Annotated in this window: 49 protein-coding genes (1 of these 49 running past the window's edge); 24 read left to right on the forward strand and 25 right to left on the reverse strand. The window is 73.7% G+C overall.

What is annotated here, in order from left to right; translation table 11 throughout:
• Nucleotides 1-198: 198 nt before the first annotated feature.
• Nucleotides 199-1836: an FAD-dependent oxidoreductase gene (locus ABTY56_RS22370; protein ID WP_350630744.1), complete on the reverse strand. Its 1638-nt coding sequence runs from the start codon at nt 1834-1836 to the stop codon at nt 199-201.
• Nucleotides 1837-2063: 227 nt separating this feature from the next.
• Here ABTY56_RS22370 and ABTY56_RS22375 point away from each other — a divergent pair, with 227 nt between their 5' ends.
• The 3 genes from ABTY56_RS22375 to ABTY56_RS22385 all read left to right on the forward strand — a co-directional run bounded on the left by ABTY56_RS22375 (nt 2064) and on the right by ABTY56_RS22385 (nt 4964).
• The gene (locus ABTY56_RS22375; protein ID WP_350630745.1) at nt 2064-3332 is read left to right on the forward strand and encodes a beta-ketoacyl-[acyl-carrier-protein] synthase family protein; all 1269 of its coding nucleotides are present in this window, start codon (nt 2064-2066) and stop codon (nt 3330-3332) included.
• Nucleotides 3329-4639, forward strand: coding sequence for a ketosynthase chain-length factor (locus tag ABTY56_RS22380; protein ID WP_350630746.1), 1311 nt, complete (start codon nt 3329-3331; stop codon nt 4637-4639). Before ABTY56_RS22375 ends, ABTY56_RS22380 begins: the two co-directional genes overlap by 4 nt.
• Nucleotides 4640-4742: 103 nt before the next feature.
• Entirely contained in the window at nt 4743-4964 is a 222-nt protein-coding gene (locus ABTY56_RS22385; protein ID WP_396552715.1) for an acyl carrier protein, read from the forward strand.
• A gap of 385 nt (nt 4965-5349) precedes the next feature.
• Here the strand turns inward: ABTY56_RS22385 and ABTY56_RS22390 are convergent, their stop codons facing one another.
• The 3 genes from ABTY56_RS22390 to ABTY56_RS22400 are packed head-to-tail and all read right to left on the reverse strand — an operon-like array spanning nt 5350 to nt 8244.
• The gene (locus ABTY56_RS22390; RefSeq protein WP_350630747.1) at nt 5350-5754 is read right to left on the reverse strand and encodes a PPOX class F420-dependent oxidoreductase; all 405 of its coding nucleotides are present in this window, start codon (nt 5752-5754) and stop codon (nt 5350-5352) included.
• A gap of 37 nt (nt 5755-5791) precedes the next feature.
• Nucleotides 5792-7183, reverse strand: a complete 1392-nt coding sequence (locus ABTY56_RS22395; protein ID WP_350630748.1) for an NDP-hexose 2,3-dehydratase family protein — start codon at nt 7181-7183, stop codon at nt 5792-5794.
• Nucleotides 7180-8244 carry a glucose-1-phosphate thymidylyltransferase gene (locus ABTY56_RS22400; protein ID WP_350630749.1) on the reverse strand — a complete coding sequence of 355 codons (1065 nt, stop codon included), beginning with the start codon at nt 8242-8244 and terminating at the stop codon, nt 7180-7182. The genes ABTY56_RS22395 and ABTY56_RS22400 overlap by 4 nt, the downstream gene beginning before the upstream one ends.
• A 299-nt stretch (nt 8245-8543) precedes the next feature.
• On the opposite strand from ABTY56_RS22400, the gene ABTY56_RS22405 reads away from it, so the two are divergent.
• The 3 genes from ABTY56_RS22405 to ABTY56_RS22415 all read left to right on the forward strand — a co-directional run bounded on the left by ABTY56_RS22405 (nt 8544) and on the right by ABTY56_RS22415 (nt 12234).
• On the forward strand, nt 8544-9542 hold the full coding sequence (locus tag ABTY56_RS22405; RefSeq protein WP_350630750.1) for a Gfo/Idh/MocA family protein: 999 nt from the start codon (nt 8544-8546) through the stop codon (nt 9540-9542).
• A 98-nt stretch (nt 9543-9640) separates the two neighbouring features.
• Nucleotides 9641-10990, forward strand: a complete 1350-nt coding sequence (gene rfbH / locus ABTY56_RS22410) for a lipopolysaccharide biosynthesis protein RfbH (protein WP_350630751.1) — start codon at nt 9641-9643, stop codon at nt 10988-10990.
• 53 nt (nt 10991-11043) lie between these two features.
• Complete coding sequence (locus ABTY56_RS22415; RefSeq protein ID WP_350630752.1) at nt 11044-12234, forward strand: nucleotide disphospho-sugar-binding domain-containing protein; 1191 nt, start codon at nt 11044-11046, stop codon at nt 12232-12234.
• Between the two features lie 74 nt (nt 12235-12308).
• On the opposite strand, the gene ABTY56_RS22420 is transcribed toward ABTY56_RS22415, so the two are convergent.
• The 4 genes from ABTY56_RS22420 to ABTY56_RS22435 all read right to left on the reverse strand — a co-directional run bounded on the left by ABTY56_RS22420 (nt 12309) and on the right by ABTY56_RS22435 (nt 17235).
• Nucleotides 12309-13346 (reverse strand): ketoacyl-ACP synthase III family protein, encoded by a 1038-nt coding sequence (locus tag ABTY56_RS22420; protein ID WP_350630753.1) that lies wholly within the window; start codon nt 13344-13346, stop codon nt 12309-12311.
• A 257-nt stretch (nt 13347-13603) separates the two neighbouring features.
• On the reverse strand, nt 13604-15313 hold the full coding sequence (locus tag ABTY56_RS22425) for an urease subunit alpha (protein WP_350630754.1): 1710 nt from the start codon (nt 15311-15313) through the stop codon (nt 13604-13606).
• Nucleotides 15310-16017: an urease subunit gamma gene (gene ureA / locus ABTY56_RS22430; RefSeq protein ID WP_350630755.1), complete on the reverse strand. Its 708-nt coding sequence runs from the start codon at nt 16015-16017 to the stop codon at nt 15310-15312. The genes ABTY56_RS22425 and ureA overlap by 4 nt, the downstream gene beginning before the upstream one ends.
• Nucleotides 16018-16047: 30 nt before the next feature.
• On the reverse strand, nt 16048-17235 hold the full coding sequence (locus ABTY56_RS22435; RefSeq protein WP_350630756.1) for an agmatine deiminase family protein: 1188 nt from the start codon (nt 17233-17235) through the stop codon (nt 16048-16050).
• A gap of 262 nt (nt 17236-17497) precedes the next feature.
• On the opposite strand from ABTY56_RS22435, the gene tatA reads away from it, so the two are divergent.
• A complete protein-coding gene (tatA, locus tag ABTY56_RS22440; RefSeq protein ID WP_350630757.1) occupies nt 17498-17818 on the forward strand; it encodes a Sec-independent protein translocase subunit TatA in 321 nt (106 codons plus the stop codon).
• A 77-nt stretch (nt 17819-17895) separates the two neighbouring features.
• Here the strand turns inward: tatA and ABTY56_RS22445 are convergent, their stop codons facing one another.
• Together ABTY56_RS22445 and ABTY56_RS22450 are read right to left on the reverse strand one after the other, a co-directional pair.
• Nucleotides 17896-19680 carry a serine/threonine-protein kinase gene (locus tag ABTY56_RS22445; RefSeq protein ID WP_350630758.1) on the reverse strand — a complete coding sequence of 595 codons (1785 nt, stop codon included), beginning with the start codon at nt 19678-19680 and terminating at the stop codon, nt 17896-17898.
• Nucleotides 19681-19788: 108 nt separating this feature from the next.
• Nucleotides 19789-20403, reverse strand: coding sequence for a TetR/AcrR family transcriptional regulator (locus tag ABTY56_RS22450; protein ID WP_350630759.1), 615 nt, complete (start codon nt 20401-20403; stop codon nt 19789-19791).
• A 159-nt stretch (nt 20404-20562) separates the two neighbouring features.
• Here ABTY56_RS22450 and ABTY56_RS22455 point away from each other — a divergent pair, with 159 nt between their 5' ends.
• From ABTY56_RS22455 to ABTY56_RS22500, 10 genes are all read left to right on the forward strand, one after another.
• The gene (locus ABTY56_RS22455) at nt 20563-21759 is read left to right on the forward strand and encodes an agmatine deiminase family protein (RefSeq protein ID WP_350630760.1); all 1197 of its coding nucleotides are present in this window, start codon (nt 20563-20565) and stop codon (nt 21757-21759) included.
• A 134-nt stretch (nt 21760-21893) separates the two neighbouring features.
• Nucleotides 21894-22934 (forward strand): agmatine deiminase family protein, encoded by a 1041-nt coding sequence (locus ABTY56_RS22460; RefSeq protein WP_350630761.1) that lies wholly within the window; start codon nt 21894-21896, stop codon nt 22932-22934.
• Nucleotides 22935-22963: 29 nt separating this feature from the next.
• A complete protein-coding gene (locus ABTY56_RS22465; protein ID WP_350630762.1) occupies nt 22964-24613 on the forward strand; it encodes an ABC transporter substrate-binding protein in 1650 nt (549 codons plus the stop codon).
• The gene (locus ABTY56_RS22470) at nt 24610-25569 is read left to right on the forward strand and encodes an ABC transporter permease (RefSeq protein WP_350630763.1); all 960 of its coding nucleotides are present in this window, start codon (nt 24610-24612) and stop codon (nt 25567-25569) included. Before ABTY56_RS22465 ends, ABTY56_RS22470 begins: the two co-directional genes overlap by 4 nt.
• Nucleotides 25566-26420 carry an ABC transporter permease gene (locus ABTY56_RS22475; protein WP_350630764.1) on the forward strand — a complete coding sequence of 285 codons (855 nt, stop codon included), beginning with the start codon at nt 25566-25568 and terminating at the stop codon, nt 26418-26420. The genes ABTY56_RS22470 and ABTY56_RS22475 overlap by 4 nt, the downstream gene beginning before the upstream one ends.
• A gap of 13 nt (nt 26421-26433) precedes the next feature.
• Nucleotides 26434-27390, forward strand: a complete 957-nt coding sequence (locus tag ABTY56_RS22480; protein ID WP_350630765.1) for an ABC transporter ATP-binding protein — start codon at nt 26434-26436, stop codon at nt 27388-27390.
• Complete coding sequence (locus tag ABTY56_RS22485; protein ID WP_350630766.1) at nt 27383-28180, forward strand: ABC transporter ATP-binding protein; 798 nt, start codon at nt 27383-27385, stop codon at nt 28178-28180. The genes ABTY56_RS22480 and ABTY56_RS22485 overlap by 8 nt, the downstream gene beginning before the upstream one ends.
• Nucleotides 28181-28302: 122 nt before the next feature.
• Nucleotides 28303-29226 (forward strand): DUF4436 family protein, encoded by a 924-nt coding sequence (locus ABTY56_RS22490; RefSeq protein ID WP_350630767.1) that lies wholly within the window; start codon nt 28303-28305, stop codon nt 29224-29226.
• A 99-nt stretch (nt 29227-29325) separates the two neighbouring features.
• Nucleotides 29326-30504 carry an agmatine deiminase family protein gene (locus tag ABTY56_RS22495; protein ID WP_350630768.1) on the forward strand — a complete coding sequence of 393 codons (1179 nt, stop codon included), beginning with the start codon at nt 29326-29328 and terminating at the stop codon, nt 30502-30504.
• Entirely contained in the window at nt 30501-31385 is an 885-nt protein-coding gene (locus ABTY56_RS22500; RefSeq protein WP_350630769.1) for a DUF8686 domain-containing protein, read from the forward strand. The genes ABTY56_RS22495 and ABTY56_RS22500 overlap by 4 nt, the downstream gene beginning before the upstream one ends.
• A gap of 19 nt (nt 31386-31404) precedes the next feature.
• Here the strand turns inward: ABTY56_RS22500 and ABTY56_RS22505 are convergent, their stop codons facing one another.
• Nucleotides 31405-32043: a TetR/AcrR family transcriptional regulator gene (locus ABTY56_RS22505; RefSeq protein WP_350630770.1), complete on the reverse strand. Its 639-nt coding sequence runs from the start codon at nt 32041-32043 to the stop codon at nt 31405-31407.
• A gap of 142 nt (nt 32044-32185) precedes the next feature.
• Between ABTY56_RS22505 and ABTY56_RS22510 the strand changes: the two genes are divergently transcribed.
• Nucleotides 32186-33361: an agmatine deiminase family protein gene (locus ABTY56_RS22510; protein WP_350630771.1), complete on the forward strand. Its 1176-nt coding sequence runs from the start codon at nt 32186-32188 to the stop codon at nt 33359-33361.
• 109 nt (nt 33362-33470) lie between these two features.
• Here ABTY56_RS22510 and ABTY56_RS22515 read toward each other — a convergent pair whose 3' ends face one another.
• From ABTY56_RS22515 to ABTY56_RS22535, 5 genes are all read right to left on the reverse strand, one after another.
• Nucleotides 33471-34634 carry an agmatine deiminase family protein gene (locus ABTY56_RS22515; protein WP_350630772.1) on the reverse strand — a complete coding sequence of 388 codons (1164 nt, stop codon included), beginning with the start codon at nt 34632-34634 and terminating at the stop codon, nt 33471-33473.
• Between the two features lie 49 nt (nt 34635-34683).
• Nucleotides 34684-35724, reverse strand: a complete 1041-nt coding sequence (locus ABTY56_RS22520) for an agmatine deiminase family protein (RefSeq protein ID WP_350630773.1) — start codon at nt 35722-35724, stop codon at nt 34684-34686.
• Between the two features lie 265 nt (nt 35725-35989).
• Nucleotides 35990-36568 (reverse strand): TetR/AcrR family transcriptional regulator, encoded by a 579-nt coding sequence (locus ABTY56_RS22525; protein WP_350630774.1) that lies wholly within the window; start codon nt 36566-36568, stop codon nt 35990-35992.
• A gap of 116 nt (nt 36569-36684) precedes the next feature.
• Complete coding sequence (locus tag ABTY56_RS22530; protein WP_350630775.1) at nt 36685-38067, reverse strand: MFS transporter; 1383 nt, start codon at nt 38065-38067, stop codon at nt 36685-36687.
• A 149-nt stretch (nt 38068-38216) separates the two neighbouring features.
• A complete protein-coding gene (locus ABTY56_RS22535; protein WP_350630776.1) occupies nt 38217-38570 on the reverse strand; it encodes an ArsR/SmtB family transcription factor in 354 nt (117 codons plus the stop codon).
• Between the two features lie 138 nt (nt 38571-38708).
• On the opposite strand from ABTY56_RS22535, the gene ABTY56_RS22540 reads away from it, so the two are divergent.
• Nucleotides 38709-39692: an aldo/keto reductase gene (locus ABTY56_RS22540; protein ID WP_350630777.1), complete on the forward strand. Its 984-nt coding sequence runs from the start codon at nt 38709-38711 to the stop codon at nt 39690-39692.
• A gap of 139 nt (nt 39693-39831) precedes the next feature.
• Here ABTY56_RS22540 and ABTY56_RS22545 read toward each other — a convergent pair whose 3' ends face one another.
• The gene (locus ABTY56_RS22545; protein ID WP_350630778.1) at nt 39832-40227 is read right to left on the reverse strand and encodes an SHOCT domain-containing protein; all 396 of its coding nucleotides are present in this window, start codon (nt 40225-40227) and stop codon (nt 39832-39834) included.
• Nucleotides 40228-40529: 302 nt separating this feature from the next.
• Between ABTY56_RS22545 and ABTY56_RS22550 the strand changes: the two genes are divergently transcribed.
• On the forward strand, nt 40530-41432 hold the full coding sequence (locus tag ABTY56_RS22550) for a hypothetical protein (protein WP_350630779.1): 903 nt from the start codon (nt 40530-40532) through the stop codon (nt 41430-41432).
• Between the two features lie 65 nt (nt 41433-41497).
• Here the strand turns inward: ABTY56_RS22550 and ABTY56_RS22555 are convergent, their stop codons facing one another.
• The 3 genes from ABTY56_RS22555 to ABTY56_RS22565 all read right to left on the reverse strand — a co-directional run bounded on the left by ABTY56_RS22555 (nt 41498) and on the right by ABTY56_RS22565 (nt 45761).
• Nucleotides 41498-44242, reverse strand: coding sequence for a winged helix-turn-helix domain-containing protein (locus ABTY56_RS22555; RefSeq protein WP_350630780.1), 2745 nt, complete (start codon nt 44240-44242; stop codon nt 41498-41500).
• 219 nt (nt 44243-44461) lie between these two features.
• The gene (locus ABTY56_RS22560; protein ID WP_350630781.1) at nt 44462-45352 is read right to left on the reverse strand and encodes a YhjD/YihY/BrkB family envelope integrity protein; all 891 of its coding nucleotides are present in this window, start codon (nt 45350-45352) and stop codon (nt 44462-44464) included.
• A 166-nt stretch (nt 45353-45518) separates the two neighbouring features.
• Nucleotides 45519-45761, reverse strand: coding sequence for a DUF8691 family protein (locus ABTY56_RS22565; protein ID WP_350630782.1), 243 nt, complete (start codon nt 45759-45761; stop codon nt 45519-45521).
• 235 nt (nt 45762-45996) lie between these two features.
• Between ABTY56_RS22565 and ABTY56_RS22570 the strand changes: the two genes are divergently transcribed.
• Nucleotides 45997-47619, forward strand: coding sequence for an MFS transporter (locus ABTY56_RS22570; RefSeq protein WP_350630783.1), 1623 nt, complete (start codon nt 45997-45999; stop codon nt 47617-47619).
• A 570-nt stretch (nt 47620-48189) separates the two neighbouring features.
• On the opposite strand, the gene ABTY56_RS22575 is transcribed toward ABTY56_RS22570, so the two are convergent.
• The 3 genes from ABTY56_RS22575 to ABTY56_RS22585 all read right to left on the reverse strand — a co-directional run bounded on the left by ABTY56_RS22575 (nt 48190) and on the right by ABTY56_RS22585 (nt 51922).
• Nucleotides 48190-48543, reverse strand: a complete 354-nt coding sequence (locus ABTY56_RS22575) for a hypothetical protein (protein WP_350630784.1) — start codon at nt 48541-48543, stop codon at nt 48190-48192.
• Nucleotides 48544-48619: 76 nt separating this feature from the next.
• The gene (locus ABTY56_RS22580) at nt 48620-50041 is read right to left on the reverse strand and encodes an MFS transporter (RefSeq protein ID WP_350630785.1); all 1422 of its coding nucleotides are present in this window, start codon (nt 50039-50041) and stop codon (nt 48620-48622) included.
• 51 nt (nt 50042-50092) lie between these two features.
• Nucleotides 50093-51922, reverse strand: a complete 1830-nt coding sequence (locus ABTY56_RS22585) for a glycoside hydrolase family 15 protein (RefSeq protein ID WP_350630786.1) — start codon at nt 51920-51922, stop codon at nt 50093-50095.
• A 317-nt stretch (nt 51923-52239) separates the two neighbouring features.
• On the opposite strand from ABTY56_RS22585, the gene ABTY56_RS22590 reads away from it, so the two are divergent.
• Nucleotides 52240-52761, forward strand: coding sequence for a hypothetical protein (locus ABTY56_RS22590; RefSeq protein WP_350630787.1), 522 nt, complete (start codon nt 52240-52242; stop codon nt 52759-52761).
• An 85-nt stretch (nt 52762-52846) separates the two neighbouring features.
• Here the strand turns inward: ABTY56_RS22590 and ABTY56_RS22595 are convergent, their stop codons facing one another.
• Together ABTY56_RS22595 and ABTY56_RS22600 are read right to left on the reverse strand one after the other, a co-directional pair.
• A complete protein-coding gene (locus ABTY56_RS22595) occupies nt 52847-53137 on the reverse strand; it encodes an SHOCT domain-containing protein (RefSeq protein ID WP_350630788.1) in 291 nt (96 codons plus the stop codon).
• Between the two features lie 24 nt (nt 53138-53161).
• A complete protein-coding gene (locus ABTY56_RS22600) occupies nt 53162-53650 on the reverse strand; it encodes a DUF6325 family protein (protein ID WP_350630789.1) in 489 nt (162 codons plus the stop codon).
• Between the two features lie 557 nt (nt 53651-54207).
• On the opposite strand from ABTY56_RS22600, the gene ABTY56_RS22605 reads away from it, so the two are divergent.
• Both ABTY56_RS22605 and ABTY56_RS22610 read left to right on the forward strand, forming a co-directional pair.
• The gene (locus ABTY56_RS22605; RefSeq protein ID WP_350630790.1) at nt 54208-55446 is read left to right on the forward strand and encodes a hypothetical protein; all 1239 of its coding nucleotides are present in this window, start codon (nt 54208-54210) and stop codon (nt 55444-55446) included.
• A gap of 57 nt (nt 55447-55503) precedes the next feature.
• Nucleotides 55504-56870, forward strand: the 5' portion of a protein-coding gene (locus ABTY56_RS22610) for a sulfatase family protein (protein WP_350630791.1). 256 nt of this gene lie beyond the right edge of the window; 1367 of the gene's 1623 nt are visible here — the first part of the coding sequence; its start codon is at nt 55504-55506; its stop codon lies beyond the right edge, outside the window.

The following is a 56870-nucleotide window of genomic DNA, read 5'->3' on the forward strand; positions in this document are numbered from 1 at the left end:
GTGCCGGACAGCCCGGTGCCGACGATGATCACGTCGTACGGTTCGGAGGTTCCGGCGGTTCCGGTGGTCCCGGTGGTTCCGGCGGTTCCGGCGGGGTCGGCGGGTTTCACGGGCGACTCCAGTCTCGTGGTCGGGGTCCTGACATCGGGTGCGGGGGCGGTCGGCTGCGGGTGTGGGGGAGGCCGGGGCGGGCGGGGTTCAGCCGGCCGGGGTGAGGCCGGCCCGGCGGGCGGCCTCGGCGAGCACGTCCTCGTCGAGCCGCTCGCCGCGGGCGGCCACGTACGCGTCCGGCCGGACGAGGATCCAGCCGCCGGGCCGGCCGCCGAGCGCGGCCGCCAGCCGGGGGTCGTGGGGCAGCGGGGCGGGGTGGCCCGGGCCGTCCTCCGCCGCGGTGCGGACCGTGCGGACGGACAGCCAGTCCTTGTGCCGGTCGGCCAGGGCGGCGGCCGGTTCGCCGGTGTGCGTCGCGCCCGGGCCGGAGAAGACCAGCAGGGTCCAGTTGGGGTCGCGCAGTTCGGCGAGCAGGGCCTGCCAGCCGGGCGTCGCGGAGTGCCGCTCGTCGACCTGGGTGATCCGCTCGCCGGGCGCGGGCCCGGAGGGCGCGGCGGCGGACGGCACGGTCAGCGGGCTCCGGCCGTAGTGCAGGTTGAGGCCGGAGATGCCGCCCAGGAAGCCGCGCTGCACCCGGGCGCGCAGCGGGTGGACGGTGCGCAGGACCCCGAAGAGCAGCGGGAGCAGCCGGTCGGCGACCGGGTTCTTCAGCTGGATCATCCGGGTGGCCCGCTTGGTGGTGGCGAGCAGCGCGGCGCCCACCGGCACCCGCTCCGCGGTGTAGCTGTCCAGCAGGCCCTCCGCGGCCTGGCCGTGCACCACCATGGCGAGCTTCCAGGCCAGGTTGTAGGCCTCCTGGATGCCGGTGTTCATGCCCTGGCCGGAGGCCGGGCTGTGCACGTGGGCGGCGTCGCCGACCAGCAGGCAGCGCCCGACCCGCATCCGGTGGACCATGCGCTGCTGGAAGGTGAAGACCGAGACCCACCGGGGCGGGCCGACCCGGAACGGCACCCCGGTGCCGGCCGAGAGCATCCGGGTCAGCCGGTCGGCGACGGTCTGCGGGTCGGTGCTGCGGTCGCGCGGCGAGGTGTCCAGCATCCGCCAGCGGCCGGGCTCGGTGAGCGGCACCGCCATCAGGGTCACCCCGCCGGTGCGCACCCAGTAGATGCTGTCGGCGGGCAGCGCGGTCTCCACCCGGGCGTCGGCGAGCATCCAGGTCTCGGCGCTCTCGCCCTCCAGGGGGACGCCGAGCGTCTTGCGGACCAGGCTGTGGCCGCCGTCGCACCCCAGCAGCCACGGCGTGCCGATGTGCTCCCGGGCCCCGCCCGGCAGCTCCAGCCGGGCCCGGACGAAGCCGTCCTCCTGGACGAGTTCGGTCAGCCGGGTGCCCCACTCCACCTCCACCCCGAGCCGGGCCAGGGCGCCGCGCAGGACCCGCTCGGTGTCGGCCTGGTCGACGGCGAGGGTGAACGGGAAGCGGGTCGGGGTGGCCGAGTAGTCGGCGTCGAGCCGGGCCATCCGCCGGCCCCGCTGGTAGAGCGTGAAGGCGGTGATCCGGCGGCCGGCGGCCAGCATCTCGTCGACGATGCCCATGTGGTCGTAGACCTCGAGGGTGCGCGGGTGCGTGGCGATGGCGCGGCTGGTCGTGGGCGGTTCGTCGCGGGCGTCCACGATCCGCACGCGCAGCCCGCGGCGGGTCAGTTCATGGGCCGCCGCCAGGCCGACCGGTCCCGCGCCCACCACGAGCAGCGGGGCGTGCGGCCGGCTGGTCGGATCCGTCGTCATACGGCTCACCTCCTCGGCAACGTTCGCGTTCCGGCCGATGCTGGCGACGGCCGTTCGAGGGACGGACGAGGCCGGATGGGCGTCGGCCGGAGGGCGCGTGCCGACGGCCCTCCACCGCCGCTCGATCGCGGGTTGAACTCGGCCGTCCATCGTCCGGAAGCACAGATCCGACGGGGACTCGGGGCGGTTCGCACCGGACGCGGGTCACTGCCAAGAGGAGGTTGCCGGTGGACCGGCTCGTCGCGATTACCGGAATCGGCGTGGTGGCGCCGGGAGATCCAGGCACGAAGGCGTTCTGGGACCTCGTCGTCTCGGGGCGCACGGCGACCCGCACGATCACGGGGTTCGACCCGTCGCCGTACCGCTCCAGGATCGCCGCCCAGTGCGTCTTCGACCCGCTGCAGGCGGGCCTCGGGCTCCAGGAGGTCCGCCGACTGGACCGCGCCGCGCAGCTGGCCGTGGTCGGCACCCGCGAGGCGGTGGCCGACAGCGGGCTCGAACTGGGCCAGGAGCGGCCCGAGCGGATCGCGGTCTGCCTCGGCAGCGCCGTGGGCTGCACCATGAGCCTGGAGGCCGAGTACGCGGTGGTCAGCGACAGCGGCCGCCGCTGGGAGGTGGACCACGCGTACGCGCTGCCGCACCTGCCGGACTACTTCGTGCCCAGCTCGCTGGCGGCCGAGGTGGCCTGGACGGCCGGGGCGGAGGGGCCGGTCAACATGGTGTCGGCCGGCTGCACCTCGGGCCTGGACGCGGTCGGCTACGCCTGCGACCTGATCCGGGAGGGCAGCGCCGACGTGGTGATCACCGGCGGGACGGACGCCCCGATCTCGCCCATCACGGTGGCCTGCTTCGACGCGATCAAGGCGACCTCGACCTACAACGACGACCCCGAGCACGCGATGCGGCCGTTCGACCGCACCCGCAACGGCTTCGTGCTCGCCGAGGGCGCGGCCGTCCTGGTCCTGGAGGAGGCCGAGCGGGCCCGCCGGCGCGGTGCCCGGATCTACGCGCTGATCTCCGGCTTCGCCGCCCGCAGCAACGCCTACCACATGACCGGACTGCGGGCCGACGGGCGGGAGATGGCCTCGGCGATCGACGCGGCGCTGGCCGAGGCCCGGCTCGCCCCGGAGGCGATCGACTACGTCAACGCGCACGGCACCGGCACCCGGCAGAACGACCGGCACGAGACCAACGCGTTCAAGCGCGCCCTCGGCGACCACGCCTACCGGACGCCGGTCAGCTCGATCAAGTCGATGATCGGGCACTCGCTGGGCGCGATCGGCTCGATCGAGATCGCCGCCTGCGCGCTGGCGATCGAGCACCGGACCGTCCCGCCGACCGCCAACCTGACCGAGCCGGACCCGGAGTTGGACCTCGACTACGTCCCGCTGACCGCCCGCGAGCGCGAACTCGACGCCGTCCTCACCGTCGGCAGCGGCTTCGGCGGCTTCCAGAGCGCCATGGTGCTCACCCGGCCCGGGGCGGTGCGGGCATGAGCGAGCGAGGGAGGGACCCCGGGCCGGAGGCGGACGGCGAGCGGTCGGTCACGGGGCGCGCATCGGCGAGTGCACCCGCCGAGCACGGCGAGGCGGGCGCCCGCGCCGTCATCACCGGCCTCGGCATCGCCGCCCCCAACGGCCTGGGCACCGAGGAGTGTTGGCGCAGTACCCTGGCGGGCACCAGCGGGATCGGCCCGATCTCGCGGTTCGACGCCTCCGGCTACCCGGTCCGACTGGCCGGAGAGGTCACGGGCTTCGAGGTGGCCGCGCACGTGCCGAGCCGACTCGTCCCGCAGACCGACCGGATGACCCAACTCGCCCTGGCCGCCGCCGACTGGGCACTCGCGGACGCCGGGGTCGACCCACAGCGGTTCGACGACTTCGAGATGGGCGTGGTGACGGCCAACTCCTCGGGCGGATTCGAGTTCGGCCAGCGGGAGTTGGAACAGCTCTGGGCGAACGGCCCGCAGTACGTCAGCGCCTACCAGTCCTTCGCCTGGTTCTACGCCGTCAACACCGGCCAGCTGTCGATCCGGCACGGGATGTGCGGGCCGAGCGGGGTCACCGTCGCGGAGCAGGCCGGCGGCCTGGACGCGCTCGGCCAGGCCCGGCGGCAGCTCTCCAAGGGCATCCGCCTGGTGCTGACCGGCGGGATGGACGCCTCGCTCTGCCCGTGGGGCCTGGTCGCCCAGCTGCCCTCCGGCCTGCTCAGCGAACAGCCGGACCCGCAGCGGGCGTTCCTGCCCTTCGACACCGCGGCGAGCGGCCAGGTGCTGGGAGAGGGCGGCGCGATCCTGGTCATGGAGCCGGCGGCGGCCGCCCGCGAGCGCGGCGCCCCGCACCTCTACGGCGAGATCGCCGGCTACTGCGCCACCTTCGACCCGCGGCCGGGGTCGGGCCGGCCCTCCCGGCTCCTCGGGGCGATGCGCGGCGCGCTGGACGCGGCCGGGCTGACCGCCGACGAGGTCGACGTGGTGTTCGCCGACGCCTCCGGGGTGCCCGAGTCGGACCGGGCCGAGGCCGGGGCGATCACCGCGCTGTTCGGCCCGCGCGGGGTCCCGGTGACCGTACCGAAGACCATGTTCGGCCGGCTCAGCTCCGGCGGCGCGCCCGTCGACGTCGCGCTGGCGCTGCTGGCCCTGCGGGACGGGGTGATCCCGCCCTCCGTCAACATCACGGCGCCGGTCGAGGAGTACCGCCTGGACCTGGTCACCGAGGCCCGCCCGGCCCGGCTGCGCACCGCCCTGGTCGTGGCGCGCGGTGCCGGCGGCTTCAACACCGCCCTGGTGGTGCGGTCGATCTGACGAAACGTCAGCTGGACCGTCACCCGGAAGTCATGGCTCTGGAACTGCGACGAGAGGATTCACCACCGTGAGCGCGTTCACCATCGAGGACCTCAAGCGGATCATGCGCGACTGCGCCGGGGAGGAGGAGTCCGTCGACCTGGACGGCGAGATCCTGGACCTCCGCTTCGAGGAGCTCGGGTACGACTCCCTGGCCCTGATCGAGACCACCAGCCGGATCTCGCGCGAGTTCGGCGTACAGCTGCCCGAGGAGGAACTGGGGGAGATCGGTACCGTGCGCGAGCTGCTGGAGCTGATCAACCAGAGGCTGTCCGTGCGCTCCTGATCCGCACCCGGGCCGCACCGCGCCCGCATCCGCACCCGTACGGCGCCCCGGGGCCGGCGGCCGGCACCCGCCGAGCCGTCGGCCCCCCGTCGTGTCGCCGCCACGCCGCCGGCGCGCCGCCACGCCGTCGCGTGCGCACCCCTCCTATCCGGCAAGGGGGTCACCGTGCCGCCGGCCACTGGACCGGTCACCCCGCTCGCCGCCCGTGACCTGATGGTCCTCCTCCAAGCGGGCCTGCTGTTCGGGCTCGCCGTCCTGCTCGGGCGCCTCTCCACCGGCCGCCCCCGGGCCGGCGTGGACGAGCCGGCGCGGACGGGCCGGCACACACGCGCCGGGCCCGGCACCCCGTCGACAGGACGGGGGCCGGGCCCGGCGGTTTCGCTGCTCAGTCGACGTCGCGGCTGTTGGTGCCCTCCTGCCAGGAGGCGTCCACGCCCCAGGCGACGATCCGCTCCGGGGTGATCCGGATCAACTCCTCGGCGAGGTTCGGGTTGTGGGCCCGCCCGCCGGTGGCGAGCGCGGCGGCCCGGCCGCGGATCTCGATCCCGCGCGCCACCCACGGGTCCGTGCCGGCGATGTCGTCGACGACGAAGGACACCGCGGGCTGCTCGGCCACGTCCCGGTACTTGCGGCTGCGGCCGAGGTCGCGGCCGGTGATGTCGATGGTGCCGTCGTCGTTCAGCCGGAACCCGACCGGGACGTTGTGCGGGCGGCCGTCGGGGCCGACCGTGGCCAGCCGGCCGATGTGCCGGGACCGCAGGTAGACGGTCTCCTTCTCGGTGAACGGCATGGGTCTCCTCCTCCGTGGGCGGGTGGGTGCGGGCGGCTCAGAGCGTCGCGAGCAGGGCCGCGATGAGCGTGCGGGCCTGGACGTTGAGGTACCCGTCGTAGCGCAGCAGCGTCATCGCCTGGTGGACGCTGATCCAGACGAAGTCCGGGGGCACGTCCAGCGGGAAGTCCTCCGGCACCTCGACGATCCGGTAGCGCGAGCGGGCCTCGAAGAAGCGCCCGCCCTCCTCCGACAGCACGGTGTTGTAGCGCACCAGGCTCCCGGTGGTGGTCAACGCCTCGGCGAGGAAACGCGGTTGGCGCTCGGCGGGCAGGCCGGCGTAGTTGTCCGGGCAGCACTGCACGGTCGGCGCGATCTCCGCGACGTTGGCCAGGCCCGCCTCCACCCGGGCGTGCGCCAGCAGGTGCAGCACTCCCTCGATCGGTCGCACCAGGAAGGCGGTGACGCCCAGCCCGATCGGCTCGAACAGCGGCTGGGTCCAGCTGGCCACCTCGCGGTTGGCGGCGCTCACCGAGGCGGCGATCACCTGGAAGTAGCGCCCCTGCTCGTGCCGGATCCGGTCGGCGGTCCGCTGCCAGCTCTCGATCCGGTCCAACGGCCGGTAGCTCTGGGCCAGTTCGCTGGTCGCCCGGATCCGGGTGAGCCAGCTCAGCACGTCGGTCAGCGACTGGTACGCGCCCTGGTCCTCCACCCGGGGGCCGAGCGGGATGGACGACAGCACCGTGCGGGCGTCCATGTTGACCACGTCGTCGAAGCCCATCAGCCGGTGGATCTGACCGAGCGTCAGCCAGCGGAACTCCGGGGCCTCGGGCGGCTCCTCGTCGATCTCCACCACGATGTTCCGGTTGCGCTTGCGCAGGAACCACGCCCCCTGCTCGGACTGCAGCGAGTCCAGCAGCACCTTCCCGGCGGTGGGCGGCACGAAGTGCTCCAGGAACGTGATCGGCCGGCCCCGGTGCACCCCGGTGTAGTTGCTGCGGGTGGCCTGCACGGTGGGGGACAGCTGCACCGAGTTGATGTTCCCCGGTTCCATCTTGGCCTGCATCAGGAAGTGCAGGACGCCGTCGAACTCCTTGGCGACGAAGCCGAGGATGCCGATCTCCGGCTGGTTGATGATGGGCTGCATCCATCTGGCGGTGTCCGTGCGGATGTCGAGCCCCTGGATGGTGAAGAACCGCCCGCTCTCGTGTCCGAGGTCGCCGTTGGCGGCGTCGAAGCCCCAGCCGGCCAGGTCGGCGAACGGGATGCGGGTGACCTCGTGGCGGAAGATCCGCCGGTTCTCCTCCAGCCAGGCGAGGATCGCCCGGTTGGGCGTCACCGGGCTGTCGGTGACGGCCGCCGAGCGGGTGAAGCGGCGGATCAGCTCGGTGCGGTCGGCGACGTCGGAGCCGTGCCGCAGGCCGGTGGCGGTCAGCGAGGCGGGAGTCATCGCGCCACCCGCACCCGGGCCAGGTCGCCGACGATCAACTGCTGGCGGGCCGCGGCCGGTTCGGCGTGCAGTTCGGCCCGGCGGCCGATCAGCGAGCCGTCCAGCCCGCGTACCCCGCTGATCGTGGTGCCCTCCAGCACGATCGAGTTCTCGATGCCGGTGGCGTCCAGCGTGCAGCCCGGTCCGACCGAGGTGTACGGGCCGAGCCGGCTGTCCCGGACCACGGTGCCCGCGGCGACGGTGACCGGGCCGGTCAGCTGCGAGCGGACCACCTCGGCGCCCTCCGCCAGGACCACGTCGCCGGTGAGCACCGAATGCCGGTCGACGCTGCCGCGGACATCCCGCCGCAGGGTGTCCAGGACCGCGCGGTTGCAGTCCAGCAGCCCCTCGACGGTGCCGCTGTCGCGCCAGAACCCGGCGTACTCCAGGGCCCGGACGTCACCGCCCTCGGCGATCAACTCCCCGATGGCGTCGGTGATCTCCAGCTCGCCGCGGCGGCTGGGGCGCAGGTCGCGCACGGCCCGGTGGATCGCCGGGGTGAAGAAGTAGACCCCGATCAGCGCCAGGTCGCTCGGCGGCCGCTCGGGCTTCTCCACCACGGCGTCCACCCGGCCGTCCGCGCCGAGCGAGGCGACTCCGTAGTCGGACGGGTTCGCCACCTTGGTCACCAGCACCTGGGCGTCCGGTCTGGTCTCCCGGAACACCCCGGCGGCCTCGGCCACCCCCTCGGTCAGCAGGTTGTCGCCGAGGTACATCAGGAAGTCCTCGTCGCCGAGGAAGTCCGCCGCGATCGCGACGCAGTGCGCCAGGCCCAGCGGCCGCTCCTGGTGCAGGTAGGTGAGCCGCAGGCCCAGTGCGGAGCCGTCGCCGAACACGGCGGCGATCTGCTCGGCGTGCGGCCCGACGATGACGCCGACCTCCTCGATCCCGCAGTCGCGGATGTTCTCCAGGCAGTGTCCGAGCACGGGCTTGTTCCCCACCGGGACGAGCTGCTTCGGTATCGAGTACGTGAGCGGGCGCAGGCGGGTGCCTGTCCCTCCGGACAACAACAGAGCCCTCAAGGTGCCTTCTCCTCACCGCCGCGGCACCGGAGGCCGGGCAGGCTCCGGAGCGGTTCGCCCCGGCCGGATACGGAAAGCGTGGGTCCGTTGCGGTGCGCTCCCGGCGCGGGCCCGGCCCGCGCCGGGAGCACACACCAGTCCCAGGCGGGACGATGCTTGGGGCTCGCCTTCGAGGGGCGTTCAAGCCCGCCCCCGGGCAGCCCTCGCGCGGCGGTCGCCGGGTCCGGCTGGACGGGGCCTCCAGCGGGCGGCGGCAGGGTGGCCGTACGACACGGACCGGCCGTACCGCGGAGGCGACGATGGACCAGACCCGAACCGAGCCGCCCGTCCTGAGGATGGGCGTGCTCGGCTGCTCCGACATCGCATGGCGCCGGGCCCTGCCCGCGCTGGTCGCGGACCCCTCGGTGGAGCTGGTCGCGGTGGCCAGCCGGGACGAGGCCAAGGCCCGCCGCTTCGCCGGGCAGTTCGGCTGCGCGGCGGTCACCGGCTACCGCGCCCTGGTGGACCGCGCCGACGTCGACGCCCTCTACGTCCCGGTGCCCGCCGCGCTGCACGAGCCCTGGGCGGAGGCGGCGCTGAACGCCGGCAAGCACGTGCTCTGCGAGAAGCCGCTGACCGTCGACGCGGCGGCCACCCGCCGGCTGGTCGAACTCGCCGCCGCCCGCGGGCTGGTGCTGCTGGAGAACTTCATGTTCCAGTTCCACGCCCAGCACCGGGCCGTCCGGGACCTGATCGACCAGGGCGTGATCGGTGAACTGCGGGGCCTGCACGCGGTGTTCACCATCCCAGCGCTGCACCCCGACGACATCCGCCACCGGCCCGAACTCGGCGGCGGCTGCCTGCTCGACGTCGGCGGCTACCCGATCCGCACCGCCCAGCTCTTCCTGGGCCCGGAGCTGCGGGTGGCCGGCGCGGTGGCCGTCCGCGACCCCGGCTCCGGCGTGGACGTCGCCGGCGCCGCGCTGCTGGTCTCCGCCGACGGCGTCAGCGCCCAGCTGACGTACGGGATGGCACACGGCTACCGCTCGGCGTACGAGCTTTCCGGCAGCGAGGGGCGGATCGTCCTGGACCGGGCGTACACCCCGCCGGCGGACCACCGGCCGGTGCTCCGCGTGGAGACCAAGGGCGGCGCCGAGGAGGTCGTGCTGCCCGCCGACGACCAGTGGGCCAACCTGGTGCGGGCCTTCGCCGCGGCCGTGCGCGGAGAGCGGCACCTGGACCGGTACACCGAGTCGACGCTCCGGCACGCCGCTCTGACGGGGGAGATCCAGCGGGCCGCGGCCGCCGGCCCCCGGTGACTCCAACGGGCTTCGACCGACCGTCCGCACCATCGACCGCGAACGGGCCCCGCGAGGCGGGCGACCCGCGGCCGCGCCTACTGCCGGGAGGAACGAAGGTGAACGACCGCCGCGATCTACTGATCGAACAGGTCCGGGAGTACCACCGCGAGATCAGCGTGGAGCAGGAGTTCGTGCCGGGCGTCACCCCGCTGCTGCCGGCCGGTGCCGTGCTGGCGGAGGAGGACCGGGTGGCGCTGGTCGAGGCCGCCCTCGACCTGCGGATGACGTCCGGGGACATCTCGGTGCGCTTCGAGCGGAAGCTGGCCCGCCACCTCGGCCTGCGCAAGGCCCACATGGTCAACTCCGGCTCCTCGGCCAACCTGCTCGCCCTGTCGGCGCTCACCGCGCACGAACTCGGCGACCGCCGGCTGTGCCCCGGCGACGAGGTGATCACGGTGGCGGCGGGCTTCCCGACCACGGTGAACCCGATCATCCAGAACGGCCTGGTGCCGGTCTTCGTCGACATCGAACTGGGCACGTACAACACCACCCCGGAGCGGGTCGCGGCGGCGATCGGGCCGCACACCCGGGCCATCATGATCGCCCACCCGCTGGGAAACCCCTTCCAGGCCGAGGAGTTGGCCGACCTCGCGCGCGAGCACGGGCTGCACTTCGTCGAGGACAACTGCGACGCGCTGGGCTCCACCTACCGCGGCCGACTCACCGGCACCTTCGGCGACCTCAGCACGGTCAGCTTCTACCCGGCGCACCACATCACCACCGGCGAGGGCGGCTGCGTGCTGACCCGCAGCGTCAGCCTGGCCCGGCTGGTGGAGTCCTACCGGGACTGGGGCCGGGACTGCTGGTGCGCCCCCGGCAAGGACAACACCTGCCTGAAGCGCTTCGAGCACCAGCTGGGGACGCTGCCGCACGGCTACGACCACAAGTACATCTTCTCCCACATCGGGTACAACCTGAAGTCGACGGACCTCCAAGCGGCGCTGGGGGAAGCCCAGTTGACCAAGCTGGACGAGTTCGGCCGACTGCGGCGGCGCAACTGGGCCCGGCTGCGCGAGGCGCTGGACGGGCTGCCCGGCCTGCTGCTGCCGAGCCCCACCCCGGGCAGTGACCCGAGCTGGTTCGGCTTCGTCCTCACGGTGCTGCCGGACGCCCCGTACACCCGGGCCGAACTGGTCGCCTTCCTGGAGGCGCGGGCGATCGGCACCCGGCGGTTCTTCGCCGGCAACCTCACCCGCCAGCCGGCCTACACCCACGCCCGCTACCGGGTCGCCGGGACGCTGGAGAACAGCGACACCGTCACCGAGCACACCTTCTGGATCGGCGTCCACCCCCGGCTCACCCCGGAGATGGTGGACTACCTCGCCGACTCCGTACGGGAGTTCGTGACCTCCCGGCGCAGCCCGGTGCTGGCCGTCCCGGACGGCCCCGGGCAGGCGGGCGCCTGACGGCCGGGGCCCGGGGGCCGCAGACCAATGACCGTACCGATCGAGGAGCTGCTGTGCGTGTGATCGTGAATGCCCTGGTGCTCACCCATCTGATGCCGATGGTGCCGGTCGCCTGGGGGCTGCGGCTGGCCGGCCACGACGTGCTGGTGGTCGGCGACGCGGAGGTGGCCAGAGCGGCGGGCCGGGCCGGCCTGCCCAGCCGCCGGGTCGGCCCGGCGGACGGCGGCGCCGAGCGCTGGAGCCGTCCGCTGGTGGCCAAGTCCCCGTTCGCGGTGGCCGGTTCGGGCAGCAACCGGCCGACCGAGGAGCCCCCGTGGGCGCAGATGGGGCAGCGCTGGCTGGCCCGCCTGGACACCTACATCGACGAGTACCTGGAGCTGGCGCGGGTCTGGCAGCCGGACCTGATCATCACCGACCCGCTGGAGTGGGGCGGACTGGTGCTCGGCGGTGTGCTCGGCGTGCCGGTGGTGCTGCACCGCTGGGGCCTGGACAACATGAGCTCCTCGCTGCTGAAGCCCGGCAAGCAGGCGCTGCACGAGCTGTGCGTGCGGCTGGGCGCCCCGGACGGCCTGCCCGACCCGGTGCTGGTCCTGGACCCGTGCCCGCCCAGCGTCCAGTCCCCGAACGTGACCCCGGGCGAGCCGGTGCGCTTCGTGCCGTACAACGGGACGGCGCCGCTGCCGGACTGGGTGCTCGGCCCGCGCCCGGAGCGCCGGGTGTTCGTCAGCCTGGGCGCCTGGGGGACGGGCCGGCTGGCCGAACAGGGCAAGCTGGACTCGATCGTGGACAGCATCGCGGCCGCGGTCCACGAGGTCGACGAGGTCGAGGCGGTGCTGTTCCTGGAGGAGCGCTACCGCGAGACGCTCGGGCCGCTGCCCGGGACGGTCCGGGTCGCCGACCCGCTGCCGGTCAACCTCTGCCTCCCGTACGGCGACGCGATCATCCACCACGGCGGCTCCGGTACGGCGCTCACCGCGTTCTGCTACGGCGTGCCGCAGCTGGTGCTCGCCCAGGACGGGCCGCTGCTCGTGCCCAACGCCGAGCGGGTCGAGGCCAGCGGCGGCGGGCGGGGCATCGTGGACGAGCGCGAGCGCGACGACCCGGCGGCGATCGGCAAGGCCCTCGGCGAGATCCTCACCGAGGAGCGCTTCCGGGAGGGGGCCGACCGGATCCGCCGGGAGATGGCGGCCATGCCCTCGCCCGGCCTGCTGGGCGACCTGCTGGAGGGGATCGCGCTGGGCTGACCGGCTCCGACGGCCACGTGCAGCGCCGCCCGCCCCGGATCCGGGGCGGGCGGCGCAGGGGTGCGGTCGGCCGCTCAGGCCGACCACGACGGGGTCGAGAGGTACTCCAGCACCGCGGTGCCGAACTGCAGCCCTGGGCCCACCCCCGCCATCAGGTAGGTCTCGCCCGGCTTGATCAGTTGCTGCTCGATCAGCCGGTCGAAGCAGATGATCTGGTCGCCGGTGCCGACGTGGCCGAGGTCGCGGCCGAGCCGGTAGGTGGAGCGCTCCTCGGTGAAGCCGAACAGCGGGAGGAGCCGCTCGGCGACCACGGCTCGGCTGGCGTTGATGTGCCCGATCCAGGAGATCTCCGACAACGAGCCCAGCCCCGCGTCGGCCACCGTGCGGTCGTTCAGCTCCTGCTGCCCGTTGACCAGCAGGTCCTTCAACTCCTTGGCGAGCGGCGAGTGTTCGACGAAGTGGACGCTGCGGGCCCGCAGGTCCATGGTCTGGGCCGAGAGGTCCGTCGGCGGCCAGATCGGCACCCCGGAGCGGTGCAGTTCCTCCAGCTGCGGAACGGCCTGCACGCCCACCGACCGCAGCCGGGCGAACCCGGGCCGCTTGGACAGCAGCACGGCGACCGCGGCGTCCCCGAGGACCATCCCGTTCAGGTGCGACCAGCGGTCGACCAGGGGCCCGGAGAAGTTGTCCGAGCCCACCACCAGGACGGAGGCGTTCTCGGGCGCGGCCCGCAGCTGCCCGACGGCCAGCTGCATGGCGCTGAACAGGCCGGTGCAGTGGCCGCGCAGCTCGACCGCCGGCGCCGAGCCGCCGATGGTGTTCCGCTGGATGTACGAGGCCGGGCTCCAGCCGTTGGGGCCCTGGTGGAACCCGGTCGCGTAGAGGACGAAGGAGACGTCCGCCGGGTCCGCCCCGGAGCGGTCGAACGCGTGGCGCACGGCGTGCACCGCCATGTCCACCGGGGCCGTGTCCCCCGCTATGGGCACCTCGTCGATCTCGTTCGCGGCGAAGTCCTCGGCCGAGTAGACGCCCTCGTCGACCGCCGTGGCCGCGTTCTTCTTCTCCGGCAGGTAGATCCCGATTCCCTCGATGAAGACATCGCCAACCCGCATCTGGCCTCCTCCGCAGTGATCACTTGTCGGCATGCGCCGCCAGCCTCCCGGCGGCGGCTGGAGGGCCCGTCCAGCACTGCTGGAGGGCCGCCCGGCCGTGTCGACCGCCAAGGATGCCGTCGAACCCGTCTGGGCTCAAGTGTTCGTTGAGAAAGCTGAGTTGGGCCGGGTGTCGGGGGTCCGCCGAGCCGCCCGCGACCACCGGAACAGTGCGCGTGCGGCCGCCCGGGCCGGTACGGCCGGGCGGCCGCCGCGCCTCACAGGAAGTAGAGGCGGTTGAGCGGGACGCTGTCCGCGGGCTCGGAGCGCAGCGGGGTGCCGTCGAGGGTGACGAGGCCGTTGCGCGGGTCGACCAGGACGTCGCCGAGGCGGGTGTTGCGCACCATGTCGCGCGGCCCGATGCCGCGGGTGCCCCGGACGGCGACGCGGCGGCGGCGGGTCGTCATGGAGTCGTACGGGCGGTCGTGGGTGCCGGACTCGGCGGCGGCCCGGCTGGTGAAGGCGACCGACAGATCGGCGGGGGTGGCGCCGTGGGCGCCGAACAGCGGCCCCAGGACGAGCGGTTGGCAGGTCTCGGTGGCGGCGTTCGGATCGCCGGTGACGCCGTACGCGGGGAAGCCGGCCTTGAGCACCAGCTGCGGTTTGGCGCCGAAGGAGGCGGGGCGCCAGAGCACGATGTCGGCGAGCTTGCCGATCTCGATCGAGCCGACCTCGTGCGAAAGGCCGTGCGCGATGGCCGGGTTGATGGTGAGCTTGGCGATGTAGCGCAGCACGCGCTCGTTGTCGTCGTCCGGGCCGTCGCCCTCCATCGGGCCGAGTTCGGCCTTCATCTTCCCGGCCACGGCGAAGGTGCGGCGCACCGTCTCGCCGGCCCGGCCCATCCCCTGGGCGTCGGAGGAGGTGATGCCGATGGCCCCGAGGTCGTGCAGCACGTCCTCGGCGCCCATGGTGCCGGCCCGGATCCGGTCGCGTGCCATGGCCTCGTCGCCGGGCAGGTCGGTCTTCAGGCCGTGGACGGAGACGATCATGCCGTAGTGTTCGGCGACCGCGTCCCGGCCGAACGGCAGCGTCGGGTTGGTGGAGGAGCCGATGACGTTCGGCACGCCCGCCATCTTCAGCACGTTGGGGACGTGTCCGCCGCCGCAGCCCTCGATGTGGAAGGCGTGGATGGTCCGGCCGTCGAGGACGCGCAGGGTGTCCTCGACGGACAGGCACTCGTTCAACCCGTCGGTGTGCAGGGCCACTTGGACGTCATGGACTTCGGCGACGGCCAGCGCGGTGTCCAGCGCGCGGGTGTGCGCGCCCATGTCCTCGTGGACCTTGAACCCGCAGGCGCCGCCCTCGGCCAGGGCCTCCACGAGCGGGGCCGGGTGGGAGGACGAACCGCGGCCCAGGAAGCCGATGTTGACCGGCCAGGCGTCGAAGGCGTTGAACGCGTGGCGCAGCGCCCAGGGCGAGTTGACGCCGACGCCCCACGCGGGGCCGACCTCCTGGCCGATGATCGTGGTGACGCCGGAGGCGAGCGAGGCCTCCATGATCCGCGGGGACATCAGGTGGACGTGGGTGTCGATGGCGCCGGCGGTGGCGATCAGGCCCTCACCGGAGACGATCGTGGTCCCGGTGCCGACGACCACGTCCACGCCGTCCAGGGTGTCCGGGTTGCCGGCCCGCCCGATCGAGGTGATCCGCCCCTCGCGGATGCCGATCGAGGTCTTGCGGATGCCCTGGACCGCGTCGATCACCAGCACGTTGCTGATCACGACGTCGCAGGTGTCCCGCACCGCGGCGGCCTTGAGGTGCAGGCCGTCCCGGGCGGTCTTGCCGAAGCCGACCAGGAACTCCTCGCCCGGCGCCTGGGAGTCGGACTCCACGCGGACGACCAGGCCGCTGTCGCCGAGCCGGACCCGGTCCCCGGCGCGCGGCCCGTGCACGGCCGCGTACTCGGACGCTTCGATGCTGCTGCTCACGACTGCTGCTCCCGTCCGTGGTCGACTGCTCCGAGGTAGCCCTGCTCGGCCGCGCGGCGCAGGGCTTCGCGCCGCACCCGGGGCGAGTCCAGCGGCCCGTCGACCAGCCCGGCGAAGCCGATCGCGACCCGCTCGCCGCCGATCGGCACCAGGCCGACCTCGGTGTCGGCGCCAGGGTCGAAGCGCACCGAGGAGCCGGCCGGGACGGCGAGGTGCATGCCGTAGGCGGCGGCACGGTCGAAGGCCAGGCGCGGGTTGGCCTCGAAGAAGTGGAAGTGCGAGGTGACCGAGATCGGAACCTCGGAGGTGTTGCGCACGGCGAGGGTGCGGACGGGCTCCGGGCCGGTCGCGGCGGCGCCGTCGGGGAGGACGGCGCCGGGCGCGGCCTCGCCGAGGGTGCCGCCGCCGAACGGGTCGGCGATGACGGCGAGCCGGGTGCCGTCCTCGAACACCGCCTCGACGTGGATCTCGGTGACCAGGTCCGGCACGCCGGGCAGGACGTCGGTGGGGGAGAGGACGGAGCTGCCGAGCGCGACGGCCTCGGCCAGCCGCAGGCCGTCGCGGGCGGCCTCGCAGACGGTGTCCGCGATGAGCGCGGTGGCCTCGGGGACGTTGAGCCGCAGGCCGCGGGCTCGGCGGGCGCGGGCGAGCTCGGCGGCGGTGAAGATCAGCAGCCGGTCTCGTTCGGTGGGGGTCAGCTGCACGGGGTTCCCTTCTCCCTCGGTGCGGGGCGGTCAGCCGGCGGGCTGGTCGTGGGTGGAGCAGTGGATGCCACCGCCGCCGGAGGCGATGGTGTCGATCTGCAGCGGGACGATCTCGCGGTCCGGGAAGTGGTCCCGGAAGATCTCCTGGGCGTGCCCGTCGGCCTTGGCGTCGCCGAACTTCGGCAGGTAGACGCCCTTGTTGCCGATGTAGAAGTTCATGTACGAGGAGACGAAGGCGTCGCCGCGCCCGGTGATCCGGTCCGGGTCCGGCTGCTCGATCTCGATCACCTTGAGCTTCTTGCCGGTCGCGTCGGTGGCCTCGGCGAGGACGGCGCGGGCCTGGTCGGCGGAGCGGGACCAGACGTCCGGCGGGGTGCCGGGGAAGGCGCGGTCCAGGAAGACGACGCCGGGGGCGGCGAAGCGGGCCAGGCAGTCGACGTGGGCGTCGGTGATGTCCTTGCCCTTGACGCCGGCGAGCCAGATCACCTTGGTGACGCCCAGGGTCTTCTTGAGCTCCGCCTCGACCGAGTCGCGGCTGCGGCCGAGGTTGCGGTTGTCGTTGACGACGGAGCTCTCGGTGACCATCAGGGTGCCCTGGCCGTCGGTCTCGAAGGAGCCGCCCTCGGCGGTGATCGGGGTCTCCAGCCGCTCGATCCCGTACTTCTCCAGGACGGCGCGGGCGATCCTGGCGTCGTTGGTGTGCTCCTGCTTGCCGCCCCAGCCGCTGAAGTTGAAGTCGACGCCCTTGACCTTGCCGCCCTCCTCGACGAACACCGGCACGGTGTCGCGGGCCCACAGGTCGTCGACCGGGACGGAGAGCAGTTCGACGTCGGAGCCGCAGGCGTTGCGGGCCGAGGCCTCCTGCCCGGGGCGGACCAACAGGACCACCGGTTCGCGTTCGCCGATGGCCCGGGCCACGGTGGCGATGTCCTTGCGGACGGCCCCGAGCTGCTCGCCCCAGACGTTCTCGGAGGCGGGCCAGGCCATGAACGTCCGCTCGTGCTTCTCCCACTCGCCGCCGAGCCGGCGCCCCTGGGCGGGGGCGGGCGCCGGGGCGGGCGCCCCGGTGGCCGGCTGACCGGGCGCTCCGGTGGTCGGGCCCGCGGGCTCGGCCGGGTCGTCATCGGAGGCGGCGCAGGCGGTCGCGCCGAGGGCGATCACACCGGCCCCGGCGAGGGAGCGCAGCACCGTGCGGCGGGCGAGGGGGGACTGGGACACGCTGAACTCCGGTGGGGCTGGGGGTGGATCCGGTCCGGCGGGGGCGGGCGGGGCTCCGGGGAGCGGCCCGCGGGGCGCCGGTGGCGGCGGACGAAGGGGCCGTCCGGGTGGACGAGGTCGTCCGGCATCGCCGGAACTGAACTCTCGCATTGACTGAAAAATCAGTCAAGCTTTACGGTGAAGCCACCCAAACCACCCCGAGACGACCCGGCCGCCGAGCGCGCGGCCCGGTCACGACGATGAAAGGCCAGGTGAGGCGGCGATGCTGCGCAATGGTCTGGAGCCCTGGCACGTACTGGTGATGGTGGCCGTCCTGGTGCTGCTGTTCGGCTCCAAGAAGCTGCCCGACATGGCGCGCGGACTGGGGAAGTCGATGCGCATCCTGAAGTCCGAGACGGCGGCCATGCGGGAGGAGTCGGCGCCGGGCGGCGCACCGGCGGAACCGCCCGCGGGCCCGGCCGCCCAGCCGCCGACCGGGCCGGCGGCCCAGCCGCCCGCAGGTCCGGCGGCGCAGCCAACCGCAGGTCCGGCGGCCCAGGCACCCGCAGGTCCGGCGGCCCAGCAGGTGAAGCACCCGGCCTGACCGGGCGGGCCGCCGGAGCGCCCGCGGCCGGAGCCGAGAGCCGTCGTTCCCCCCTGCCCGGCGGGGAGCGACGGCTCTCAGCCGTTGCGGCGGTAGTGGTCCAGCGACACCTTGACCGGCCCGTCCGTGCCCGCGGTCGACAGCACCCGGACGACGGCGAGGTCCTGGCCGTCCGCGGACCGGACGCAGAAGGCCCCGCGCGGCCCGACGGCGGCGAACGGGATCCGGCCGGCCGGGCGGCTGCCGAGGCCCTTGAGGCACTCGGCCACACCGAGGCTCGCGTCCCGGCCGATGAAGGAGTCCGAGGTCTCCGGGACGAGGAACTCGGCGTCGCCGCGGCTCAGGTACCAGGAGACGCTGTCGGTCGGGACGACGGTGCCGGTGGCGAGGTCGAACTCGTAGCCGGAGTCCGCCGAGGTCAGCTCGACCGAGCGGTAGACCGGCGCGTAGTCGGCGGCGGGCCCGGGCGGCGTGGCGGTGGTGGGGGAGGCCGTCGCGGGGGCGGAGCGGCCGGGCGACGGGGTCGCGGTGGCCGTCGGCGTGCCCGGAGCCGGGCTGCCCGGTACGGCGGCACCGGAGACCGGGGCCTCGTCGGCCACGGCCTCCCCCGAGTCCGGGTCGTCGAGCAGGAGGACCGCCGTCGCGGCGCCGACGGTCAGGGCGACGGCGGCGGTCAGGGCGGTGCGGCCGAGGGAGCGTCTGCGGCCGTTCCCGCTCCGGCGGTCGCGGCCCCGGCGCTCCGCCGAGCCGTCCTCGCCCGGAGCCGTACGGGAGGCCGCCGACGACGACGAGGCCGACGACGACGCGGACGCCGCCGACGAGGCCGCCGTCGGCGCGGACACCGGTGCGAGCAGCGTCGGCGTCGGCGCGGCCGCCGGGGCGAGGACCGTCTGCGCCGAGTCCCAGCCCGGGTGTGCGGCGGCCTCGGCGGGCACCTGCGGCAGCTCGGCGTGCCGATTGATCTGGCTGGTCAGCGGGTGCGGCAGCCAGTCCTCGCCGAACCTGAGGTGGCCGCCCACCGCCGGGTGGCTGCGGGCGGCGGCGATCACCTCGGCGGTGGTCGGGCGGTCCTCGGGCCGCTTGGCGAGGCAGTGCAGCAGCAGCTCGCACAGGCTCTCCGGCACCCGGCCGAGGTCCGGGTCCTCGTGGACGGTCCGGTAGAGCGCCGCCGGGTCCGGGCCGTCCCCGAAGGGCGGGGTGCCGCCGGCGACGTGGACGGCCAGGGCGCCGAGGGCGTACACGTCGGTGGCCGGGGTGGCGGCCCGGCCCATGGCCTGCTCGGGAGCCATGTAGGCGGGGGAGCCGATGCGCAGCCCGGTGCCGGTCAGCGCGCTGGCGTCGGCCGCGCGGGCGATGCCGAAGTCGATCACCCGGGGGCCGTCGGAGGCGATCAGCACGTTGCCGGGCTTGAGGTCGCGGTGGACCACCCCGGTGGCGTGGATCGCCTGCAGGGCCTCGGCGATGCCGGCCATGAGCAGCAGGACGGTCCGTTCCGGGAGCGGACCGAACCGCTGGACGACCTGCTGGAGCGAGGGCCCCGGCACGTAGGTGGTGGCCAGCCACGGGGTGGCGGCGTCCACGCCGGCGTCGACCACCTGCGCGGTGAACAGGCCGTGGATGCGCCGGGCGCTGGCGACCTCCTGGGCGAAGCGGGCCCGGAACTCCGGGTCCTCGGCCAGCTCGGGCCGCACCACCTTGAGCGCCACCGGTCGGCCGCCGGGGGTGTAGGAGAGGTAGACCCGCCCCATGCCGCCGGCGCCGAGCCGGGCGTACAGCAGGTGGCCGCCGACCTCGCGCGGGTCGTCCGCGGTCAGCTCCTGGAAGACCGGCTGGAGGGCGAAGGGGGATCGGTCGGCGGACATGCGGTGGCCTCTCTCGGCGGACAGGGAGGGTGCGGGAGCCGGAACGGCGTCCCCGGGCGGCCACGGCGCCGGTCGGCGCAGACGGCATCGCGAAGTTTAGAGGTAGGGTCAGGGTAGCTGTGACCGGCCCGGTCGGGCGCCGACGGGCGGCCGGCCGCGGTGCAGTTCGGTGTCGAGGGCGCTCCGCAGCAGCCGGCGCGCGTGGTCGAGGGGCAGCGAGCCGCTCAGCCACCGGACGCTGAGGCCTTCGACGAGGGTGGTGAGCCGCTCGGCGGCGGCCGCGTGCGCGGGTGCGGTGCCGGTCGGGTCGGCCCGGGCGAGCAGCTCGGCGATGTCGTGCACCCAGGTGTGGGTGGTCCTCGCCAGCTCCTCGCGCAGGCTCGGCTCGAAGACCGCGCTGGCCCGCAGCTCGCCCCAGGCGGTGCTGTTCTCCCGCACCTCGGTGCTGTCCTGGAGCTCCCGGAGCAGGACCCGTTCCAGGTCGGCCCGCGGGTCCTCGGTCCTGGGCTCGGGATCCTCGTCGGCGGTGTAGTGGTCGGCGCGGTCGCTGATGAACTCCAGGGTCCGGCGCAGGATGCCCGCCCGGTCGGTGAAGTGGTAGTAGATCAGCGAGGTGGAGACCCCGGCCTCGGCCGCCAGTTCGCCCACGCGCAGTCCGCGTACGCCACGGCGGGCGATCACCCTGGTCGCGGCCTTGAGTATTTCCGTCCGACGGTCCGACATGGTCGTCCACTCTACCGGGCTTCCTGACTGGTCAGGCAGGTTCCTGATGATCCTTTCAGTGAGTTGCGTCAGCTTTGAGCCGAAAGCTTGACTGAATTTTCAGTACGGTAGAGGATGCGGGGCAACCCCCCCACCCCTCCCACTCGAACAGGGAGCGACATGCACACCCCCACGCCCTCACGACGCGGCCTGCTCCGGCTCGGCGCCGCCGCCGTCCCCCTGATCGCGCTCGGCACGGTCCTTCCGGCGACGGCCCGGGCCGCGACCGCCACGGCGGCCGACCAGAGCGCCGCCCCGGCCGCCGCGGGCGCCACCGCGAGGCTGCGGATGCCCGCCGAGAGCGACCGGCACGACCGCACCTTCATGGCCTGGCCGGCCCTGTCGTCGATCTGGCGGACCCAGCTCTCGGCGGTGCGCGACGACATCGCCCGGGTCGCCCACGAGATCTCCCGCTACGAACCGGTCGTCGTGGTCGCCCGCCCCGGCCAGGCCGCCGACGCGCGGTACTACTGCGGCCCCGGCGCCTACTACGGCATCACCGTGGTCGAGATCTCCAACGACGACCTGTGGATCCGTGACTTCGGCCCGACCTTCGTGGTCGCGCCGGGCGCCATCGCCGGCGTCGACACCAACTTCAACGGCTGGGGCAAGAGCGGCACCCCGTACTACCAGCGCTACACCGAGGACGCCGCCGTCGCGGCCACCCTCCTCGCGCAGTACGGCGTCGACCGCGTCCGGGCCCCCTTCGTCGGCGAGGGAGGCGCCCTGGAGACGGACGGCCAGGGCACGCTGCTGGCCACCGTCAGCTCGCTGGTCAACCCCAACCGCAACCCGGGGATGTCCCAGGACCAGGTCGAACAGGCCCTGAAGTCGACGCTCGGGATGGACAAGGTGATCTGGCTGGCCGGGCTCGCGGGCCAGGACATCACCGACGACCACATCGACTGCCTGGCACGCTTCACCTCGCCCGGCCGCGTCATCCTCGACCAGCCCGGCCCCGGCACCGACCGGATGTGGGTCGACGTCTACGAGCAGGCCAAGCAGGTCCTGCGCACGGCCACCGACGCCCAGGGCCGCCCGCTGACCGTCGTGGAGCTCCCCGGCCCCGACCGCACGCTGATCCGCGGCCGCGGCAAGGACTTCCTGTCCAGCTACACCAACTTCTACGTCGCCAACGGGGCGGTGTTCGTCCCCCAGTTCGGCGACTACGCGGCCGACGCGCAGGCCTACGCGATCCTGCGGGCCGAGTTCCCCGGCCGGGACGTCGTCCAGCTGAACATCGACAACATCGCCTCCGGTGGTGGCGGCATCCACTGCGCCACCCAGTCCCAGCCGGCCGTCCCGCCGGCGCTCTGAGACTCCCCGGCGGCCCGTCCGGATCCCCCCACGGAGACGGGCCGCCGGGGCCTTCCGCTCCACCACCCTCCCTCCCGACCGCCCGGCGCCCCGAACGCGCCGGGCCGGCCGGGTCCGAACAGAAGAGGTATCCCGTGACGTACCGAATGCCCGCGGAGTGGACCGAGCACGAGGGCTGCCTGATGGCCTGGCCCGTCCGTCCCGACCTGTGGGGCGACACCCTCGACGAGGTGAAGCGCGAGTACGCGGCGGTCGCCCGTGCCATCGCGGAGTTCGAGCCGGTCACCATGGTGGCGCCGCCCGGCCACGGCGACGAGGCGCGCGCCCTGTGCGGCGCGGGCAGCGGCGAGAACGGCGGCGAGGGCGGCAGCGAGCGCGTCACCGTCGTCGAGCTGCCGACCGACGACTCCTGGTTCCGCGACTCCGCGCCGATCTTCGTCCTCGACGGGAACGGCGGCCGGGCCGGAGTGGACTTCCGCTTCAACGCCTGGGGCCGCAAGCACAGCCCCTGGGACGCCGACGACCGGATCAGCGGCCTGCTGCTGGAGCACCTCGGCACCCCGGCGATCCGCTCCGAGATGATCCTCGAAGGCGGCGCGATCACCGTCGACGGCGAGGGCACGCTGATCACCACCGAGCAGTGCCTGCTGCACCCCAACCGCAACCCGGACCTGACCCGGGAGGAGATCGAGGCCGAGCTGAAGGCCCGCCTCGGTGTCACCAAGGTGATCTGGCTGCCGTACGGCGGCGCGCTGGACACCGAGACCGACGGGCACGTGGACGGCGTCTGCGCCTTCGTCGCCCCCGGCAAGGTCGTGGTGCAGCTCCCCGCCGACCCGGAGCACCCGGACTACGTGCGGATGCGGGCCAACCGCACCGTGCTGGAGCACTCCACGGACGCCCAGGGCCGGCCCTTCGAGATCGTCGACCTGCCGCAGGCCGCCTTCGTCGAGGTCGACGGCCGCGAGGTCGAGGTAGGGTACCTGAACTTCTACCTGGCCAACGGCGGTGTCGTCGTGCCGGTCGCCGACCACCCCGAGGACGAGGGCGCGCTGGCCGTGCTCGCCGCCGCCTACCCGGACCGGACGGTCGTCGGCGTGCGGGCCAGGGTGATCGCCTACGGCGGCGGCGGCGTCCACTGCATCACCCAGCAGATCCCGGCCGTCCGCGCCTGACCCCTCGCCAGCGAACGGAGAGAACCCTCATGACTCCCACCGCGCCCGCGAGACGCGCCACCGCCCGCGGCCGGCTCGTCCTCGCCACCGCCCTGCTCGCGGCGGCGGCCCTGGTCGCCGCCTGCTCCGGCCCGCCGCACTCCGGCTCCGACCAGTCGGCGGTGCAGCTCTCGGCCGACACCCCGCCGGCCAAGGGCGAGCTCGACTCCTTCACCTGGGCCACCTACGCCGAGCCGCCCACCCTCGACTACCTCCAGGCGTTCGACTACCCGCAGAACACCGTCCTCGCGAACGTCTGCGAGAGCCTGATGCGCTGGACCCCGCAGCTCACCCTGGCTCCCGGCCTGGCCGAGAAGGCCTCGAACCCCGACCCCACCACCTGGGTCTACGACCTGCGCTCCGGCGTGCACTTCCACGACGGCACGGTGATGACCGCCGACGACGTCGTGTACAGCCTCGGCCGGCAGATGAACCCGGACAACGCGGCGGCTTGGAACCAGGTGTTCCAGAACGTCGACACCGTCACCGCGACCGGCCCGCTGCAGGTCACCGTCAAGCTCAAGCAGCCCGACTCCCAGTTCCCGCAGTACATGGCCACCGCCGCCGGCGTCGTCGCCGCCAAGGCCGGCGTGGAGGCCGCGGGCAAGGACTACGGCACCAGCGGCAGCCTCGACTGCACCGGCCCCTTCAAGATGGGCACCTGGGCCAAGGGCCAGTCGATCGAGCTGCAGCGCTTCGACGGCTACTGGGGCACCAAGGCCAAGTCCAAGAAGGTCGTGTTCAGCTTCCTCACCGACTCGTCCGCCCGCACCAACGCGATGCTCACCGGCGACGTCGACGGCGGTTACCTCATCCCCACCGAGAGCTACGACCGGCTGAAGAAGAACGGCCCCGGCACGCTCTACTTCGGCGAGGGCCTGAGCACCGTCAACGTCAACGTCACCAACATGCAGGGCCCGCTCGGCGACCTGCGCGTCCGCCAGGCACTGTCGCTGGCCCTGGACCGCTCCGGCTTCATCAAGACCGGCCTCGCCGGCGCCGGCACCGTCACCGGCTCCCTCACCACCAAGGCCGCCTGGGGCACGGCCCCCGACGACGTCCGCAAGAGCGCCTTCGACGGCCTCACCCCCACGGCGCAGGACATCGACAAGGCCAAGGCCCTCGTCAAGGAGGCCGGTGCGAGCGGCAAGCCGCTCGTCATGGCCACCAGCACCATCGGGCAGGACGTCTCCCTGCTCGCCACCGCCGTCCAGGCCGCCGGGACGAAGATCGGGCTCGACATCCAGCTGAAGACGATCGCCCCGAACGCCTTCACCGCGCTGTTCACCGACGCCAAGGCGCGCGAGGGCATCGACATGTTCCCGGAGACGTACTACGACTCCATCACCGACCCGCTCGACCTGCTCGTCAACTTCAAGACCGGCGCCTACCAGAACTTCGCCGGCTACAGCGACAAGACCTACGACGACCTCGTCGACCAGGCCACCGCCGAGTACGACCCGGCCAAGCGCGGGGCGATCGAGGCCAAGCTCCAGCAGACCGCCTCCCAGCAGCTGCTGTGGATCCCGGTCGCCGAGTGGCCCACCGCCGTCTTCCTCAACAAGCGCATCACCGGCGCCCCCACCACGATCTCGTACATGTACTACCCGTGGGCCGCCGACGTGGGGGCCGCACGGTGAACTTCCTGAGATTCGCCGCCCGGCGACTGGTGGAGATGGCCGCCACCCTGCTCGGCGCGTCCTTCGTGGTCTTCGGCGCGATGTACCTGGCGCCGGGCAACCCGGCGAGTTTCCTCCTGTCGGGCAGGTCGGCCTCGCCGGCCGCCCTGCAGGCGATCAACGACCAGTACCACCTCGACGACCCCTTCCTGGTCCGATACCTCCGCTGGCTGGGCCAGGTCCTGCAGGGCGACTTCGGGCGCTCCATCACCTACCGCACCGACGTGTCCAAGCTGCTCGCCGACCGGCTGCCCGCCACCCTGACGCTGGTCGCCATGGCACTGGTGGTGGTCGTCGTCATCGGCCTGGTGCTCGGCTGGATCGGCGCGGTGCGCGGCGGCGCGACGGACACGGCGATCCTGCTCTCCACCACGCTCGCCGTCGGCACCCCCTCCTTCGTCGCGGCGGTCCTGCTGCAGGGCCTGTTCGCGGTCAAGCTGGGCTGGTTCCCGACCAGCGGCACCGGCGACGGCTTCGGCGACCTGCTGTGGCACCTCACCCTGCCGGCGATCGCCCTCGCGCTGTACCTGATCGGGATGCTCGCCCGGGTCACCCGCTCGGCGATGCTGGAGGCACTGGAGGGCGAGCACGTCGCCGTGGCCCGCAGCCGCGGCGTGCCCGAGCGCGAGGTGATCCGCCGCCACGTGTTCCGCAACTCGCTCGGCACGGTGCTGACCACCGGCGGCCTGATCGTCTCCACGCTGCTGGTCTGCACGATCCTGGTGGAGTCCGCCTTCAGCATCGGCGGCATCGGCCAGCTCCTCGAACTGTCCACCACCACCAAGGACTTCCCGACCGTCCAGGCCATCTCCCTGCTGATCGTCGCCCTGTTCATGGTGGTGAACCTGGTCGTCGACCTGCTCCACCCCCTGGTCGACCCCCGGGTCACCCTCGGCACGAGGAGGTCCGGCGCATGAGTGTCGCCCTCACCCGTCGGCCCGGCCTCGGCCGCCTCAAGGCCGCCCGCGGTCCGCTCCACCTGGCCTGCCTCGGCATCGTCGTCGTGGTGGTGATCGCCGCCCTGCTCGCCTCCTGGATCGCACCGCAGGACCCGAACGCCGTCGACCTCGGCAACGCCCTGGCCGGCCCCTCGCCCGACCACCTGCTCGGCGTCGACTCCGCCGGGCGCGACACCCTCTCCCGGCTCCTGCTCGGAGCCCGCACCTCCCTGCTCGGCCCGCTCGGCGTGGTCGCCTTCTCCACCGTCGCGGGCGTCGTCATCGGCCTCGCGGCCGGCTGGCGGGGCGGCTGGCTCGACTCCGTCCTCTCCCGCAGCACCGAACTGGTCTTCGCCTTCCCCGGCATGCTGCTCGCCATCCTGATCGTCTCGGTCTACGGCGAGGGCCTGCTCGCCCCCGTCGTCGCCCTCGCGATCGCCTACCTGCCGTACGTCTCCCGGCTCACCCGCTCGCTCGTCCTCGCCGAACGATCCCGGCCGTACGTCTCCGCGTACCAGGTCCAGGGCCACTCCACCCTGCAGATCTGCCTGCGGCACGTCCTGCCCAACATCGCCCCGATCGTCCTGGCCCAGTCCACCATCAACTTCGGATACGCCCTCATGGACCTCGCCGGCCTCTCCTTCCTCGGCCTCGGCGTCCCCGCGCTCACCCCCGACTGGGGGCGGATGGTCTTCGACGGCCAGACCGCGATCCAGCACGGCTACCCGCTCTCCGCGATCCTGCCGTGCGTCCTCATCGTGCTCACCGTCGTCGCGTTCAACGTCGTCGGCGAGCGCTGGGCCGACCGCGTCGCCCGGAGGACCCCATGAATCGGAGCAGCACGTGAACGCCCTCGACATCCGGGGCCTGCGGCTCCGCCTGCCCGGCACCGCCCGGCCCGTCCTCGACGGGGTCGACCTCGCCGTGGGCCCCGGGGAGACCGTCGCCCTGGTCGGCGAGTCCGGCTCCGGCAAGAGCCTCACCTCCCGCAGCGCCCTCGGCCTGCTGCCGCCCGGCGCCACCGCCGAGGGCAGCGTCCTGGTCGACGGCGAGGACGTCCTGACCATGGGCCCCGACCGGCTGCGCGCGCTGCGCACCGGCCGGGCCGCCATGATCTTCCAGGACCCCAGAGCGGCCATCAACCCGCTGCGCCGCGTCGGCGACTTCCTCACCGAGGGCGTCCGCCTCGGCGGCCGGACGGGTGCGGCCGACGCCGAGCGGCGCGCGGTCGAACTCCTGGACGCCGTCGGCCTCGGCCCGGAACTGCTGCACCGCTACCCGGGGCAGCTGTCCGGCGGCATGCTCCAACGCGTCATGATCGCCGCCGCGCTGATGGGCGACCCGGTCCTGCTGCTCGCCGACGAGCCCACCACCGCGCTCGACGTCACCAGCCAGGCCGAGGTCATCGCACTCCTCGGCCGGCTGCGCGAACGCTTCGGCACCGGCCTGCTGTTCGTCACCCACGACCTCGGCCTCGCCGCGGCCATCAGCGACCGCGTCTACGTCATGTACGCCGGGCGGATCGCCGAGAGCGGCCCCGCCGGGGCGCTCTTCGAACGGCCCCGCCACCCCTACACCGCCGCGCTGCTGGCCTCCACCCCCAGGCTGGACTCCCGGAGCGGCCGGCTCGCCGCCATCGACGGCCAACCGCCGGACCTGCGGCAGGAGTTGACCGGCTGCGCGTTCGCCGCCCGGTGCCGTCACGCGACCGACCTGTGCCGGGAGCGGGCCCCCGAACCGCAGGGGGAGCACCCCGTCGCCTGTCACCACCCGCTCGAAGGGAGCCCCCTCGATGTCTGAGGCCGTACTGGAGGTCACCGGACTGTGCCGGACCTTCGGCACCGTACGGGCGGTGGACGACGTCTCCTTCACCCTCCCCGCCGGCGGATCGCTCGGCATCGTGGGCGAGTCCGGCTCCGGCAAGACGACCACCGCCCGGATCATCGTCGGCCTCGAACAGGCCGACGCGGGGCGGGTCACCGTCCAGGGCCGGGTCCGCGGCGGCCGGGTGCGGGGGAGGGCCGAGCGGCTGGCCCGCGCCCGCGAGGTCCAGATGGTCTTCCAGGACCCGTACCTCTCCCTGGACCCGCGTACCAGCGTCGAGGCCGTGCTGCGGGAGACCCTGCGGCTGCACTTCCCCGGCATCGACCACGAGGCCCGGATCCGGGAGCTCCTCGACCAGGTCGGCCTCGGCACCAGGGCGGCCGAGGCGCTGCCCCGGCAGCTCTCCGGCGGTCAGCGCCAACGCGTCGCCATCGCACGGGCGTTGGCCGTCCAGCCGGCCGTCCTGGTGCTGGACGAGGCGGTCGCCGCGCTGGACGTCTCGGTCCAGGCGCAGGTCCTCAACCTGCTCGCCGACATCCGCGAACGGACCGGCGTCGGCTACCTGTTCATCACCCACGACCTGGGTGTCGTCCGCTGCGTCACCGACGACGTCATCGTGATGCGCCACGGCGCGGTCGTCGAATCCGGGCCGACCGCCCAGGTCCTCGACTCCCCGCAACACGCCTACACCCGGCTGCTGTTGGAGTCCGTCCCCCGGCCCGGCTGGGATCCCGACCGGATCGCCGCCGCGCGCCGCGCACTGTAAGACGGCCCCGGACCGGCAGGCGGTGGGACCTGCCGGTCCGGGGCGACCGAGCAAAACCGGCGGGCGGCGCCGGGCAGCAGCGAACCTGCCGGCCCGGCGTCACCGCCGCAGGAAGGACGACCGTGCAGGTCACCATCGACGACACCCCCGCGACCGCCCCGAACGTGCACCGGGCCCCCCGCCGCCGGCGGCGGCTGGCCGCCGTCCTGGCGCTGGTCATCGCACTCTGCGCAGCGGGGATCGGGCTGTACCTCAACGAGCGCAACACCCGCGAGCAGACCAGGGAACTGGCGATCCCGTCGGCACCCGACTGGATCGAACTGGACGTCACCGCGCAGGACGTCGACGCGACCGCCCAGCAGCTGACGCTCTACGTCACCCCCGTCCCGCACGGCAGGTTCGCCGCCGGACCGGACTCCCAGGCGTTCGCCCGCCCCGTCGAGATCACCCTCGCCGGCGCCCCCAAGGTCACCATCCGGGCGGCCGAGGGGGAGACCGCCGCGTCCCAGCCCGTCCAGGTGGGGATGTACGACGGCACCAAGACGGACTACCCCTTCGACCGCTACCGGATGGAAGCCGCCTTCGGCGCCACCAGCGCGGGCGCGGCCGTACCCGTCGGCCTGGTCTTCACCGACACCGACCCGTTCTTCGTCGTGCGCCCGCAGGCCACGACCGGGACCACCGGCACCGTCGCCCTGGACGCGAAGATCACCCGCTCCCGCAGCACCTTCATCCTCTCCTGGTTCATGATCGCGGCGATGTGGGCGCTGGCCCTGGCCGTCCTCGGCGCCGCCGAGGTGCTCTACCGCAAGCGCGAGGGGCTGGTCTGGCCCTCCCTGGGCTGGATGGCGGCGAGCCTGTTCGCGCTGATCGGGATGCGCAACGCCGCCCCCGGATCGCCGCCGATCGGATCGCTCATGGACTACGTCGCGTTCTTCTGGGCCGAGGGGATCATCGCCGCCAGCCTGGCCTGCACCGCCTGGTGCGGGATCCGCACCGAGCACCGGCTGCTCCGCGAACGGGAAGCCGGCGGCGAAGGGGCGTGAGCGGTTTCCCCCGAACGGCGGATGCGCGCCGCGCCGGATCCTGACCTTCCTGTCAGTAGCCTGCGGAGCCGGACCCGACACCTACCGGAACGAGGCCCCATGGCTCACCCCCGGCCGTCCCGCCGTTCGCTCCTGCAGTCCGGGGCCGCGCTCGCCGCGCTGGCGCTGACGGGCGGCTGCTCCTCCGACGGCGGCGACGAGGAGCAGCCCGGTCCCAGCGGCACGGCCGCGGCCACGTCGGGCAGCCCGGCCACGGCCGGACGGGCGATGCCCGCGGAGTCGGGCCCGCACACCCGCACCTTCATGGCCTGGCCGGCGCTGGAGGAGGTGTGGGGCGACCAACTGCCCGGCGTCCGGCAGGACATCGCGGGGCTGGCCCAGGCCGTCGCCGGCTTCGAACCGGTGGTGCTGCTGGCCCGGCCGGACCAGGCCGAGCAGGCCCGGCAGGCCTGCGGCTCCTCGGTCGAGGTGCTGGAGCTGATGGTCGACGACCTGTGGGCCCGGGACACCGGCCCGACCTTCGTCACCGGCCCGCAGGGGCTCGCCGGGGTCGACCTCAACTTCAACGGCTGGGGCAACAAGCAGACCCACGCCAACGACAGCCAGGTCGCCCGCAACCTCCTCGCCCACTACGGCATCACCCGCGTCCAGGCGCCGATCACCGGCGAGGGCGGCGGCATCGAGGTGGACGGCGAGGGCACCCTGATGGCCACCGAGAGCTCCTGGGTCAACGACAACCGCAACCCCGGCACGTCCCGCGACCGGATCGAGGCGGCCTTCAAGGAACTGTTCGGCGTCGAGAAGGTGATCTGGTTCAAGGGCGTGGCCGGACAGGACATCACCGACTGCCACGTGGACGCCCTCGCCCGCTTCGCCGAGCCGGGCACCGTCGTGCTGCACCGCCCGGCCGCCGACACCCCGCCGGACGTCTGGACCACCGCCTCCCAGCAGGCCATCCAGGTCCTCGCCTCCGCGACCGACGCAAAGGGCCGCACGCTGAAGGTCGTCGACCTGCCCGAGCCGGACGTCGACCTGATCCAGGGCGCCGGCAAGGACTTCCTCGCCACCTACATCAACTACTACGTCTGCAACGGCGGCGTCATCGTCCCGCGCTTCGGCGACCAGGCCGCCGACGACCGCGCGGCCGGCATCATCGGCGACCTCCACCCGGGCCGCAAGGTCACCCAGGTCTCCATCAACCACATCGCCTCGGGCGGCGGCGGCATCCACTGCGCCACCCAGCAGCAGCCCGCCGCGTCCGGGGCCAGCCCGGCGTGACCGCCTCCAGGCTGCGCGACAACCGCCTCGTCGTCGCCCTGCTGATCGTGGCGGTGCTGTGCTCGGCCGGCATCGCGCTGTACCTGAACGAGCGCAACACCCGGCAGCAGGCCCGCGAACTCGCCCTCCCGGAGTCCGGTGACTGGATCGAACTGGACGTCACCGCCCAGGACATCGACCCCGCGGCCGGCGAACTCACCCTCTTCGTCGTGCCGGTCCCGCACGGCGGCCTCGCCGCGGAGCCGGGCTCCGCCGCCTTCAGCCGACAGGTCGTGATCACCGTCCAGTCGGCGACCCTCACCGAGCTGCGGGCGGCGCCGGGGGAGGCCGCGACGCCCCAGCCCGTGCCGGCCGACTTCCACGCCGGCACCGTGACCGACTACCCCTTCGACCGCCACCGGTTCGCGGTCTCGTTCGCGGCGGCGGACACCGCGGGCAGCGTCCCCCTCGGCGTCGTCTTCGTGGACGCGGACCCGTTCTTCCTCGTGCACCCGACCAGCACCCCGAGCGCCTCCGGGGCGACCGTGCTGACCGGTACGGTCACCAGGGCGCGCAGCACCTACATCCTGGCCTGGTTCATGATCGCGGCGATGTGGGCGCTGGCCCTGGCGGTGCTGGCCGGGGCCGAGGTGCTCTACCGGGGGCGGCAGGGGGTGGTGTGGCCCTCGCTCGGGTGGATGGCCGCGACCCTCTTCGCGCTCGTCGGCATGCGCAACGCCGCGCCCGGCTCGCCGCCGATCGGGTCGCTCATCGACTACGTGGCCTTCTTCTGGGCCGAGGGCATCATCGCGGCGTGCCTGACGTTCACCGTCGTCGCCTCCACCCGCGTCGAGCGCCGCAAGCGGGCCGAGGCGGAGGCCGCAGCCGGTGCCGACCCGTGACGAGGGGGCCGGCGGCCGGTCAGGCCGCGGCGGACAACGAGTCCAGCAGGGTCCGCAGCACCCGCTCGGCGTCCACCGTCCCGTCGAGCGAGCCGATGGCGGCGAGCCCGTCCACGGCGGCGGCGAAGGCCTCGCCGAGCGGAACCGGGTCGGCGCCGTCGCCGCGCTCGTCCACCAGGCAGCGGAACAGGGTGACGAAGGAGGACCGCCACCGCGCGTACTCGGCCTCCAGGCTCGCGCGGACCCGCTCGTCGTTCAGGGCGAGCCAGTGCAGGGCCGCGTGCAGACGGGCCAGGTCGGGGCTCTCGGGCCGGGTGAGCAGCGTCAGGACCCGTTCGGCGCGTTCGGCGTAGCCGCCCGGGCCGGCGACCGCCTCCTCCAGCGGCGTGATCCACTCGGGCCGGATGTCCGCCACCACCGCGACGATCAGGTCGGTGCGGTCCGCGAAGTGGTAGTGGCACATCCCGTGCGAGACCCCGCACAGCGCGGCCACGTTGCGGGTGGTGAACCGCCCGGCGCCGTCGCCCGCGAGCAGGGTGCGCGCCGCGGCGATCAGCCTGGCCCGGGTCTGCTCGCCCTTGGCGGACGCGCGCACCCGACCGGTGCCACCCGGTCCGGAGGCCGTCCGCGGAGCTGCGCCTGTCGCCTGTGTCGCCATGGCCGCCACTGTAACGACTGCGGGAGTGCGGCAGGGGCGCATCGGCACCGATACCTGCGCAAAGTATTGACCGAGCGCTTGGCCAGTTTTACCTTTTCGGTCAACTGCTGCACCAGCAGTGCACTTTGACAGGGAGGCAGTGATGGAGGACAGCTCCAGACCCCACGCGGAGCTCGACGGGCAGCTCGGCCGACGGCGGTTCCTGACGGCCGCCGGGATCGTCGTCGCCGGCACCGCACTGACCGCCGCGACCGGCGGGCAGGCACTGGCGGCCCAGCGCCGCACCACCGCCGGCCCGGGCGTCGCCGCCGGCTACCGGGTGCCGCTGGACACCGTCCGGCACACCCGGACCTGGATGGCCTGGCCGGACAGCACCACCATCTGGCGCAACAAGCTCAGCGGCGTCCAGTCGAACATCGCCCTCATCGCGAAGACCATCGCCAAGTACGAGCCGGTGACGATGTGCGCCAACCCGGCGAGCGTCTCCAAGGCGCGGTCGATGTGCGGCTCGACCGTCACCGTCATCGGGGACATCCCGGTCGACGACTGCTGGATGCGCGACACCGGCCCGGTCTTCCGCACCGACGGCGCGGGCGGCCTGGACACCATCGGCCTGAACTTCAACGGCTGGGGCAACCACCAGAACCCGCACGGCAACGACGCCCTGGTCGCCGGGCGGCTCGCGGCCTACCTCGGCCTGCCGTTCACCGCCGCCGGGCTGGTCGCCGAGGGCGGCGCCGTCGAGACCGACGGCGCCGGGACGCTGATGGCCACCCGGAGCAGCATCATCAACGCCAACCGCAACCCCGGCATGTCGCAGGCCGCGATCGAGGGCGCCCTGTGCGCCGCCTTCGGCGCCACCAAGGTGATCTGGTTCACCGGCATCGCCGGCCAGGACATCACCGACGACCACGTGGACGCCACGTCCCGCTTCACCGGCGCGGGCACGGCCGCGGTCCAGATGCCGCTGGCGGGCGACACCGACGTCTGGTCGAACGACGAACGCCAGCAGTACCAGACCCTGACCTCCTCCACCAGCGCCCAGGGAACCCCGTTCACGGTCGGTCAGATCCAGGGGCCCGACTACAACCGCATCCGCTCCACCGACCCCAACTTCGTCGGCTCCTACGCCAACTACTACCTGTGCAACAACGCGGTGATCTCCGCACAGTTCGGCGACACCAGGGCCGACAGCGCCGCCAAGGCCACCCTCGCCCGGCTGTTCCCCGGCCGCACCGTCGAGCAGCTCAACATCGACTACCTCGGCGCGGGCGGCGGCGGCATCCACTGCGTCACCCAGCAGCAGCCCGTCGCGTGAGCCCGACGGGGCCCGGTCCGGTCCGCCGACCGGACCCGGCCCCGTCGGAGGCCGGCCCGGAGCCTGTCGCAAGGCCCCGGGCCGGCCCGTCCGGATGCTCCCGTCGACGTCAGCCGAGGGCGGGGATGTCGTGCGTGGCGCAGTGGATGCCGCCGCCGCCGGCCGCGATCGCGTCGATCTTCACCGGGACGATCTCCCGGGTCGGGAAGTACTGCTTCAGGATCTGCTGCGCCCGGTCGTCGGCCCGGGCGTCGCCGAACTTCGGCAGGTAGACGCCCTTGGTGCCGATGTAGAAGTTCATGTACGAGGAGACGAAGGCGTCACCGCGGCCGGTGATCTTGTCCGGGTCCGGCTGCTGGAGGTCGACCACCTGCAGCTTCTTGCCGGTCGCGTCGGTGGCGTCCTTGAAGACGGTGCGGGCCTGGTCGGCGGAGCGGGACCAGACGTCCGCCGGGGTGCCGGGGAAGGCCTGGTCGAGCAGCACCACACCGGGCGCGACGAAGCGGGTCAGGCAGTCGACGTGGGCGTCGGTGATGTCCTTGCCCTTGACGCCCGCCAGCCAGATCACCTTGGTCACGCCGAGGACCCGCTTCAGCTCCGCCTCGATCTGGTCCCGGCTCATGCCCGGGTTGCGGTTGTCGTTGACGACGGAGCTCTCGGTCACCATCAGGGTGCCCTGGCCGTCGGTCTCGAAGGAGCCGCCCTCGGCGACCAGCCGGGTCTCGATCCGCTCCACGCCGTACTTGGCCAGCACGGTGCGGGCGACCTTGGAGTCGTTGCCGCGCTGCTGCTTTCCGCCCCAGCCGTTGAAGTTGAAGTCGACGCCCTTGACCTTGCCGCCCTCCTCGACGAACACCGGCAGGGTGTCCCGGGCCCACAGGTCGTCGACGGCGATCGGCACCACCTCGACCGCCGAGCCGCAGGCCTTCTGCGCGGCGTCCTTCTGCTCGGGCCGGGCCATCAGCACGACCGGCTCGCGGGCGGCGATGGCCTGGGCCAGGCCGGCCACGTCCCGGCGGACGTCGGCGAGCTGGTCGCCCCAGACGTTCTCGGAGGCGGGCCAGGACATCACGGTGCGCAGGTGCTTGTCCCACTCGGCGCCGAAGCGGCGCACGCCGGGGGTGCCGCCGGGCCGGGTGGGCGGCACGGCGCCGGTCGGGTCCTCGATGTCGTTGGGGTCACAGGCGGTGAGGCCCAGTGCGAGGGCGCCGACACCGGCGCCGACGCCGGCGAGGTTGCGGATCAGGGTACGGCGGGACACGGCGTTGGTCATGCGGGAACTCCAGCTGGGGGTCGGGGTGGTGGACTCGTGCGGGCGGTGGCTACGGCAGCGGCTCGTGCATGGTCGAGCAGTGGATGCCGCCGCCCCCGGCCATCAGGCGGTCGACGTCGATCTGGACCACCTCGCGGCCGGGGAAGGCCGAGGCGAGGGCGTCCCGGGCGGCGGCGTCCTTGTACGCGTCGCCGAACTGGGCCGTGATCACACCGCCGTTGACGACGTGGAAGTTGAGGTAGGAGTCGACGAACTTGGAGCTGCGGGAGCGGACGGTGTCCGGGCCGTGCACGGGGACGACCTGCAGGCGGCGCCCCCGGGCGTCGGTGGCGCCGGAGAGGATCGCGAACTGCTCGCGGGCGTCCCGGGCCCAGGCGTCGTTGCGGTCCGCCGGCGGCAGCTGCACCATCACCACGCCGGGGCGGATGAACCGGGAGGTCACGTCCACGTGGTCGTCGGTGATGTCCTGGCCCTTGATGCCCGGCAGCCAGATCATGGTGTCCGCGCCGTAGGCCTCCAGGACGGCCTCCTCGATCTCGTCCCGGCTCATGCCGCGGTTGCGGTTCTTGTTGACCAGGCTGCTCTCGGTGGCCATCACGGTGCCGTCGCCGTCGGTCTCGATCGCGCCGCCCTCGCCGACGAAGTCCGCGTAGGTGTGGTGCAGGCCCCGGCGGGTGGCGATCAGCTCGGCGGCCCGGGCGTCGTCGTGGTGCACCTGCTTGTTGCCCCAGCCGTTGAAGTTGAGGACCACGGCGTCCAGGCCGCCGTGCCCGTCCCGGCGGAACACCGGCGCGATGTCGCGCATCCACAGGTCGTCGGTGGGGACGGCGGTGATCACCTCCACGCCGGAGCCGCACCAGGACTGGGCCTTGCCCGCCGTCCAGTCGTCGGGGGCGCACATGACCACCGGCTCGAACTCGGCGATCGTACGGGCGATCAGGGCGATGTCCTCCTGGACGCCGCCCAGGCGCAGTCCCCACACCCCCCGGCGGGAGGGCCAGGACATCCAGGTCCGCGCGTGCGGGACGTCGTCGGCCGGCACCCAGGGGTAGGGCTGCTCGCCGGAACGGTCATCGCGGTAGTGGGTCATGAGGGTCTCCAGATCGTGCGACGGTGCCGGGAAGGGTGCGGGCCGCGTGGTCCACTCTTCGCGCCGCGACGCACCGGCGCACCACGGACGGGGGCGGACCGGCGGCAGCACCCTGCCTGCGGACTCAGGCTTACATTGACTGAAAAATCAGTCAAACCCACGGGCATGCCATGACGGATCCTTGACGCGGACGATGCGGAGCGTCACGGTCGGCGCCGGTTCCGTGCGGAATCCGCACGGAACCCCCACGGACCGGCGGGGCGGATCAGGAGCCGAGCCGGTCCACTTCGGCCTCGATCGCGTCGGCCAGCAGCGTCCGGGCGTGCGCCAGCGGGAGGCTGCCGCTGAGCCAGCGCGTGCTCAACCCCTCCAGCAGCGCCGTCAGCCGCTCCGCCGCGCCGGCCAGGGCGACCGCCGAGGCCATCGGCCGGACGACCCCGAGCAGTTCGGCGATCTCCTGCACCCAGACCCGGGTGGCCCGGGCGAGGTCTTCGCGCAGGGTCTCGTCGAACACCGCGCTCGCCCGCAGCTCACCCCAGGCGGTGCTGTTCTCCCGCACCTCGACGGTGTCCTGGAGCTCCAATAGCAGTGTCTGGTCCAGCTCCTCGCGCGCCGTCAGCGGCGGGGCGTCCGGGGCGCGGTCGGTCGTGTAGCGCTCCGCCCGGTCGTTGATGAACTCCAGCGTCTGGCGGAGGATCCCGGTGCGGTCCTTGAAGTGGTAGTAGATGAGCGCGGTCGAGACGCCCGCCTCCGCGGCGAGCTCCTCCACCCTCAGTCCGCGCACCCCGCGGCGGGCGATCACCCGTGCCGCGGCTTCCAGGATCGACGTTTTACGACTGGCCACGATCGACCACCTTACCGGGGCGCGCCGACGTGATCGGCTCCGCGGTCTGAGGTACCGGTCAGTAGGTGGTCGGGTCGGGTCGGCTGGCGGGGTGGTCGGGTGGCAGGGCGGCGGGGTCAGCCGGTGGTGGCGCGGGCGCGGGTACGGGCGCCGGTCGGGTGGGGCCAGCTGTGGTGGTGCCGGTCGATGACGTAGTGGTGGCCGTGCTGCCAGGCGCCGCCGGCGGCCGCGTGCGCGTCGGCGAGATGGGGGTGTCCGGCGGGCAGGTCGGTGTGCAGGTGCTCCAGGGCCGCGGGGTCGCGGGACGGCCACAGGGCGGTGGCCGCCGTCGCGGCGGTCAGGGCGAGCAGGCCGAGGACGACGGCGGTGACGGGCAGTCCCGCGCCGGCGGCCAGCCACCCGGCGAGCGGGTAGGTGAGCAGCCAGCAGGCGTGCGAGAGGGAGAACTGGGCGGCGAACGCGGCGGGCAGGTCGGCGTCGGCGGCCGAGCGGCGGATGAGGCGTCCGCCGGGGGTGAGGACGGCCGAGCTGCCGGCGCCGACGAGGGCCCAGGCGGCGAGCAGGGCCGCCCACGTCCCGGTGCCGGCCGGGGCGGCGGAGATCGCGGTGACGGCCGCGAGGACGGCCGGCAGGGCGAAGGCCGCAGGCAGCATCACGGCCCGGTCGCCGAGCCGGCCCAGGATCCGGGGCAGCAGGAGCGCGGCGAGCATCGAGCCGACCCCGTAGGCGCCCAGCGCGAGCGAGACGGCCCCGGCCGGGCGGTGGAAGTGGTCGCGGACGACGTTGACCGTGTCGACGAACACGATCGCCCCGGCGGCGGCGACCGCGAGGTCGAGGGCGAGCAGGGCGCGCAACCGGGGGGTGGCCCGGAACAGCCGGGTGCCGAAGGCGGCCTTGGCGTGGACGCCGCCGGTCCGCTCGACCGGGGTGGGCCTGGGCAGGACGGCGGAGACCACCAGGGCGGCGGAGGCGAGGAAGCCGACCGCCGTCCCGGCGAACAGCCAGTCGTACGAGACCGCCGTCAGCAGGAGCGCGGCGAGGGCGGGGCTGAACAGCGACTCCAGGTCGTACGCGAGCCGGGACATCGACAGTGCGTTGGTGTAGTCGCGCTCTGCGGGCAGGACGTCCGGGATGGTGGCCTGGAACGTCGGGGTGAAGGCGGCCGAGGCGGCCTGCAGCAGGAAGACCAGGAGGTAGACCTGCCAGACCCGGTCGACGAACGGCAGGGTCAGCGCGACGCACGCCCGGGTGAGGTCCGTCGCGACCATCAGCCTCCGCCGGGGCAGCCGCCCGGCGAGCGCGCCCGCCAGCGGCGCGACGGCGACGTAGGCGACCATCTTGATCGCCAGCGCGGTGCCGAGGACCGCCGAGGCGTCGTCGCCGGCGATCCGGTAGGCCAGCAGGGAGAGTGCCACCGTGGCCAGGCCGGTGCCGACCAGGGCCACGACCTGGGCGGTGAAGAGGTGGCGGTAGGCGCGGTTGCGCAGCACGGACAGCATGGGTGCTCCTGCCCCGTCCCGGTGGTCGGTGGGGGTGGTCGGTGGGTGTGCTCCGCCCATCATAGGAACATGTGCGTACCTGTGCACCTGTTCCTCGGAAGTCCGCCCGGGCTCTGCGCTCCGTGCCGCGCGGCCCGCCCGCGCCCGGGTCAGTCGTGCGGCGGCAGGTGGCCGATCTGGTGGTCGGCGACGTTCAGCGCCTCGTCCACGAGCCGGCGCAGGTGGCCGTGCCGCAGCGAGTAGACGACGCGCCGCCCCTCCTTGCGGGTGGTGACGAGACCGGCGAGCCGGAGCTTGGCCAGGTGCTGGCTGACGGACGGCCGGGCGGCGCCGGTCGCCTCGGTCAGCGTGGTCACGTCCGCCTCGCCCCGGCCGAGCCGCTCCAGCAGTGCCAGCCTGGTCCGGTCGGCCAGCAGCGTCAGTACGGACGCGGCGACGTCCAGGCGCTGCTCGGCCCGTTGCTGCGAGCGGTGCGCATCTGCCAGGTGGGTGCCGGTGCTCATCCGCTCATCCTAGGGCGTTTCGTGCGCACATGCGTACCTTTGGCAGGTGGTTCGTCGACGGAATCCGCGGCCGGGGGAGGACGGCGGCGGACCGGGGCGCCGGGCGACACGGCCGGACCGGCGTGAGAGGGTCGTCGCATGGAACAGCGCGTACTCGGCCGCACCGGTCGGCCCGTCTCGATCGTCGGTCTCGGCACCTGGCAGCTCGGCGCGGACTGGGGCGACGTCCGGGAGGAGGACGCCCTCGCCGTGCTGGAGGCCTCCGTGGAGGCCGGCGTCACGCTCTTCGACACCGCCGACGTCTACGGCGACGGCCGCAGCGAGCGGCTGATCGGCCGCTTCCTGAAGGACCGCCCGGACGCGGACGTGTTCGTCGCCACCAAATTCGGCCGCCGGGTCGAGCAGCGGCCCGAGCGCTACCACCTCGCCAACTTCCGTGCCTGGGCCGACCGTTCCCGGGCCAACCTGGGGGTGGACCGGCTCGACCTGGTGCAGCTGCACTGCCCGCCGACGCCCGTCTACTCCTCCGACGAGGTCTTCGACGCCCTGGACACCCTGGTCGCGGAGGAGCGGATCGCCGCGTACGGCGTGAGCGTGGAGACCTGCGCGGAGGCGCTGACCGCGATCGCCCGCCCCGGTGTGGCGAGCGTGCAGATCATCCTCAACGCGTTCCGGCTCAAGCCGCTGGAGCAGGTGCTGCCCGCCGCCGAGGCGGCCGGGGTGGGGATCCTGGCCCGGGTGCCGCTGGCCTCGGGGCTGCTCTCGGGCCGCTACAGCGAGCGCACCGTCTTCGCGCCGGACGACCACCGCACCTACAACCGCCACGGCGAGGCCTTCGACCAGGGCGAGACCTTCTCCGGGGTGGACTTCGCGACCGGCGTCGAGGCTGCGGCGGAGTTCGCCGCACTCGCGCCGGAGGGCGCCAGCCCCGCACAGGCGGCACTGCGCTGGATCGTCCAGCAGCCGGGGGTGACGACGGTGATCCCGGGCGCCCGCAACGTGGCGCAGGCCCGGGCCAACGCGGCTGCCGCCGAGCTTGCGCCGCTGCCGTCGGCCACCGTGGAGGCCGTGCGGGAGCTGTACGACCGCCGGATCCGGCCGCAGGTGCACGACCGCTGGTGACGGCGGCACCCGTACCGGCGGCCGTGCAGGCCGGGGCGGCGGAACTCGCCGCTGTCCGCGCCCTGTTGGACGGCCCGCCCGCCCGCCGGCCGCCGACCCGTGCGTCGGCGACCGGCCGTCAGCGCTCGCTCCCGGGCCCCTACGCGAGCACCTTCGCCTTGGCGCGCTGGAACTCCTCCTCGGTGATGTGGCCCTTCTCCTTGAGCTCGGCCAGCCGTGCCAGTTCGTCGACGTGGGCGGAGGGTGCCCCGGTGTCGGCGGCCGTTTCCCGGATGTAGCTGCGGAAGTCCTGCTCCGCCTCGGTCGCGCGCTGGACCTCGCGCCGCCCCATGCCCTGGCCCCGTGCGATCAGGTACACGAACACGCCCAGGAACGGGAGGAAGATGAGGAAGATGCTCCAGCCCGCCTTGCCCCAGCCGCCCACGCTGTCGTCGCGGAAGAGGTCCCCGAAGACGCGGAACAGCAGGAAGAACCACAGGATCCACAGGAAGAGCCACATGGTCGTGAAGAAGATGTCGAGCAACGGGTAGTCCACCGCAGGCCTCCTGACATCGACGGTCCGCCCCGGGGCCGGGGCGGGCGCGTGCTCGGCTGAGCGGAGGCGTCCGGGCGGCCACCCGGACGCCCGAGCCCGGGTGGGAACCCGGTGACGCTCCTTACCGTCCATGTACGCGCCCGCGGCCCGTCCGGGCATCACCCGGACCGGGTGACTCCGCCCCGGGGCGGCCCCCCACCGGCGGGGTTATTCTGCGGCTGATGGGCGGAACGGAGAGCGCACGGCGACGGCGACCCGGCCTGGTGGAACTGCTGCGGACGGTCCGGGCGGACCCTGCCCGCATGCCCGAGCGCCTGGCCGTCTTCGCGGTGGAGTTCCTGGGCCCCCAGGCGGCCGACACGGCGGCGAAGGCACACGAGTCCGAGCGGGCCGGGACCACCCGGGCGGAGGTCACCGAGCAGGTCATCGGCCGGGGCGTGCACCGGTCGGTGGTGGAGGGTTCCTTCCTCGGCGGCCCCTTCATCCTCCTGCTGCCGGTCGCGTTCGTCGCCGCGCTGCTCGCCCAGTTGCAGATGGTGCTGGAGCTGGGCGCCCTGGCCGGCCACGACCCGCGCGGTGACGACGCGGCGGTCGAGGTGCTGCTGGTGCAGGGGGTCTACCGGACGCCCGAGGAGGCGAGGGAGGCCCTGCGGAGGGCGGCGGCACGGGCCGAGGCGGAGGCGGAGGTCGAGGCGGCGTTCGGGGCCGAGGGCGGGACCAAGGGCTCCTGGTGGTCCGTCGTCCGCCGACAGGCGTACCTGATCGGCCTGGTGACCCCCGATGACCCGGCCCGGGGCCGGCTCCGGAAGCTGCTCGGCTGGGTCGGCATCGGGGTGCTGCTGCTCGTCGGGATGGTGGTGCCGTTCGTCTGGGTGCCCGCCTGCGCCGAGATGTACCGCCGCGCCACCAACCAGCTCGCGGACCGCGCCCTCCAGCGGTACGGGGCGGCGGGCGCCGGGGACGCACCGGCCCGCACCCGCACCCGGTCGATGCCGCGCCCCGGCGCTCTCCTGGTGGTGCTGCGGACGGTGGTGGCGTTCCTGGCGACGGTGGGGGCGGTGCTGATCGTGCTGCTGACCGGGGTGCGCGTCGCCGACAACACCCTGCTCGCGATGTTCCTGCTGCTGCTGGGGGCGAGCACGGCGGTGGCCGGATGGCACTACTGGCGTTCCTCCCGCCGGGAGCGAGACCGCCAAGAGTGCTGAGCGCCAAGAGCGCTGAGCGCCGGGCGTGCCGAGCGCGCCCTCCACGCGGCGGTGGTGGACGGCGGTCAGATCAGGTGCAGTTCGCGCGCCCGCCGGACGGCTCTGCTGCGTCCGGAGACGGCGAGCTTCCGGTTGATGCTCTTGAGGTGCGTCTTGACCGTGTTCACCGAGAGGAAGAGCTCGGCGGCGATCTCCTCGGTGGACAGCATCTGCGCGGCCCGTCCCAGCACGTCGAGTTCGCGCTCGCTCAGCGGCTCGACCGGGGCGTGCGGCACGGCGGCCTCCTCGTCTCCCGAGGCCGGGTGGCCGGGCAGGAGGTCGGCGGGGAGCCAGCCGTGGGAGTCCACCAGCGCCGGCCGGGCGCGCAACAGCCGCCGCAGCCACGGCCCGGCCTCCCGGAACGGCCGGCGCAACTGCTCGGGCCGGGCGAGCGTGAGGGCGCGGGCGAGCAGCCGCCCGGCGTCGGCCTCGTCGCCGAGGGCGGCGGCGACCTGCGAGCGGGCCAGCAGGACCCGGACGGTGACGGCGGGACCGTGGCCGTCGTGGTCGGGGATCGCGTCCAGGATCTGCAGGGCGCTTCGGCCCTCCCCGGCGGCGAGCCGTGCCTGCGCCGCGGCGACGGCGCACCCCGGGCCGTCGGCGCCGCTGCGGTCCAGTGCCGTCAGGGCCGCGGCCGGATCGCCCTCGGCGAGGTGCGCGGCCGAGGCGACCACGGCCACGCCCTCCCGCACCCAGGGCGGCGGCGGTCCGGCCGGGCCGGGGCCGTGGTCCGCGGACCGGCCGAGTGCATCGAGTGCGACGAGTGCGTCGAGGGCCGCCCGGGTACGGCCGCCGGCCAGCAGGATCCGGGCCCGGACGATCGCGAGTCCGGCGGCGACGGCCGGGTCGTGACGGGCCGCCGACGACCCGGCCGCCCGGTCGACCGCCGCGCGCGCCGCGGTCAGGTCGTCGCGCTCGACGGCGAGGGCGGCCAGCACGAGCCGGCTCACCCCGGTGCGGGAGGCCGGCGGCAGGCCGGCGCGTTCGGCCTCGGCGGCCGCCTTCCGCAGCCGGGCCTCGGAGCGGGCCGGCCGCCCGTCGAGCAGGTCGATCAGGGCGAGCCGGGCGAGTGCCTCGTGGCGCGGAGCGGCGGTGGTGGGCCCGTCGGCCGTCTTCGCCGCGGCTGTCAGGGCCGCCCCGGCGGCGTCGAGGCTGCCCTCCCAGAGCAGGACGGCGCCGAGGTCGTTCAGCCGGAGCGCGGCCAGTTCGGGGTGTTCTGCCAACAGCCCCGGCGGGACCAGCCCTTCGAGCCGTTCGGCCTGTTCGGCGGCGGCCCGCGCCGGATCCGCCGAGCCGAGCAGCCGGCTCGCCAGCACCCGCAGCTGGGCCGCGCCGAGCAGGGCCGCCGGGGCGCCCTCGCCGTCACGCTCCCGCAGCAGCGCCTCGGCGCGGTCGAGGTGTTCGAGACCGCTGCCCACCTCGTGGCGGGCGAGGTCGCGGGCCGCCCGGACCAGTTCCGGGGCCGCACCCCGGGCGTCCGGGGTCATCCCGGCGAACAGGGCGTCGAGCCGTTCCGCGTCGCGGCCGGTGAAGAGCGTGCCGATGGCCAGGTCGTCGACGACCCGGGCGGCGGCGAACTCCCAGTCGCCGGCCGCGGCGGCGTGTGACAGCGCCTCGGTCGGGTGGCCCGCGTCGGTCAGCCAGCGGGCCGCCCGGCGGTGCAGCTCCTGCTCCAGTCCCGGGCTCCGGGCCCCCAGATGGACGCGCAGGATCTCGGCGAACAGCGGGTGGCAGCGGTACCAGGCGTGCCCGACGGGCTCGACGAAGGCGTTGGCCCGGGAGAGGTCCGCCAGGATCCGGGCGCCGTTCCGTCGGCCGGTCAGGGCGTCGGCCAGGTCGGGGTGGACCCGGCCCAGGACGCTCGTGCGCAGCAGGAGGTCCTGCGCCTCGGCGGACTGGGTGTCGAGGACCTCGGCGAGCAGGAAGTCCGCGACGGTGCTCCGACTGGCCTCGAACTCCTCCAGATAGGCCTCGGGGTCGCCGGCGCCCTGGGCGGCGAGGGCGGACAGCCGGACGCCCGCGGCCCAGCCGCCGGTCCGCTCGGTCAGCGCCCGGCTGCTCTCGGCGGAGAGGTCCAGGCCGTGCCGGTGCAGCAGCGCGCTGGTCTCCGGCGGCCGGAAGGCCAGGTCGGCTGCCCGGATCTCGGTGACACTGCCGGCGGCGCGGTAGCGGTGCAGCGGGAGCAGCGGTTCCGTCCGGCTGAGCACGGCCAGCCGCAGCCCGGGGCCCGCGTGGCCGAGGAGGAAGTGGAGCCCGGAGGCCACCTCGGCGGAGGACACGTGCTCGAACTCGTCGAGGACGAGGACCACGGGCTCCTCCCGCCGGCTCAGGTGGGCGGCCAGCCGGGCCAGCAGCGAGTGGTCGACCTCCTGGGCCCGGGCGGGACTGCCGATGTCGTCCGGCAGGTCGACGCCGTGGTGGCGGACGGCCTCCAGCAGGTAGGCCCAGAAGACCCCGGGCGCGTTGTCCTCCCGCTCCACGGTGAGCCACACCGCGGGACCGGGCAGTCGTGCCGTGGCCAGCCAGTCGGCGACGAGCAGGGTCTTCCCGGCCCCCGCCGGGCCGCTCACCAGCAGCAGGGACGTCCGGAGGCCGTCGTCGAGGCGCTCGACCAGGCGCTGCCGGTGGACGAACGTCTCCGGGATCAGGGGGACGGCGAAGCGGGCCGCGAGCACCGGATCGCCGCCGGGTATCCGGGCCGGTAGGTCGGGGCCGTGTCCGGGAACCTCGACCGGACGGGCCGGGGTGCCGACGGCTGGGCTGAGGGCCATGGTGCTCACCTCAGGGTGGGCGGCGCACGGGAAGCGCGGAACGCTGACACCTCCATCCTTTCCGACCGGGCCCGGCTGGGCAAAGGGGCGTACGGTCCGGCCCGCCGGGGCCGCACGCCCGCACCGCCGTCCGCCGAACGGGTCCGGCTCCCCGCCGCGGGACGCACGCCGACTGAGCCGCACGGGTGAACCCCGCCCGGCGACGGCGCTCAGGCGGCGTCAGCTCTCGTCCTGCGGGGCCGGGTCCGGTGTGCCCAGCAGCCGGGCCAGCCGGCCCTGGCCCGCCAGCACGTACCCGAGGCCGATCCCGAGCGTGATGGCGGTGAACACCACGATGAGCCAGCTGAGCAGGGTGAAGACCAGGCCGAGCGGGCCGAACTGGGCCACGCTGCGGTTCAGCGAGCGGGGGACGTAGAGCCGCGAGGCCCAGGCGAGCGTCGTCAGCGCGGCACTGGTCAGCACGGCCCCCGGCAGCAGCGGGAGCCAGGGGACCCGGCCGGCGAGCAACAGGTGCTGGGTCCACCACCAGAGCAGCGAGGCCGTGATCAGGTACAGGACGACGCCGAGGGCGTCGCCCGCCCCGAATCCGGACCGCACCTTCCCCTGGATGATCAGGGCGGCGAGCCACACCAGCAGCCAGGCGAGCCACCGCCAGGCCGCCAGACGCCCCGACAGATGGGGCAGGTGCCAGCTCCGCTCGCACAACCGCTGCAGGATGCGGCTGCAACTCGTCGCCGAGAGCAGGGTCACCAGGATCCCGATGCCGCCGAAGGAGTCGGTGATGGACTCCTGGCCTTTGGTATGGAACACCCCCGTGACCTCGTCGAGCGAGGCACCCTGGAGCCCCAGGACGGTCTTGAGGGAGTCGGAGGCACTGGTGCGCACCTCCTGGGGCATGAAGGCGGCCAGCACGAACATCACCGGGAGGGCGGTCAGGAAGGTCTGCGCCGCGAGGCGGGTGGCGGTGTCCAGGACGTGGATGTGGATCAGCTGCGCCGCGAGCCGGCGCAGGAACGGGGCGTCGCGCAGCGTGGCCGTCCGTTCCTGCAGCCAGGCGGATCTGGCGCGGAACCAGTCAGCGCGGCTGGGCCGACCCCGCTGATCCGCCACTCCGCTCTCCCTCGGGTCGGTGTCGCTCGGGTCGGTACCGGCGGCCGGGCCGCCGCCGCGCCGCGCCTCCGGCGCAGGCACGTCGGATTCCGTCCAAGACTGGGCGACGGGACGGTGGACGGCATCTCGGGCGGACCGCCGTTCGGCGCAAGGGCCCGGGGCGGCCTCAGCCGCCCGGTGTCCGGTGCCGGGGGCGACCGAGCACGTCCTGCTCGGGCAGTTGGCGGAGCTCCATGACGTGCAACCCGAGCGCCTGGAACCGGCTGAGCAGGCCGTAGAGGTGGGCCTCGTCCGTGACGGGGCCGAACAGGAGGGTCTGGTTCGGCACGAAGACGCTCTCCAACTCCGGGAACGCCTCGCGGACGGTCACTTCTGGCATCGCCCCGGCGATACGGAACTCGTAACGCATAAGCGTCCTTCCCTGGGTTGCGCCGGTCCTCGCCGATTCCCCGTGCACCAGGCTGCGCGCCGCGGCGCGCGGGGGCATCACCCAGCCGGGGTGAGCCGTGAACGCGGGCGGACGGTCTAGCGTCGTTCCGGTGGACACGATCCGCGTGGACGCCGGACGCCGGACGCCGCACCGCGCGGACCGGCGAAGACGAGCGGATCGGCGAGCACGAGATCGGCGAGCACGAGGAGACCCGGTGAAGCGGTGGCGAGCGCTGATCGTCCTGGGCACGGCGCAGTTCCTGATGGTGCTCGACGCATCCGTGATGAACGTGTCCATCAGCCAGCTGGTGGAGGACTTCGACACCGATGTCACGGCGATCCAGGCGGTGATCACCCTCTACACGCTCGTGATGGCGGCGTTCATGATCACCGGCGGCAAGCTCGGCGACATGTTCGGACGCCGGCGGATGTTCCGGCTCGGCCTGATCGTCTACGCCGTCGGATCGGGGCTGACCGCGATCGCCCCCACCCTGTGGGTGCTGGCGCTCGGCTGGTCGGTGATCGAGGGCCTGGGGGCGGCACTGGTCCTCCCGGCGCTGGCCGCGCTGGTGGCCGGCGCCTACCGGGGACGGGACCGCGCGACCGCCTACGGCGTCATCGGCGGCCTGGCCGGGGCCGGCATCGCCGTGGGCCCGCTGCTCGGCGGATGGCTGACCACCTACCTGACCTGGCGTCTGGTCTTCGCCGGCGAGGTCGTCCTGGTGGTGGCCATCCTGCTGCTGCTGCGCTGGATCGCCCCGGAGCCGGCGCCGGAGCAGCGCATCCGGCTGGACGTGGTCGGCGTGCTGCTGTCGGTGGCCGGGCTGGGGCTGGTGGTGCTGGCCGTGCTGCAGAGCAGCTCCTGGGGCTGGCTCCAGCCCCGGAACCCGCCGTTCACCGTCCTCGGGTTCTCGCCGACCCTCTTCGCCATCGCGCTCGGCGGGGTCCTCCTGGTGCTGTTCCGGTCGTGGGAGCTGCGCCGGGAGGATCCGCTGGTCCGGTTCGGGCTGTTCCGGATCCCGCCGCTGCGGTCCGGCCTGCTCATGCTCTTCAGCCAGAACCTGATCCTCCTCGGGCTGTTCTTCGTCATCCCGCTCTACCTCCAGGTCGTACTGGGCCACGACGCCTTCGAGACGGGCCTTCGGCTGCTGCCGGTGTCCGTCACGATGCTCGCGGCCTCCATGACCGGCCCGTTCCTCGGCCGGTTCGCCTCGCCGAGGACGGTGGTGCGGATCGGGCTGCTGGTGCTGTTCGTCTCCTCGCTGTGGCTGGTCGGCACCGTCAAGCCGGAGCTCGACGACCTGTCCTTCGCGCTGGCGATGGCCCTGCTGGGGATCGGCATGGGGCTGCTCGCCTCGCAACTGGGCAACATCGTGCAGTCGAGCGTCGGGGAGGAGGACCGCAGCGAGGTCGGCGGGCTGCAGTACACCGCGCAGAACCTGGGATCGTCGCTGGGCACCGCGCTGATCGGCGCCATCCTGATCGGCGCCCTGACGGCCGCGTTCGGCAACACCGTCGCCGAGCACCCGCAGATCTCGGAGCCGGTGCGGCAGCAGGCCGGCATCAGGATCGAGGCCGGCGTCTCCTTCGTGCCCGCGGACCAGCTCTCCGCGGCGCTCGCGCAGACCTCCGTTCCGCCGCAGGAGGCGGACGCCATCGTGGAGTCCTACAGCGCGGCCCAGCTCGACGGCCTCAAGGTGTCGTTCCTGGCCACGGCCGGGATCACGCTCGCCGGCTTCGCCTTCACCGGCCACCTGCCCGCCCGGCGCGCGTCCGGCGGGACGGGGCGGACGGGCGGGAGCGGGCGGACGCCGAAGGCCGAGGAGCCGGCCTCCTGAGGGGTTCGTCCCACGTGCCCGACCCACCCACCGGGCCGGACGGTGACCCGGCCGGCATCGATCGCGGGCGGTGGGGTGCGGCGTGGTCGGTGTGGGTCCGCTCGGCGTATGTGAGGGTGGATTCGGCGACCGCGCGGTCGAGGACGTCGCCGGAGCCGACGTCCCGGAACCGAGGTGACGGAACCGAGGTGACTGCGGAGCCCTTCGGGTCGCGCAGCCGCCCCCGGTGGAACCCGCGACCGGCTGCGCCTTCCCGCAGGGCCCGCCCGTGGGGCCGGTGTTCGGGGAGGCGGCGAGGTCCGCGACCGTGATCGCGGGCGCGCCGCGCAGGAAGGCGAAGCGGCAGGCCGCCCTCCGGCCGGACCGGATCGGGACCGGTTCGGCGGCGCGGGAGGGCGGCCTGCCGTGCGAGGACGGCCACGGGATCGGCCCTGGCGCGTGCCGGGGACCAGGTCCCGTGGGCCGGGCGCGGCGGCCGGCTGCGGGCCTGCCGCCCGGTGGCGGCCGGGTCGGCCCGGTCAGCCCGGTCAGCCCGGTCAGCCCGGTCGGTCGGGTCGGCCGGTGCGGGGGTCATGTCCGCGCCCGTCGGTGCGTTGCGTGGGCGGCCTTCCTGATGCCCGCGATGAACTCCGCGAGGGCGCGGCCCACGGCGCCGCTCATGATGATCAGGGAGCCGATGAGGATCCAGCCCTCCTTCTCGTTGAGGCTGAGACGGGCGGCGGGCGCGGGGCCGCCGCCCGTCGAGGCGCTCCGGGAAGCGGGGCGCAGCATGTCCTTGGCGATCGCGATGATGCCCGACAGGGCGTGTGCGGTCGCGCCGATGACGAGGACCGTGAGACCGATCACGAGCCACCCGACGCGTCCGAGCTCGTCGGGCGCGGGCGCGATGGTGGAACGGGAGACCTGGTGGTGGATGCCGGGCATGGGTCTTGTCTCCTTCGCTGGTGCTGACAGGACACCCCCCTGTTCGCGTTCGTGGGGGACCGCCGGGGAGCCGGGCTCATCGGTCGGCGTCCGTTCCCGGGGCGGCCGCGGCACCCGGCCGGCCCCCGGGCAGGAACAGGGCCGCGCCCAGCCCGATAAGGCCGCAGAGCGCGAGGACGCCCATGGCCGCCGCGTAGGAGTTCCGGGTGAGTCCGGAGACCAGGATGGTGCCGGCGATCGCGGTGCCCAGTGAGGAGCCCAGGTTGGAGATGCTGCGGGAGAGGCCGGAGATCTCGCCCTGGCGGCTGTCGGGGAAGGCGGACTGCACGATGTTGACCGACGGGGTGAGCATCAGGCCGATGCCCAGCCCGATCAGCAGCAGGCCGGGGGTGAACGCCCAGACGCTGTCGACGGCGCGCACCAGCAGGAGGAGCACCACGATCCCGACGGTGGTGACGGCGAAGCCCGTGACGATCAGGGTGCGTTGGGCGCGGCGCTCGGCCAGGCGTTCGGCGGCGAGCGAGGTGGCGAGCAGGCCGAGCGTGGCGGCGGTGAAGACCCCTCCGGTGGCGATGGCGCTGTAGCCGCGGACGACCTGGAGGTAGGCGCCGACGGTGAACGAGACGCCCATCAGGACGAGCCACTGGGCGTTCTGGGTGACCAGGCCCAGGTTCGAGGTGCGGTTGTGGAACAGGCTGGTGGCCAGCAGCGGTTCGTGTCCGCCGCGTTCCAGGTGGCGGATCCAGCGGAAGAAGCCGGCCAGCACCGCGGCTCCGGCCACCAGCAGGGCGATCATCAGCCAGGTGTTGTTGTCCGCGGCGAGGATGCCGGTGACCAGCAGGACCAGCCCGGCCGCCGACAGGACGGCGCCGACGGTGTCGAACGGCCGGGTCGGGTCGGCGGGGAGCGGGTCCTCCAGCTTGCGGGTGAGGAGCACGATCAGGGCCACGATGACGGCCTGGAAGCCGAAGTTGGCACGCCAGTCGATGGCCGTGGTGAGCAGGCCGCCGAGGAGCGGGCCGGCGGCCGCGCCGATGCCGCCGAAGGCCATGATGGTGCCGAAGGCACGGGCCCGGGCGGCGGTGCCGGTGAACAGCAGGGTGGTCAGGATGTAGACCGGGGGGATCAGCAGCGCGGTGCCGACGCCCTCCAGGATCGAGTTGCCGAGGATGAGGACGCCGAGTCCGGGGGCGGCCGCACTGAGCACGGCGCCGACGCCGTAGGTGGTGAGGCCGGCCATCAGACAGCGCTTGCGGCCCCAGCGGTCGGTGAGCTTGCCGCCGGGGATCATCAGCGCGGCCATCACCAACAGGAAGACCGTGATGGCGACTTGGACGCCCTGGACGGTGGTGTCCAGGTCCGTGCTGATGTCGTTGATCATCACGTTCATGCTGGAGCCGGCGAAGCTGCAGATGAACTGGGCCAGTGCCAGCGGGATCAGCACCCGGCGCGCGGCGGCGGCCGCGGCGGAGGTGGAGGCGGTGGCGGTGCCGGTCACGGTCGTCTCCTTTCGGACTCCTGCGGGCCTTCGGTCACCGGGGGCGGTGCGTCAGGCGGCGCCCCGGCGGTCGAGTTCCTCATCGAGGGCGAGCGCCGCGTCGATGAGGGCGAGGTGGGTGAACGCCTGTGGGAAGTTGCCCAGTTGCTCGCCGGAGGGGCCGATCTCCTCGGCGAACAGGCCGACGTGGTTGGCGTAGGTGAGCATCTTGTCGAACGCGTAGCGGGCCTGGTCGACCCGGCCGGCCCGGGCCAGGGCCTCGACGTAGAGGAAGGTGCAGAGGTTGAAGGTGCCTTCGGAGCCGCGCAGTCCGTCGGGGGAAGCGGCCGGGTCGTAGCGGTAGACCAGGCTGTCCTCGACCAGTTCCTCGTCCATGGCGTCCAGCGTGGACAGCCAGTCCGGGTCGGTGGGGGAGAGGAAGCCGACCTTGGGCATGAGCAGCAGCGAGGCGTCCAGGACGTCGGTGCCGTAGTGCTGGGTGAAGGCGCGGCGCTCGGGGTTCCAGCCACGTTGCACGATCTGGCGCAGGATGTCGTCGCGCTCCGCGCTCCAGCGGTCGAGGTCTGCGGGGCGGCCGAACTTCCGGGCGATGCGGACGGCGCGGTCGAAGGCCACCCAGCACATCAGCCGGCTGTAGGTGAAGTCCTGGCGCCCGCCGCGGGTCTCCCAGATGCCCTCGTCCGGGCGGTCCCACTGCTCGGTCAGCCAGTCCACGAGCCTGCGGAACGAGTCCCAGCCGCGCAGCGCCCCCATGTCGTTCTCCTGGGCGGCGAACGCGTAGGCGGCCTCGCCGTAGATGTCCAGCTGGAGCTGGTCGGCGGCGGCGTTCCCGGCGCGCACCGGGGAGGATCCGCGGTAGCCCTCCCAGTGGGTCAGCGACTCCTCGGTCAGGTGGGGGTCGCCGTCGATGCGGTACATGATCTGGAGACGTTCGCCCCGGGTGCCGGCGGCCTCGACCCGGTCCCGCACCCACCGGCGGAAGGCCACGGCCTCGTCCTGGAAACCGAGGCCGATGAGGGTGTGGACGGAGAGCGAGGCGTCCCGGATCCAGGTGTAGCGGTAGTCCCAGTTGCGCTCGCCGCCGATCTGTTCCGGCAGTCCCATGGTGGCGGCGGCGATCAGCGCGCCGGTCGGGTGGTAGCTGAGCAGCTTGAGCGTGATCGCCGAGCGGTCCACGATCTGCCGCCAACGGCCTTGGTAGGTGGAGGACTTGAGCCACTCGTACCAGAACTTCCGGCAGTCGTCGAAGGCGGCGAGGGTGTCCGCCTCTTCGGGCAGGGCGGGCGGGTCGCCGCCCGGCGGGCCGGCGGTGAGCAGCACGGTGGCCATCTGCCCGGCGTCCAGGGTGAAGCGGGCGGTCACGTCGGAGCCGTCGGGGCGCAGCACGACCGGGTCGGTGGCCTGGACGCACAGTTCCTGGTCCGGGCCCTGCAGCAGCGCGCAGCGGTCGTCCGGCAGGGTGAGCCGATGGGTGGCGCGGCCGTAGTCGAAGCGGGGCCGGCACTCCAGCAGGAACGGCACCCGGCCGCGCACCACCCGGGCCGTGCGGATGATCCGGTGCCGGTCGCTCGGGGTCGGCGAGGTGTCGGGCAGCATGAAGTCGAGGACCTCCGCCACGCCCTGCGGGGCGAGGAAGCGGGTGACCACGATGGCCGTGCCGGCGAGGTAGAGCTGTTTCACCTGGGCGTCGGGCACCGCGTCCCGGTCGACGGCGAGTCGACAGTTGCCGCCCTTGGCGTGGTCGAGCAGGGAGGCGAAGAGACTGGGCGAGTCGAAGCGCGGCGTGCACCACCAGTCGATGTCGCCTCCGGTCGACACGAGCGCGGCGGTCTGCAGATCGCCGATGACCCCGTGCTCGGCGATCGGAGGGTAAGCGTCCATGCGGCACTCCCCAGATGGAGGAAGACGTCCAGGTGAGATGGAATCGGCCCTTCGCCGACACGCTACGGAGCGCGGCCGGGCCCCGGATCACCCGGCGTGGGTGAACGTCCGGCGGGCGGACGGAAGCCGGGGCACCGGTGGTCGGCGCGGGCGCTGCGCGGGACCGGCGGGCGACCGGGGCGCCGCGGGCGGGTCGGTCGGGGCCGCGACCGCGCGCCCCCTCACCTGCCGGGGGTGAGGCCGGGCCCCGGGGATCCGGCGAGAATGGCGACGACGGTTCCTCGGCCGTCCCCGGCACGGTGACGGGAGGAGACGCCGTGACAACGTCCCCGAGTCGTACCCCCGCCCCGCGCGAACCGACCCCGGAGGGGAACGGGAACCGGACGGACTACGCCGGCGCGGTCTACGGTTCGATGCTGGCAGCCTCCGTGATCGCGGCCTCCAGCGCCCAGGGAGCGCACCCGCGGCTGTCGCTCATCCTGCTGCTGGTGGTCACCGGGCTCGTCTTCTGGATCGCCCACGTCTACGCGCACGTGGCCGGGCAGCGGGAGATCGGCCGCCAGGTCACCTGGCCCCAGGTGCGCGAGGTCGGCCGGCACGAGTGGCCGCTGGTCGAGGCGTCGGCGCTGCCGGCCCTGGCGGTGCTGGTCAGTCCCTGGCTCGGGACGGGCGACAGCGCCTGGCTCGCCCTCGGCGTCGCCGTGGCACAGCAGGTGGCCTGGGCGACGCTGGGCGCCCACCGGGCGGGCGCCTCGTCCCGTCAGGTCGCCGCCGAGGGCGCGGTCAACCTGGTCCTGGGCCTGGTCATCGTGGCGGCCAAGGTCGCCGTCGGGCACTGAATCACCGGGCCGCTGCGTACGCCGCGCTCGGCCGACGGCGTGTGCCCCGTCCCGGACCGGGACGGGGCACACGCCGTCGGGGCGTTCAGCCGGCCAGGAGCCGCTGCTTCTGCGCCGCGAACTCCTCGTTGGTGAGGACTCCCTGGTCCCTCAGCTGCGCCAACTGCTGCAGCTGGGAGATCTTGTCGTCCATGCTCGCCGCCGGGGGTGCCGGCGGTGCGGTGGGTGCCGGGGGCGGCGGGGGCGGTGCGGGTTCGGCCGCCATGTCCTGCTGGGCCCAACGACCCGCCTGACGGCGGGAGACCCGGTTGGACACGGCGGTCGCCGTTCCGGCGACGACGGCGGTGCGCGCCATACCGCGCAGCAGTCCAGGCATGACTCGTCTCTCCTCTCGGTGGCGTCAGCCGGTGGCGGACGGCCGGGTCGCGGCGTCGTCGGACGCACCCTCGGTGGCGTCCAGCTCGTCCAGGGAGCGCAGCAGGTCCGGCAGGGGCACCCGGCCGCTGGCGACCACCCGGGCGCCGCCCCGGCGCAGGGCCGTGGCGAACGGAGCGGCCCAGGTGTTCTCGTAGATGAGCACCCCGGCCGAGTTCCCGGGCTCGATGACCCCGGCGGCCTGTCCCAGGTCGTCGTCGTCCAGCAGCCCCGACCCGGAGCCCTCGAAGACGGCCAGGTCCAGCAGGCCGTCGCCGTCGAAGTCGGCGATTTCCATCCCGGTGACGGTGCCGTCGCTGTCCTTGCGCACGAACGCGAAGTCCAGGATGCGGATCAACCCCCGGTCCACCAGGTCGATCAACAGCGGAAGCCCTTCCCCGGTCATGCGGTTGCCGGGGAACTCGACCACCAGGTAGTCGATGGGCCCGCTCTCGGCCAGGACGTCCTCGGCCATGGCGGTGCTCCTTCCTTCCATGTGGAATCCGGCGCCCGACCCGCCGGGCCGGTCGCTGCTTCGACGCTAGGGGCCGCCACCCCGTCCGCGGATCACCTGTTCCGGGTGAGGGAGCGCCGATCCGGCGGCGCCCTCGTCCGGGTGGCCCAGTCCGGCGTGCCGGACGGGGGACCTTGCGGCGTGAATGGTGAAACAGCGGCGGTACGGCCGCGTGCCGAACATCGGGAGTGCCGTTGAACGGGCCACTGGAGCCGCATCCTTCCGAGCCCCCGTCGGGCGGGGCCTCCGCGTCCGGGGCCTCTTCGGGCGGGCCGCCTTCGGGTGAGCCGCCCGCGTCCGGGCCGCCTGCGTCCGGGCCTTCTTCGGGTGAGCCGCCCGCGTCCGGGCCGCCTGCGTCCGGGCCGCCTTCGGGTGAGCCGCCCGCAGCCGGGCCGCCTCCGGGCGAGCCGCCCGCATCCGGGCCTCCGCCGTCCGGGCCGCCGCCGGGCGGGCCGACGAACGGGCGCGGGGGTGCACCCTCGGAGCCCCGCCACCCCTCCAAGGCGGCGAGGATCGCGATGAGCACCGTGTCAGCCGTGCTGATCACGCTGACCTGCATCCTGGTGCCCGTCTCGCTGCTCACCGTCTGGGTGCACGACATCGCGCTGGACACCGACCGGTACGTTTCCACGGTCTCGCCGCTGGCCACCAACCCGGCGATCCAGGACGCCGCCGTCGCCCGGATCACGAAGGCGGTGGACGTGAAGGTGGACGGCCCGGCGGTCGCCTCCGACGTGGGTGACTGGCTGCAGTCGCAGGGCCTGCCGCCCCGGGCCGCCTCGGCGGTCAAGTCGCTCGGCCCCAAGATCGACGACGCGGTGGACCAGGTGGTCACCAAGGCCGCGACCAAGGTCGTGCAGAGCGACGCCTTCGCGACCGTGTGGACGCAGGCGAACCGCGCCGCCCACCAGGCCGTGGTCCAGGCCCTGACCGGCCACGGCCGCGGCGCGGTCGAGGTGAACAACGGCACCGTCACCCTCAACGTCGGCACGGCCGTCGACAAGCTGAAGGGCGACCTGGTGTCCGCCGGGCTGACCCCGGCCGAGAAGATCCCGGACGTCAACAAGCAGCTGGTGCTGTTCCAGTCCGACAAGCTGGCCAAGATCCGCGGTGCCGCGCACGCCCTCGACGTGATCGGCAACTGGCTGCCGATCATCACCGTCGTGATCGGTGCGATCGGCGTCGTGCTGGCCCGGCGCCGCCGCCGGGCCCTGGTGACCACGGCCCTCGGCGCGGCCTTCGGCTGCCTGCTGGTGGCGATCGCCCTGGTGATCGCCCGCCACTACTACCTCGACCACCTGCCGTCCGCCGTGCAGTCCCCGGCCGCCGCGGCCGCGGTCTTCGACACGCTGCTGCACTTCCTGCGGATCAGCCTGCGGACCGCGATCGTGCTGGGCGTGGTGGTGGCGCTCGGCGCCTACCTCTCCGGGGCGGGCCGCATGCCGCGCGCCGTCCGCGGCGGGGCCGACCACGTCGCCGACTCCGTCGCCGGCTGGAGCGACGCGCACGGCGTGCACACCGGCCGGGTCGGGACCTGGACCGACGCCCACCGCCGGTGGCTCGTCCTCGCGGCGGTGCTGATCGTGGCGCTGGTGTTCGCCCTCTGGAACCACCCGACCGTCCTGACCGTGCTGCTGCTCGTCCTGGTGCTCCTCGCGGTGCTCGCCGTCCTGGCGCTGCTCGCCGCCTCCGGACGGGCCGGCGACGGACGGGCCGACGCCGGACGGGCCGCCGCCGGGAGCGGTACCGATGAGTGACCCCGTCCGCGCGACGCGGACTTCCCCGACCGTCCTCCGCACACAGCGCAGGTGGCCATGACCAGCCGTCCGAACATCCTGCTGATCGTCACCGACGAGGAACGGGCCGCGATCCCCCGCCCGGCGGGCTTCACGCTCCCCGCCCGGGAGCGCCTCGCCGAGCGCGGCACCACCTTCGAGCGGTACTACACCGCCTCGGCCATGTGCAGCTCCGCGCGGTCCGTGATCTACACCGGACAGCACCTGCCGCTCACCGAGATCTACGACAACGACAACATGCCCTACATCCGCCCGCTGGACCCGGCGTTGGGCACCCTCGGCACGATGCTGCGCCAGGCCGGCTACTACTGCACCTACCAGGGCAAGTGGCACCTGTCGAACGCCTACGTCACCCCGCAGAACCCCGGACCGACCACCGACGCCCTGGAGCCGTACGGGTTCAGCGAGTTCAACGACTGGGGCGACATCGACGGCGGCGTCTGGGCCGGGCTCAAGATCGACCCCGTGATCGCCGGCCAGGCCGTCAAGTGGCTGCGCAACCGCGCCCCGGCGGTGGCGGACGACCAGCCCTGGTTCATGGCCGTCAACTTCGTGAACCCGCACGACATCATGAGCTTCGACTACGGCGGGAAGCCCCAGGTGCGGCTGCCCTTCGGCCTCGCGCACGCCGTGCTGGCGCGCGGCGCCGCCGACGTCCCGCTCTACCGCCGCCGGTGGGACTTCGACCTGCCCGCCAGCCTGCACGACGACCTGTCCGGCGCGGCGCCGGCGGTGGCGGAGTTCGCGCGCATGCTCGACACGGTGTTCGGCCCGGTGGCCGACGACCGGCACTGGTACGACGGCCTGAACTTCTACCTCAACGCCATCCGGGACGTCGACCGCAGCATCGACCTCGTGCTCGACGCGTTGGAGGCCTCCGGACAGGCCGACCGGACCGTGGTCGTCTTCACCTCCGACCACGGGGAGATGGCGGGATCCCACGGCCTGCGCCAGAAGGGGAACCTGCTCTACGACGAGAACTTCCACGTCCCGTTCGTGCTGTGCCACCCGGACGCGCCCGGCGGCGGCCGCACCGACGCGCTCGCCTCCGCGGTCGACATCGCGCCCACCCTGCTGGAGTTCGCGGGCGTGGACCGGACGGCGACCAGCACCCGCTTCCACGCCCTGCACGGCCACTCCCTGGCACCGGTGCTGGAGGGCGGGGAGGTCCGCGAGGGCGTGCTCACCGCCGTCGAGTCGATCACCGCCCTGGACGCCGGGTTCTGGTTCGAGTTCGCCGACCCGCAGGCCCAGCAGCGCATCCAGTCGGGGGAACTGCGCCCGGACTGGGACAAGCGCGGCTTCCTGCGCGGTTACCTCGACCGGCGGTACAGCTTCGGTCGGTACTTCTCCCCGCTCAGGCCCAACCGCCCCACCAGCCCCGA

This window comes from Kitasatospora sp. NPDC097691, from assembly GCF_040302665.1.
Taxonomy (GTDB): Bacteria; Actinomycetota; Actinomycetes; order Streptomycetales; family Streptomycetaceae; genus Kitasatospora.

Coding starts and splice junctions, on each gene's coding strand:
- ABTY56_RS22510 (WP_350630771.1), top strand. CDS start 32,186: ATGGAGGACAGCTCCAGACCCCACGCGGAGCTCGACGGGCAGCTCGGC.
- ABTY56_RS22505 (WP_350630770.1), bottom strand. CDS start 32,043: ATGGCGACACAGGCGACAGGCGCAGCTCCGCGGACGGCCTCCGGACCG.
- ABTY56_RS22380 (WP_350630746.1), top strand. CDS start 3,329: ATGAGCGAGCGAGGGAGGGACCCCGGGCCGGAGGCGGACGGCGAGCGG.
- ABTY56_RS22495 (WP_350630768.1), top strand. CDS start 29,326: ATGGCTCACCCCCGGCCGTCCCGCCGTTCGCTCCTGCAGTCCGGGGCC.
- ABTY56_RS22370 (WP_350630744.1), bottom strand. CDS start 1,836: ATGACGACGGATCCGACCAGCCGGCCGCACGCCCCGCTGCTCGTGGTG.
- ABTY56_RS22595 (WP_350630788.1), bottom strand. CDS start 53,137: ATGCCTGGACTGCTGCGCGGTATGGCGCGCACCGCCGTCGTCGCCGGA.
- ABTY56_RS22420 (WP_350630753.1), bottom strand. CDS start 13,346: ATGCGGGTTGGCGATGTCTTCATCGAGGGAATCGGGATCTACCTGCCG.
- ABTY56_RS22395 (WP_350630748.1), bottom strand. CDS start 7,183: ATGACTCCCGCCTCGCTGACCGCCACCGGCCTGCGGCACGGCTCCGAC.
- ABTY56_RS22515 (WP_350630772.1), bottom strand. CDS start 34,634: ATGACCAACGCCGTGTCCCGCCGTACCCTGATCCGCAACCTCGCCGGC.
- ABTY56_RS22565 (WP_350630782.1), bottom strand. CDS start 45,761: ATGCGTTACGAGTTCCGTATCGCCGGGGCGATGCCAGAAGTGACCGTC.
- ABTY56_RS22485 (WP_350630766.1), top strand. CDS start 27,383: ATGTCTGAGGCCGTACTGGAGGTCACCGGACTGTGCCGGACCTTCGGC.
- ABTY56_RS22535 (WP_350630776.1), bottom strand. CDS start 38,570: ATGAGCACCGGCACCCACCTGGCAGATGCGCACCGCTCGCAGCAACGG.
- ABTY56_RS22575 (WP_350630784.1), bottom strand. CDS start 48,543: ATGCCCGGCATCCACCACCAGGTCTCCCGTTCCACCATCGCGCCCGCG.
- ABTY56_RS22605 (WP_350630790.1), top strand. CDS start 54,208: ATGAGCACCGTGTCAGCCGTGCTGATCACGCTGACCTGCATCCTGGTG.
- ABTY56_RS22555 (WP_350630780.1), bottom strand. CDS start 44,242: ATGGCCCTCAGCCCAGCCGTCGGCACCCCGGCCCGTCCGGTCGAGGTT.
- ABTY56_RS22405 (WP_350630750.1), top strand. CDS start 8,544: ATGGACCAGACCCGAACCGAGCCGCCCGTCCTGAGGATGGGCGTGCTC.
- ABTY56_RS22550 (WP_350630779.1), top strand. CDS start 40,530: ATGCCCGAGCGCCTGGCCGTCTTCGCGGTGGAGTTCCTGGGCCCCCAG.
- ABTY56_RS22540 (WP_350630777.1), top strand. CDS start 38,709: ATGGAACAGCGCGTACTCGGCCGCACCGGTCGGCCCGTCTCGATCGTC.
- ABTY56_RS22585 (WP_350630786.1), bottom strand. CDS start 51,922: ATGGACGCTTACCCTCCGATCGCCGAGCACGGGGTCATCGGCGATCTG.
- tatA (WP_350630757.1), top strand. CDS start 17,498: ATGCTGCGCAATGGTCTGGAGCCCTGGCACGTACTGGTGATGGTGGCC.
- ABTY56_RS22600 (WP_350630789.1), bottom strand. CDS start 53,650: ATGGCCGAGGACGTCCTGGCCGAGAGCGGGCCCATCGACTACCTGGTG.
- ABTY56_RS22520 (WP_350630773.1), bottom strand. CDS start 35,724: ATGACCCACTACCGCGATGACCGTTCCGGCGAGCAGCCCTACCCCTGG.
- ABTY56_RS22450 (WP_350630759.1), bottom strand. CDS start 20,403: ATGTCGGACCGTCGGACGGAAATACTCAAGGCCGCGACCAGGGTGATC.
- ABTY56_RS22445 (WP_350630758.1), bottom strand. CDS start 19,680: ATGTCCGCCGACCGATCCCCCTTCGCCCTCCAGCCGGTCTTCCAGGAG.
- ABTY56_RS22385 (WP_396552715.1), top strand. CDS start 4,743: ATGCGCGACTGCGCCGGGGAGGAGGAGTCCGTCGACCTGGACGGCGAG.
- ABTY56_RS22475 (WP_350630764.1), top strand. CDS start 25,566: ATGAGTGTCGCCCTCACCCGTCGGCCCGGCCTCGGCCGCCTCAAGGCC.
- ABTY56_RS22455 (WP_350630760.1), top strand. CDS start 20,563: ATGCACACCCCCACGCCCTCACGACGCGGCCTGCTCCGGCTCGGCGCC.
- ABTY56_RS22390 (WP_350630747.1), bottom strand. CDS start 5,754: ATGCCGTTCACCGAGAAGGAGACCGTCTACCTGCGGTCCCGGCACATC.
- ABTY56_RS22465 (WP_350630762.1), top strand. CDS start 22,964: ATGACTCCCACCGCGCCCGCGAGACGCGCCACCGCCCGCGGCCGGCTC.
- ABTY56_RS22530 (WP_350630775.1), bottom strand. CDS start 38,067: ATGCTGTCCGTGCTGCGCAACCGCGCCTACCGCCACCTCTTCACCGCC.